Annotated in this window: 57 protein-coding genes, 1 tRNA gene and 2 pseudogenes (1 of these 60 cut by a window edge); 18 read left to right on the forward strand and 42 right to left on the reverse strand. The window is 71.8% G+C overall.

Annotated elements, in window-relative coordinates:
- A partial coding sequence (locus tag N912_RS57995; protein WP_028927467.1) for a helix-turn-helix domain-containing protein occupies nt 1-242 on the reverse strand: 242 nt, incomplete at its 3' end.
- Nucleotides 243-497: 255 nt separating this feature from the next.
- Between N912_RS57995 and N912_RS61220 the strand changes: the two genes are divergently transcribed.
- Nucleotides 498-2219, forward strand: coding sequence for a 2Fe-2S iron-sulfur cluster-binding protein (locus tag N912_RS61220; RefSeq protein WP_245645827.1), 1722 nt, complete (start codon nt 498-500; stop codon nt 2217-2219).
- Nucleotides 2220-2234: 15 nt separating this feature from the next.
- Entirely contained in the window at nt 2235-2840 is a 606-nt protein-coding gene (locus N912_RS0141775; protein WP_028927121.1) for a PadR family transcriptional regulator, read from the forward strand.
- Nucleotides 2841-2844: 4 nt separating this feature from the next.
- Here N912_RS0141775 and N912_RS0141780 read toward each other — a convergent pair whose 3' ends face one another.
- The 8 genes from N912_RS0141780 to N912_RS0141815 form a co-directional block, all read right to left on the reverse strand.
- Entirely contained in the window at nt 2845-3279 is a 435-nt protein-coding gene (locus N912_RS0141780) for a VOC family protein (RefSeq protein WP_028927122.1), read from the reverse strand.
- 45 nt (nt 3280-3324) lie between these two features.
- Nucleotides 3325-3957 carry a LysE family translocator gene (locus tag N912_RS0141785; protein ID WP_245645829.1) on the reverse strand — a complete coding sequence of 211 codons (633 nt, stop codon included), beginning with the start codon at nt 3955-3957 and terminating at the stop codon, nt 3325-3327.
- Between the two features lie 157 nt (nt 3958-4114).
- Nucleotides 4115-6262, reverse strand: coding sequence for an Hsp70 family protein (locus tag N912_RS61225; RefSeq protein ID WP_051581542.1), 2148 nt, complete (start codon nt 6260-6262; stop codon nt 4115-4117).
- A 149-nt stretch (nt 6263-6411) separates the two neighbouring features.
- The gene (locus tag N912_RS0141795) at nt 6412-7419 is read right to left on the reverse strand and encodes a sugar phosphate isomerase/epimerase family protein (protein ID WP_028927124.1); all 1008 of its coding nucleotides are present in this window, start codon (nt 7417-7419) and stop codon (nt 6412-6414) included.
- 2 nt (nt 7420-7421) lie between these two features.
- The gene (locus N912_RS0141800) at nt 7422-8570 is read right to left on the reverse strand and encodes a Gfo/Idh/MocA family protein (protein ID WP_028927125.1); all 1149 of its coding nucleotides are present in this window, start codon (nt 8568-8570) and stop codon (nt 7422-7424) included.
- Nucleotides 8570-9628: a substrate-binding domain-containing protein gene (locus tag N912_RS0141805; protein ID WP_028927126.1), complete on the reverse strand. Its 1059-nt coding sequence runs from the start codon at nt 9626-9628 to the stop codon at nt 8570-8572. Before N912_RS0141805 ends, N912_RS0141800 begins: the two co-directional genes overlap by 1 nt.
- A gap of 58 nt (nt 9629-9686) precedes the next feature.
- Nucleotides 9687-10637, reverse strand: a complete 951-nt coding sequence (locus N912_RS0141810) for an ABC transporter permease (RefSeq protein ID WP_028927127.1) — start codon at nt 10635-10637, stop codon at nt 9687-9689.
- Between the two features lie 86 nt (nt 10638-10723).
- The gene (locus tag N912_RS0141815) at nt 10724-12238 is read right to left on the reverse strand and encodes a sugar ABC transporter ATP-binding protein (protein WP_028927128.1); all 1515 of its coding nucleotides are present in this window, start codon (nt 12236-12238) and stop codon (nt 10724-10726) included.
- Between the two features lie 111 nt (nt 12239-12349).
- Here N912_RS0141815 and N912_RS0141820 point away from each other — a divergent pair, with 111 nt between their 5' ends.
- Entirely contained in the window at nt 12350-13573 is a 1224-nt protein-coding gene (locus N912_RS0141820; protein WP_028927129.1) for an ROK family protein, read from the forward strand.
- 110 nt (nt 13574-13683) lie between these two features.
- The gene (locus N912_RS0141825) at nt 13684-14103 is read left to right on the forward strand and encodes a hypothetical protein (RefSeq protein WP_028927130.1); all 420 of its coding nucleotides are present in this window, start codon (nt 13684-13686) and stop codon (nt 14101-14103) included.
- 6 nt (nt 14104-14109) lie between these two features.
- On the opposite strand, the gene paaC is transcribed toward N912_RS0141825, so the two are convergent.
- From paaC to N912_RS0141860, 7 genes are all read right to left on the reverse strand, one after another.
- Complete coding sequence (paaC, locus tag N912_RS0141830) at nt 14110-14997, reverse strand: 1,2-phenylacetyl-CoA epoxidase subunit PaaC (RefSeq protein WP_028927131.1); 888 nt, start codon at nt 14995-14997, stop codon at nt 14110-14112.
- Nucleotides 14994-15272, reverse strand: a complete 279-nt coding sequence (gene paaB, locus N912_RS0141835) for a 1,2-phenylacetyl-CoA epoxidase subunit PaaB (protein ID WP_028927132.1) — start codon at nt 15270-15272, stop codon at nt 14994-14996. The genes paaC and paaB overlap by 4 nt, the downstream gene beginning before the upstream one ends.
- Nucleotides 15269-16228, reverse strand: coding sequence for a 1,2-phenylacetyl-CoA epoxidase subunit PaaA (paaA, locus tag N912_RS0141840; RefSeq protein ID WP_211261587.1), 960 nt, complete (start codon nt 16226-16228; stop codon nt 15269-15271). The genes paaB and paaA overlap by 4 nt, the downstream gene beginning before the upstream one ends.
- A gap of 73 nt (nt 16229-16301) precedes the next feature.
- Nucleotides 16302-16925 carry a TetR/AcrR family transcriptional regulator gene (locus N912_RS0141845; RefSeq protein WP_169748049.1) on the reverse strand — a complete coding sequence of 208 codons (624 nt, stop codon included), beginning with the start codon at nt 16923-16925 and terminating at the stop codon, nt 16302-16304.
- The gene (locus tag N912_RS0141850) at nt 16922-17725 is read right to left on the reverse strand and encodes an enoyl-CoA hydratase/isomerase family protein (protein ID WP_028927135.1); all 804 of its coding nucleotides are present in this window, start codon (nt 17723-17725) and stop codon (nt 16922-16924) included. The genes N912_RS0141845 and N912_RS0141850 overlap by 4 nt, the downstream gene beginning before the upstream one ends.
- Nucleotides 17722-18645 (reverse strand): LysR substrate-binding domain-containing protein, encoded by a 924-nt coding sequence (locus N912_RS58005; RefSeq protein ID WP_051581543.1) that lies wholly within the window; start codon nt 18643-18645, stop codon nt 17722-17724. Before N912_RS58005 ends, N912_RS0141850 begins: the two co-directional genes overlap by 4 nt.
- A 176-nt stretch (nt 18646-18821) precedes the next feature.
- Complete coding sequence (locus N912_RS0141860; protein ID WP_028927136.1) at nt 18822-20324, reverse strand: PucR family transcriptional regulator; 1503 nt, start codon at nt 20322-20324, stop codon at nt 18822-18824.
- Nucleotides 20325-20405: 81 nt separating this feature from the next.
- On the opposite strand from N912_RS0141860, the gene N912_RS0141865 reads away from it, so the two are divergent.
- From N912_RS0141865 to N912_RS0141875, 3 genes are all read left to right on the forward strand, one after another.
- Nucleotides 20406-21839, forward strand: coding sequence for an aldehyde dehydrogenase family protein (locus N912_RS0141865; RefSeq protein ID WP_037069401.1), 1434 nt, complete (start codon nt 20406-20408; stop codon nt 21837-21839).
- Nucleotides 21840-21925: 86 nt separating this feature from the next.
- The gene (locus N912_RS58010; protein ID WP_037069405.1) at nt 21926-22195 is read left to right on the forward strand and encodes a type II toxin-antitoxin system Phd/YefM family antitoxin; all 270 of its coding nucleotides are present in this window, start codon (nt 21926-21928) and stop codon (nt 22193-22195) included.
- Nucleotides 22183-22581 (forward strand): type II toxin-antitoxin system VapC family toxin, encoded by a 399-nt coding sequence (locus tag N912_RS0141875; protein ID WP_028927137.1) that lies wholly within the window; start codon nt 22183-22185, stop codon nt 22579-22581. The genes N912_RS58010 and N912_RS0141875 overlap by 13 nt, the downstream gene beginning before the upstream one ends.
- Here the strand turns inward: N912_RS0141875 and N912_RS58015 are convergent.
- A complete protein-coding gene (locus N912_RS58015; protein WP_281176375.1) occupies nt 22578-23069 on the reverse strand; it encodes an SDR family NAD(P)-dependent oxidoreductase in 492 nt (163 codons plus the stop codon). The two genes, N912_RS0141875 and N912_RS58015, sit on opposite strands and share 4 nt — an antisense overlap.
- 70 nt (nt 23070-23139) lie before the next feature.
- A pseudogene (locus N912_RS66650) lies at nt 23140-23268 on the reverse strand (short-chain dehydrogenase); the annotation flags it as partial.
- A gap of 164 nt (nt 23269-23432) precedes the next feature.
- On the opposite strand from N912_RS66650, the gene N912_RS0141885 reads away from it, so the two are divergent.
- Nucleotides 23433-23843, forward strand: a complete 411-nt coding sequence (locus N912_RS0141885; RefSeq protein ID WP_028927138.1) for an MmcQ/YjbR family DNA-binding protein — start codon at nt 23433-23435, stop codon at nt 23841-23843.
- Between the two features lie 9 nt (nt 23844-23852).
- On the forward strand, nt 23853-24755 hold the full coding sequence (locus N912_RS0141890; RefSeq protein ID WP_051581544.1) for a LysR family transcriptional regulator: 903 nt from the start codon (nt 23853-23855) through the stop codon (nt 24753-24755).
- Nucleotides 24756-24791: 36 nt separating this feature from the next.
- Here the strand turns inward: N912_RS0141890 and N912_RS0141895 are convergent, their stop codons facing one another.
- The gene (locus N912_RS0141895; protein ID WP_037069460.1) at nt 24792-25526 is read right to left on the reverse strand and encodes a pirin family protein; all 735 of its coding nucleotides are present in this window, start codon (nt 25524-25526) and stop codon (nt 24792-24794) included.
- A gap of 162 nt (nt 25527-25688) precedes the next feature.
- On the opposite strand from N912_RS0141895, the gene N912_RS58020 reads away from it, so the two are divergent.
- Nucleotides 25689-26333 carry a CPBP family intramembrane glutamic endopeptidase gene (locus tag N912_RS58020; RefSeq protein ID WP_051581545.1) on the forward strand — a complete coding sequence of 215 codons (645 nt, stop codon included), beginning with the start codon at nt 25689-25691 and terminating at the stop codon, nt 26331-26333.
- Here N912_RS58020 and N912_RS0141905 read toward each other — a convergent pair.
- Together N912_RS0141905 and N912_RS0141910 are read right to left on the reverse strand one after the other, a co-directional pair.
- Complete coding sequence (locus N912_RS0141905) at nt 26314-27930, reverse strand: amidohydrolase (protein WP_028927141.1); 1617 nt, start codon at nt 27928-27930, stop codon at nt 26314-26316. The genes N912_RS58020 and N912_RS0141905 overlap by 20 nt on opposite strands.
- Nucleotides 27927-29375, reverse strand: coding sequence for an APC family permease (locus N912_RS0141910; protein WP_028927142.1), 1449 nt, complete (start codon nt 29373-29375; stop codon nt 27927-27929). The genes N912_RS0141905 and N912_RS0141910 overlap by 4 nt, the downstream gene beginning before the upstream one ends.
- Before the next feature lie 118 nt (nt 29376-29493).
- Here N912_RS0141910 and N912_RS0141915 point away from each other — a divergent pair, with 118 nt between their 5' ends.
- Together N912_RS0141915 and N912_RS0141920 are read left to right on the forward strand one after the other, a co-directional pair.
- A complete protein-coding gene (locus tag N912_RS0141915) occupies nt 29494-30150 on the forward strand; it encodes a TetR/AcrR family transcriptional regulator (protein WP_028927143.1) in 657 nt (218 codons plus the stop codon).
- A 43-nt stretch (nt 30151-30193) separates the two neighbouring features.
- Nucleotides 30194-31807: an amidohydrolase gene (locus N912_RS0141920; RefSeq protein WP_028927144.1), complete on the forward strand. Its 1614-nt coding sequence runs from the start codon at nt 30194-30196 to the stop codon at nt 31805-31807.
- A 42-nt stretch (nt 31808-31849) separates the two neighbouring features.
- Here the strand turns inward: N912_RS0141920 and N912_RS0141925 are convergent, their stop codons facing one another.
- From N912_RS0141925 to N912_RS58025, 3 genes and pseudogenes are all read right to left on the reverse strand, one after another.
- A complete protein-coding gene (locus N912_RS0141925) occupies nt 31850-32722 on the reverse strand; it encodes a spermidine synthase (protein ID WP_342670900.1) in 873 nt (290 codons plus the stop codon).
- Nucleotides 32711-33058: pseudogene (gene speD, locus N912_RS66185) on the reverse strand (adenosylmethionine decarboxylase); the annotation flags it as partial. The gene N912_RS0141925 and the pseudogene speD, both read right to left, overlap by 12 nt.
- Complete coding sequence (locus tag N912_RS58025) at nt 33055-34233, reverse strand: type III PLP-dependent enzyme (RefSeq protein ID WP_084211759.1); 1179 nt, start codon at nt 34231-34233, stop codon at nt 33055-33057. The pseudogene speD and the gene N912_RS58025, both read right to left, overlap by 4 nt.
- A gap of 150 nt (nt 34234-34383) precedes the next feature.
- Here N912_RS58025 and N912_RS0141935 point away from each other — a divergent pair, with 150 nt between their 5' ends.
- On the forward strand, nt 34384-35649 hold the full coding sequence (locus N912_RS0141935) for a condensation domain-containing protein (RefSeq protein ID WP_028927146.1): 1266 nt from the start codon (nt 34384-34386) through the stop codon (nt 35647-35649).
- An 8-nt stretch (nt 35650-35657) separates the two neighbouring features.
- On the opposite strand, the gene N912_RS0141940 is transcribed toward N912_RS0141935, so the two are convergent.
- From N912_RS0141940 to N912_RS0141950, 3 genes are read right to left on the reverse strand one after another with little or no spacing between them, the layout of a single operon-like run.
- Complete coding sequence (locus N912_RS0141940; RefSeq protein ID WP_028927147.1) at nt 35658-36797, reverse strand: mandelate racemase/muconate lactonizing enzyme family protein; 1140 nt, start codon at nt 36795-36797, stop codon at nt 35658-35660.
- Nucleotides 36794-38410 carry an N-acyl-D-amino-acid deacylase family protein gene (locus N912_RS0141945; protein WP_028927148.1) on the reverse strand — a complete coding sequence of 539 codons (1617 nt, stop codon included), beginning with the start codon at nt 38408-38410 and terminating at the stop codon, nt 36794-36796. The genes N912_RS0141940 and N912_RS0141945 overlap by 4 nt, the downstream gene beginning before the upstream one ends.
- A gap of 6 nt (nt 38411-38416) precedes the next feature.
- A complete protein-coding gene (locus tag N912_RS0141950) occupies nt 38417-39673 on the reverse strand; it encodes an MFS transporter (RefSeq protein ID WP_245645831.1) in 1257 nt (418 codons plus the stop codon).
- A 299-nt stretch (nt 39674-39972) separates the two neighbouring features.
- On the opposite strand from N912_RS0141950, the gene N912_RS0141955 reads away from it, so the two are divergent.
- The gene (locus tag N912_RS0141955; protein WP_245645833.1) at nt 39973-40605 is read left to right on the forward strand and encodes a GntR family transcriptional regulator; all 633 of its coding nucleotides are present in this window, start codon (nt 39973-39975) and stop codon (nt 40603-40605) included.
- Nucleotides 40606-40734: 129 nt separating this feature from the next.
- Here N912_RS0141955 and N912_RS0141960 read toward each other — a convergent pair whose 3' ends face one another.
- The 4 genes from N912_RS0141960 to N912_RS0141975 form a co-directional block, all read right to left on the reverse strand.
- The gene (locus tag N912_RS0141960; RefSeq protein ID WP_028927151.1) at nt 40735-41478 is read right to left on the reverse strand and encodes a DUF899 domain-containing protein; all 744 of its coding nucleotides are present in this window, start codon (nt 41476-41478) and stop codon (nt 40735-40737) included.
- Nucleotides 41479-41540: 62 nt separating this feature from the next.
- A complete protein-coding gene (locus N912_RS0141965; protein ID WP_084211793.1) occupies nt 41541-42521 on the reverse strand; it encodes a sigma-70 family RNA polymerase sigma factor in 981 nt (326 codons plus the stop codon).
- A gap of 28 nt (nt 42522-42549) precedes the next feature.
- The gene (locus N912_RS0141970; protein ID WP_028927153.1) at nt 42550-43722 is read right to left on the reverse strand and encodes an RNA polymerase sigma factor; all 1173 of its coding nucleotides are present in this window, start codon (nt 43720-43722) and stop codon (nt 42550-42552) included.
- A gap of 82 nt (nt 43723-43804) precedes the next feature.
- A complete protein-coding gene (locus N912_RS0141975) occupies nt 43805-44134 on the reverse strand; it encodes a YciI family protein (RefSeq protein ID WP_028927154.1) in 330 nt (109 codons plus the stop codon).
- Between the two features lie 78 nt (nt 44135-44212).
- On the opposite strand from N912_RS0141975, the gene N912_RS0141980 reads away from it, so the two are divergent.
- Nucleotides 44213-44623, forward strand: a complete 411-nt coding sequence (locus tag N912_RS0141980; RefSeq protein ID WP_028927155.1) for an ester cyclase — start codon at nt 44213-44215, stop codon at nt 44621-44623.
- 15 nt (nt 44624-44638) lie between these two features.
- On the opposite strand, the gene N912_RS64775 is transcribed toward N912_RS0141980, so the two are convergent.
- Complete coding sequence (locus tag N912_RS64775) at nt 44639-46234, reverse strand: RNA polymerase sigma factor (protein WP_028927156.1); 1596 nt, start codon at nt 46232-46234, stop codon at nt 44639-44641.
- Between the two features lie 211 nt (nt 46235-46445).
- On the opposite strand from N912_RS64775, the gene N912_RS0141990 reads away from it, so the two are divergent.
- Nucleotides 46446-47609, forward strand: a complete 1164-nt coding sequence (locus tag N912_RS0141990) for an adenylate/guanylate cyclase domain-containing protein (protein WP_028927157.1) — start codon at nt 46446-46448, stop codon at nt 47607-47609.
- 57 nt (nt 47610-47666) lie between these two features.
- Here N912_RS0141990 and N912_RS62860 read toward each other — a convergent pair whose 3' ends face one another.
- Nucleotides 47667-47876, reverse strand: a complete 210-nt coding sequence (locus N912_RS62860; protein WP_342670898.1) for a DUF397 domain-containing protein — start codon at nt 47874-47876, stop codon at nt 47667-47669.
- 1 nt (nt 47877) lies between these two features.
- Nucleotides 47878-48756, reverse strand: coding sequence for a DUF5753 domain-containing protein (locus tag N912_RS0141995; RefSeq protein ID WP_028927158.1), 879 nt, complete (start codon nt 48754-48756; stop codon nt 47878-47880).
- A 452-nt stretch (nt 48757-49208) separates the two neighbouring features.
- Here N912_RS0141995 and N912_RS64160 point away from each other — a divergent pair, with 452 nt between their 5' ends.
- Entirely contained in the window at nt 49209-49499 is a 291-nt protein-coding gene (locus tag N912_RS64160; RefSeq protein WP_156994352.1) for a hypothetical protein, read from the forward strand.
- 17 nt (nt 49500-49516) lie between these two features.
- On the opposite strand, the gene N912_RS0142005 is transcribed toward N912_RS64160, so the two are convergent.
- Nucleotides 49517-49957 carry a MarR family winged helix-turn-helix transcriptional regulator gene (locus N912_RS0142005; RefSeq protein ID WP_028927159.1) on the reverse strand — a complete coding sequence of 147 codons (441 nt, stop codon included), beginning with the start codon at nt 49955-49957 and terminating at the stop codon, nt 49517-49519.
- Between the two features lie 17 nt (nt 49958-49974).
- Entirely contained in the window at nt 49975-50592 is a 618-nt protein-coding gene (locus N912_RS0142010; protein ID WP_028927160.1) for an aminoglycoside phosphotransferase family protein, read from the reverse strand.
- Nucleotides 50593-50836: 244 nt separating this feature from the next.
- Between N912_RS0142010 and N912_RS58035 the strand changes: the two genes are divergently transcribed.
- On the forward strand, nt 50837-52186 hold the full coding sequence (locus N912_RS58035; protein ID WP_051581546.1) for an MFS transporter: 1350 nt from the start codon (nt 50837-50839) through the stop codon (nt 52184-52186).
- Nucleotides 52187-52322: 136 nt separating this feature from the next.
- Here N912_RS58035 and N912_RS67155 read toward each other — a convergent pair whose 3' ends face one another.
- The 6 genes from N912_RS67155 to N912_RS0142045 all read right to left on the reverse strand — a co-directional run.
- Entirely contained in the window at nt 52323-53558 is a 1236-nt protein-coding gene (locus tag N912_RS67155) for a caspase family protein (protein ID WP_084211765.1), read from the reverse strand.
- 6 nt (nt 53559-53564) lie between these two features.
- Complete coding sequence (locus N912_RS61235) at nt 53565-53966, reverse strand: effector-associated constant component EACC1 (protein ID WP_051581547.1); 402 nt, start codon at nt 53964-53966, stop codon at nt 53565-53567.
- Between the two features lie 242 nt (nt 53967-54208).
- A tRNA-Thr gene (locus N912_RS0142030) sits at nt 54209-54285 on the reverse strand.
- A 52-nt stretch (nt 54286-54337) separates the two neighbouring features.
- Nucleotides 54338-55495, reverse strand: coding sequence for a DNA polymerase III subunit delta' (locus tag N912_RS0142035; RefSeq protein ID WP_028927162.1), 1158 nt, complete (start codon nt 55493-55495; stop codon nt 54338-54340).
- Between the two features lie 119 nt (nt 55496-55614).
- The gene (locus N912_RS0142040) at nt 55615-55866 is read right to left on the reverse strand and encodes a hypothetical protein (protein ID WP_028927163.1); all 252 of its coding nucleotides are present in this window, start codon (nt 55864-55866) and stop codon (nt 55615-55617) included.
- 242 nt (nt 55867-56108) lie between these two features.
- Nucleotides 56109-56251, reverse strand: partial view of a bifunctional MFS transporter/dTMP kinase gene (locus tag N912_RS0142045; protein WP_425415380.1) — the 3' end only. The gene runs 1780 nt beyond the window's last position; the window shows 143 of its 1923 coding nt (coding positions 1781-1923); the start codon falls outside the window, past its right edge; the stop codon is at nt 56109-56111.

Genomic DNA, 56251 nt, shown 5'->3' on the forward strand with positions numbered 1-56251 from the left:
GCCAACACCTCGCGCAGCCGCAACACCTCGGCCACCACCACCCCCGAGGTGGCGGTCGGGCTCGACCGTGGCCGCCGCGACCGCTCCCGCCACTCGCCCTCGGCCGCGACCCGCGCCCGATGCCGATAGAACGTGCGCGGATTGACCCCATTGGCCCGGCACCACTCCGCCACATTGTCGATCTTCACCTCGGCGACCAACATCGCGTCCAGGAAGCGCATCATCGCCTGCTTTCGCGCCATGACCAGCCGTCATAGCGTCGATCAAGCGACACATGCCTTGAGACACACCATGCGACACAACTCATGAGACTGGAGAGCCGCTATGACGGCCCTAGCCACTCACGGGGTCTGACCAGGGTTGACCTCGGGGATGTCCCGGAGGCTCTCGTCCGGTTCGACTAGTTGACTCCGATTAGTCGATTTCGACTATTCGGTCGGCCGGTCGAGAGGGGTACGGAGTTGTCCACGCCGAGGTCGCGTCGCCGTGCGCGGATCATGTTGTTCGGCTATGCCGCGTTGGCGCTGGTGATGGCGCAACTGCCGCCGCTGATCCCGCCGAGCTTTCCGGGGCTGCACGCGCCGGGCTGGTACCTGATCGCGGTGTGCGCCTTCGGCGCGGGCGTGCTGGCGTCGGCCCGGCGGGCGGCGCTCGGGCTCTGCTGGCCGCTGCTGGTGGTGACGTTGCTGCAGGGCTTCCTCGTCGGCGACCTGATAGCGATGTTCTGCTCCTGGCTGGTCGTGCCGGCGTTCGCGCTGCTCGCGGGGCGGCTGTCGGCGCGCGGGCGCAAGGCGTTGCTGGCCGTGCACGTGGTCAGCGCGGCGTGCTGGACGGGCATCGCGGCGGTGTTCGTCGCCCTGTCCGTGGTGGCGATGAGCACGGAGAAGATCCAGGTCGCGGCGGTGAGCTACGAGCTGATGGGGATGTTCGACATCACGCTGCTGCCGTGGGCGAACTTCGCGACCTCGCTGACCGGCCTCGCGCTCGGGCTCACCACGAGGTGGGGGCTGGTCACGTACCACTGGGTGGCCACCAAGCTGGCGATCTCGGTCGGCGTGCTGGTCATGGCGTTCGGCTTCCTGCACGACGCGCTGGAGTCCGCCGCCGAGCAGTCCGCCCGGCTGGCCGCGTCCGGCGGCGCCGCGAACCAGGTGACCGAGGCCTCGGACGTGGTGTTCTGGGGGTTCGGAGTCGCGCTGGTCAGCCTGGTCGGCGCGCTGCTGCTGTCGCTGTACAAGCCGGGCGGCAAGACGCCGTGGGGGCGGCGGCGCACGGCCGGAACACGCCGTGCCACGGTCGCCGAGGTACGGGCGGTCGCCGACGAGACGGTGGCGCTGACGCTGCGCGCGCCCGGCGGCGGGGCGCTGCCGGGATGGAGCCCGGGCGCGCACGTCGACCTGGTGCTGCCGTCCGGGCTGGTGCGGCAGTACTCCCTGTACGGCGACCCGGAGGAGAAGGACGCCTACCGGGTCGCCGTGCTGCGCGAGCCGGACGGGCGCGGCGGCTCGGCGGAGATCCACCGGCTGCGGCCGGGCGCACGGGTCGGCATCCGGGGCCCGCGCAACAACTTCCCGCTGGTCGCGGCGCCCGGTTACCTGTTCATCGCCGGCGGCATCGGGATCACGCCGCTGCTGCCGATGATCCGCCGCGTGCATCGGGACGGCGCGCCGTGGCGGCTGGTCTACCGGGGGCGGACGCTGCCCGGCATGGCGTTCGCGGCCGCGCTGGTCCGCGAGTACGGCGACCGGGTCACCCTGTTGCCCTCGGACACCCACGCCCGCCCGCACCCGCGCGAGCTGTTCGGCGACACCCCCGACGGCGTCGCCGTGTACTGCTGCGGCCCGGAGTCCCTGCTGGCCGCCGTGGAGCGCGCCATGCCCGAGCACCGTCCGCACGGGACGCTGCACACCGAGCGGTTCGCCGCCCGCGACCGAACCGGCGACGGGCCGGGCACCGAGTTCGAGGCGCAGCTGGCCAGCACCGGCGAGGTGATCCGGGTGCCGGCCGGGCGCGGCCTGCTGGAGGCCATCCGCGAGGTGGACCCGGGGATCGACGCCTCCTGCGAGGACGGCGTCTGCGGCAGCTGCGTCACCCGGGTGCTTGCCGGCGTCCCCGACCACCGCGACAGCGTGCTGGAGGCGCACGAACGCGACCGCACCGACGTCATCTACCCGTGCGTGTCACGCGCGCGCGGCGGGCGCATCGTGCTCGACCGCTGATGCTTGACTGTCCGTATGGCGGGCAGGCGAGCCGGGATGAAACCGCTGGCGCTGGCCGTGCTCGCCTACCTGCTCGAACGGCCGATGCACCCCTACGAGCTGGGCAAGCTGCTGCGGCAACGGGACAAACAGCAGAGCATCGCCTACAAGCACGCATCGCTGTACATGGTGGTCGGGCAGCTGCGCCGGGACGGCTACATCACCGAACACGAGACCGGCCGCGACGGCCAGCGCCCGGAGCGGACCGTGTACCGGCTCACCGACGCCGGCCGGGCCGCGCTGCGCGGGCGGATGCGGGAGCTGGTGTCCCGGCCGGTCAAGGAGTACCGGTACTTCGAGGCCGCGCTGGCGCTGATCATGGCGCTGCCCCCGGCGGAGGTGGCCGACCTGCTCGCGCAGCGCCAGCGCGAGCTGTCCGAGCAGGCCGAGGCGCTGCGGGAGTTCGTGGCCGGCGCACGGGAACGGGACGTCGACCGGTTGTTCCTGGTCGAGCACGAGTACAGGCTCGCGCTCATCGAGGCCGAGCAGCGGTTCACCGAGCGCTTCCGCGCCCTGATCCTGGAGCGCCGGCCGGACTTCGGGCGGCTGTGGTACGAGCTGCACCACGGCAGCGGGCCGTGAGCGGTCAGGTCGCCGCGAGCACGATCGGTCTGGGCATCAGGACGATCCGCCAGTTGTCCGGGTCGGCGAACGCCAGCGCGCCGTTCTCGCGCCACCACGGGTTCTCCAGCTCGACGGGCTCGTGACCGGCCTCGCCCAGCCGTTGTACGACCTCGAACATCTGTGTCTCGGTGGCGAAGTAGAACACCAGCAGGTTCTCGTCCGACGGGGCGTTTCCGGGGCTGCCGTCGACGTGCGAGGTGAACTCCAGGTGGTATCTGTCCCCGGGTAGGCCGACCATGACGACCTCGTAACCGTGTCCCCTCGTTCGGAACAGTTCCGGCAGACCCAGGAGTTCGGTGTAGAACGCGATGACCTGGTCGAGCTTGTCCGTGGGCCGGGCAAAGCGGACCTCCACGGCGGGCAACGAGTCCGGCCAGGTGCCGTCCGAGAGCTGCATTCGGCGAACGGTAGAACCTGGACTCGTGTTGAGGTCAAGTCGACGCTAGCGGTTGTCGGCCAGGGCGGTGGCGGCGCCGACGCCGATCAGGGTCAGGCCGGTGACGCGCTCCACCGCCCGGTTCACCCTCGGCCGGGACAGCCAGCGCATCAGCGCCGCCGCACCGATCGCCACGGCGCTCAGCCAGACCATGGCGACCGCCGCGTCGATGGCGCCCAGCAGCAGGACCGGCCCGAGCACCGGCTGCGCGGCCGGCAGGAACTGCGGCACCACCGCCAGGAAGAACAGCCCGAGCTTGGGGTTGGACAGCGCGGAGAACAGCCCGGCCCGGCAGGCCGCCCAGCCGGTCAGCCCCGGCCCTTCCGCCACCACGGTGGCCGGAGCGACCGCCGTGCGGCTGTCCCACAGCGCGCGCACACCCAGGTAGATCAGGTACGCCGCGCCGAGCAGCCGCACCACCGTGTACGCGGTGCCCCACCGCTCCAGCACGGCCGCCAGCCCGACCGCCACCGCGCCCGCCCAGACCAGCGACCCGATCGCCGACCCGGCCGCGGTGAACGCGCCGGCCCTCGGCCCACCCCTGGCCGTCGAGCGCAGCACCAGGAACGTGTCCGGGCCCGGCGCCATCGAGAGCAGCAGGCACAGCGCGGCGAACCCGATCAGGGCGGAGGTCAGCACGCCTTACGTTAACGCGCCCGGCGACCTGCCCGAGATCAGTCCGACCACCGAACCCCCAGGTCAGAACCCGTGAGTGGTTAGGGGTGTCATAGCACCGCTCACCACTCACGGGTGGTGACCTGGGGTTTTGGGGTTCGGGGCGGCGGGCGGTGGCCGGTCAGGCGCCGGCGAAGGCCGAGGTGTCGAACAGGTCGAGGCCGTCCTCGGTCTGCACCAGCAGCTGGCGGCCACGGTCGGTCGTGAAGATCTTCGTGGGCTTGCGGCCGGTGTGCCCGGAGCTGACCTGGCGGCCGGTGGCGGCCTCGACGACCCGCAGCTCGCCGTCCTCGGTGAGCAGGTACAGGTACCGGCCGTCGGGGGTCAGGGCCACCGAAGGGGCGAGCTGGGCGTGCTGCGGTACCTGGAACCGCTGGCGCATGGTCGCGGCGTCGAGGCCGATCAGGTCGTGGTCGGTGACCAGGTACAGGGTGTCGTCGTCCGGGGAGACGCGCATGAACGACGTGGCGCCCGGGTGGGCGGGTCTGGCGGTGGGCGGCCAGGGGATCGTGGTGACGGCCATGGTGTCCAGGTTCACGGTGGTCAGCATGGGTACGGGCGCCTCGACGTTGCCGACCACGTACGCCCGGTGGCCGCCGACGCCGACCAGCGAGCGGCTGGTCTCGCGCCGCCATCCGGTGAGCGGGGCCGAGCGCACGGCGTGGGTCCGCACGTCCATCACGCTGAGCACGCCGTCCTGGTTGAGGTGGACCACGCTGGTGCCGCCGTCGACCGGGGACGTGGCGAACACCTCGCCGGGCAGCGGGAAGGCCGCGTCGACGGTCCTGGTGGCCCGGTTCACCGGCAGGCACTCGGTGCTCCCCTCCCGCGTCCCGGTGCCCACGCACACCGACTCGTCGTTCAGCTCGCCCAGGCTGGTGCCCGGCCTGGGCAGCGCGACTGTCCAGCGCGGGGCGAGGGTGGCGGCGTCCAGCTCGCTCAGGCTGGCGCCGTCGAGCACGTCGATCACCGGTTCGGACCTGGACACCAGCACGGCGGCCGCTTTCGGGCGCGCCAGGTGCCGGGGCGCGGGCAGCACGGCGGGGGGTGGCGGCGCGGCGGCCGCGCTGGCCGGCGGCGCGGGTGGGGTGCTCGACGGTGCGGCGAGGGTCCAGGCCAGGGCGCCGGCGCCGGCCAGCGCGAGGGCCGCCGCGCCGGTTCGCAGCAGGGTCGAGCGGACCGAGGCCGGGGCCGGTGGGGGCGTGGTGATCGGCGCCGGTGCGGTGAGGGGGCGGCCGGCCGGGGTGGCGGCGCCGAGCGCGACGGCGTACTTGGGGTGGGTGTCGACGAGGATGGGCCGCCCGAGCTCCTCGGAGACCATCCGGGCTACCAGCGGGATGCGCGAGGAGCCGCCGACGAGCAGCACGGCGCTCAGCTCGTCGGCGGTGACGCCCGCGGTGCGCAGCGCGCGGGACAGCGCGATGATGGTGGACTCGAGCTGGGCGCGGATCATGTTCTCGAACTCGGCGCGGGTGACCCGGACGTCGAAGTGCCGGCCGGGGAGGAACACCGGAACAACCGCCTCGGTGTCGACCGAGAGCGCCTCCTTGGCCAGCACGCAGTCCTGCCGCAGCCGGGCCAGCGCGGTCACGTTGCCCGGGTCGCCCATGTCCAGCGCGGTCAGCGCGCCGTCGGCGGTGTGGTCGATGAACTCGAACAGGGCCTGGTCGAAGTCGATCCCGCCGAGCCGTTCCACGCCCTCGGGCGTGCCCAGGGTCGCCACGCCGTCGGGCACCTTGCGGACGACCGTGGCGTCGAAGGTTCCGCCGCCCAGGTCGTAGACGGCCACCAGCTCGTCGTTGTCCAGCCGTCGGGTCGCGGCGTAGTGCATGGCCGCCGCCTCCGGCTCGGTCAGGGTGAGCGCGTCGGGCACGGCGGCGGCCTGGGGCACCTCCTCGAACACCGCCCGCCGGAACGGTCCCCAGTTCGCCGGGTGGGTGAGCACGACCTGGCTCGGCGGCTCGCCCTCGATCACGCTGACCCTGGCGATCACCTCGCGCAGCAGGGCGGCGAGCAGGTCGGATGCCGAGTAGCTCGCGTCCCCGAGCCGCATCGGCGTGGGATCGCCCAACCGCCGCTTGAACTGGCGGGCGACCCGCTCGGGGCTGCTCGACGCGCGCCGGTCGGCCGCCTCCCCGACGACCAGTTCGCCGTCCTCGCCCACGTAGACCGCCGCCGGCATGACCACCGACCGGTCGCCGAGGGTGACCATCTCGACCTGGGAGTCGTCCGAGCGCGCGGCCGCGACGAAGGTGGTCCCGAGATCCACTCCCAGGCAGTAGCCCACGCCGCACCCTCCCCGACCGATCGCGTTTCATTATCCCGCCGACCGTCGGGATGATCTTCAGGTGGGGTGGCGGCGCAGGACCCGTGAGTGGTTAGCGTTGCTATGACAACGCTAACCACTCACGGGGTCGGTCACGGCGGGCCGCTGAACGCGGCGTCGAAGGCGGCCGCCGGCGGGTCGAAGGCGTGGCGGCGGACGTAGGCGAGCGCGTCCGGGGCACCCGCCAGGCGGTCCATGCCGGCGTCCTCCCACTCGATGGAGATCGGGCCGGCGTAGCCGATGGCGTTCAGGGTGCGGAAGGCCGCCTCCCACGGCACGTCGCCGTGGCCGACGGACACGAAGTCCCAGCCGCGCCGGGGGTCGGCCCATGCCAGGTGCGAGCCCAGCCGGCCGTTGCGGCCGTTGCCGGTCTGGCGGCGGGTGTCCTTGCAGTCCACGTGGTAGATCCGGTCCCGGAAGTCCCAGAGGAAGCCGACCGGGTCGATGTCCTGCCAGATCATGTGGCTGGGGTCCCAGTTCAGTCCGAACGCCTCCCGGTGGTCCACCGCGTCCAGGGCGGCGGCGGTCGTCCAGTAGTCGTAGGCGATCTCGGACGGGTGCACCTCGTGCGCGAACCGCACGCCCTCGGCGTCGAACACGTCCAGGATCGGGTTCCAGCGGTCGGCGAAGTCGCGGTAGCCGTCCTCGACCATCGTCGCCGGCACCGGCGGGAACATGGCCACCGTCTTCCAGATCTTCGAGCCGGTGAACCCGACCACGGTGTCGACGCCCAACCGAGCGGCCGCTCTGGCCGTCACCTTCATCGCCTCGGCCGCCCGCGCCCGGACCCCCTCGGGCTCGCCGTCACCCCAGACGCGCGCCGGCAGGATCGCCCGGTGCCGCTCGTCGATCGGGTCGTCGCAGACCGCCTGGCCGGTCAGGTGGTTGGAGATCGCGTACACGCCCAGGCCGTGCTTCTCCAGGATGTCGCGCCGCCCGCGCAGGTAGGCGTCGTCCTCGGCGGCCGCCCAGGGGTCGAGGTGGTCGCCCCAGCAGGCGATCTCCAGCCCGTCGTACCCCCACTCGCCGGCCAGCCGCGCGACCTCCTCGAACGGCAGGTCCGCCCACTGGCCGGTGAACAACGTGACGGGTCGCGCCATGGTCAGGACTCCTCCGGGACGGGGTGCCAGGTGCCGTTCGCGGCGGCCGAGCGTTGGACGGCGTCCAGTACGAGCTGGACGCGCAGGCCGTCGGCGAAGGACGGCTCGGGGTCGCGGTCGGCGGCGATGTCCGCGACCAGGTCGGCCACCTGGTGGGTGAACGTGTGCTCGTAGCCGAGCAGGTGTCCGGGCGGCCACCAGGCGCCGGCGTACGGGTGCGTCGGCTCGGTGACCAGGATGCGGCGGAAACCGGCGGTCTCGGCGTCCTCGGTGCCGTCGTAGAACCGCAGCTCGTTCAGCGACTCCAGGTCGAACGCCAGCGAGCCTCGGCTGCCGTTCAGCTCGATGCGCAGCGCGTTCTTGCGGCCGGTGGCGAACCTTGTCGCTTCGAAGGACGCCAGCGCGCCGCCGGCGAACCGGCCGAGGAACAGCGCCGCGTCGTCCACCGTCACCTTCCCCCTGGTGTTCGAGCCGGGAAGCGGGCGCTCGGGGACGAACGTCTCGGTGAGCGCGCAGACGCCGGTAAGGAGGTCGCCGGTCAGGTACTGCGCCATGTCGACGATGTGCGCGCCGATGTCGCCGAGCGCGCCCGACCCGGCGGACTCCCGGCGCAGCCGCCAGACCAGCGGGAACTCCGGGTCGACGATCCAGTCCTGCTGGTAGGACGCGCGCACGTGCCGTATCTCGCCGATCCGCCCGCGCGCCACCAGCCGCCGGGCCAGCGCGACCGCGGGCACCCGCCGGTAGCTGAACCCGACCATGCTGCGCACCCCGCGCTCGGCCGCCTTGGTCGCGGCCGCCGCCATCGCCCGCGCCTCGTCGACGGTGTTGGCCAGCGGCTTCTCGCAGAGCACGTGCTTGCCGGCGTCCAGCGCGGCGATGGCGATGTCGGCGTGCGTGTCGCCGGGCGAGCAGATGTCCACCAGGGCGATGTCGTCGCGCCCGAGCAGCGCCGTCCAGTCCGTCTCCACGCTGCGCCAGCCCAGCCGGTGCGCCGCCGTGGCCAGCGCGGAGCGGTCCCGGCCGCACAGCGCGGTGAGCTCCGGCGCCAGCGGCAGGTCGAAGAACCGGCCGGCCGTGCGCCAGGCCTGCGAGTGCGCCGCGCCCATGAACGCATAGCCGACCATGCCCACGCCGAGGGTTGCCCCCATCAGGACTCGAAGCCGAACGGCAGGTAGTCGGCGACGTTCTCCTTGGTCACGGTGGCGGACGCCAGCGTGATCGAGGCCGGCACCTCCTTCTCGACCAGGTCGCCCATGCCCCGGCGCTGGGCGACCAGCCGCGCCAGCGCGATCGCCGAGGAGGCCATCGTCGGGCTGTACGTGACGGTGGCCTTGAGCACGGAGTTGTCCGCCTGGATGGCGCGCATCGCGTTCGCCGAGCCACCGCCGCCGACCATGAAGAACTCGCCCCGGCCGGCCTGCTGGATCGCGGCCAGCACGCCGATGCCCTGGTCGTCGTCGTGGTTCCAGACCGCGTCCAGCCTGGGCGCGGCCTGCAGCAGGTTCGCGGCGACCCGCTGGCCGCCCTGCGCGGTGAAGTCCGCCGCCTGCCTCGGGCCGACCGAGAGCCCGAACGACTCCAGCGCGTCGCGGAAGCCCTTGCTGCGCTGCTGGGTCAGCGGCAGGTTGTCGATGCCGGCGACCTCGCCGATCACCGCGCTGGTCTTGCCGGCGGCGCGCAGCCGGTTGCCGATGTAGGTGCCGGCGCTCACGCCCATGCCGTAGTTGTCGCCGCCGATCCAGGACCGGTACGCCAGCGGGGTGTCGAACACCCGGTCCAGGTTGATCACCGGGATGCCGGCCTGCATGGCGCGGCGGCCCAGCGAGGTGAGCTGGCTGCCGTCGTTGGGCAGGATGACCAGCGCGTCCACCTTCTTGTTGATCAACGTCTCGACGGCGGCGATCTGCTGGGTGATGTCGTTGGTCGGGTTCACCGGCTGGAACGTCACGTCCGGGTACTGGCCGGCCTGGGCCTGCGCGTTCTTCGCGATGGCCGCGATCCAGCCGTGGTCGGCGGCCGGCGCGGAGAACCCGATGGTCACCGGCCTGCCCGGCGCCGCGTTGTTCCCGCTCGGTGCGGCGGCTCCCGGCGCGGCCGGCGTTGCGTTCGTCGGTGCGTTGCTGGTGCACGCCGCGAGCGCGGCCGTCGCACCGACCCCGAACACACCGGCCAGCACCCCTCTCCGGCCCACCCCGTTGTGGATCATCACGGAATCCTCCCTGGTCAGAGGCCGTGAGTGATGAGCGTTGTCATAGCAACGCTCATCACTCACGGCTTCGTTGCACTAAGACGGCGGCGACGATGATCGCGCCCTTGGCGATGTTCTGGACCTCGGTGGCCAGGTTGTTCAGCACGAACAGGTTCGTGATCGTGGTGAAGACCAGCACGCCGAGGATGGAGCCGATCAGCGTGCCCCGGCCGCCGGAGAGCAGGGTGCCGCCGATGATCACCGCGGCGATGGCGTCCAGCTCGTAGAGGGTGCCGTGGGTGCTGGAGCCGGTGGTGGTCAGCGATGTGATCATGATCGCGGCGATGCCGCAGCACAGGCCGGAGACCACGTAGAGCAGCAGGGTGTGGCGGCGGATGTCGATGCCGGCCAGCCGGGCGGCCTCCGGGTTGCCGCCGATGGCGAACGTGCGCCGGCCGAACGTGGTGCGGTTGAGTACGAGCCAGCCGACGGCCACCACCACGGCGAAGATGTAGACCAGCAGCGGGATGCCGAGCACCCGGGTGCTGGCCAGCGCCGCGATGGCCGGGTCGGTGACGATCTGGCTGCGCTTGCCGGAGATCTGCTCGGCCAGGCCCTGCGCGGAGATCAGCATGGCCAGGGTGGCGATGAACGGGACGATCCGCCCGTACGCGATGAGCGCGCCGTTGACCAGGCCGGCGCCCGCGCCCACGGCCAGCGCGCAGAACACCATGACCGCCGGCCCGTAGGACTGGGTGGCCACCGTGGTCGCCCACACCGAGGACAGCGCCATCACCTTGCCCACGGACAGGTCGATGCCGCCGCCGATGATCACCATGGTGACGCCGACGGTGAGCACGCCGATGATGGATGCCGAGGTCAGGATCGTGACCAGGTTCGCGGTGGTGGCGAAGGTGTCCGCAGTGGCGATGCCGATCACGCACAGCACCGCGAGCACGGCGACCAGGCCGAGGTTGCGGCCCGGGCCTGTTTCGGTCACGCGGGCCAGCCACCGTCGTCCGGGCACGGCGTCGACATCGTCGGCGACGCCGGCCCGGACGGCGGCTTTTCCAGCGGGAGGAGTTGGTCCGGGTTGCGACAGCTTGGGCACGCTCACCTCCCGCTCCCTTCCATGACCAGGTCGAGCACCCGCGCCTCGTCCAGGTCGGCCGCCGGCGCGCGGTGCACCACCCGGCCCTCGCGCAGCACCAGCACCCGATCGGCCAGCCCGAGCACCTCGGGCACGTCGCTGGACACCAGCACCACCGCCACCCCGCTCGCCGCGAGCCGGCGGACCAGCGCGTAGATCTCGCCCCGGGCGCCCACGTCGACGCCCCGGGTGGGTTCGTCCAGCAGCAGCACCGTGCAGCCGGTGAGCAGCCAGCGGGCCAGCACGACCTTCTGCTGGTTGCCTCCGGAGAGGGTGCGCACCGGGCGGGACGGGTCGGCGGGGCGCACGTCCAGCCGCCCGGTGACCTCGGCGACCGCGCCGGTGTCGGCGTCGCGTCCGATGTAGCCGGCGGCCGTGGTGAAACGTTTCAAAACCGGGAGCGAGACGTTGCGGGTGACGGACTCGGCGAGCAGCAGGCCCTGGCTCTTGCGCTCCTCAGGGCACAGCCCGAGCCCGGCGCGCACCGCCGCCGGCACCGACCCCGGGCGCAGCCGCACGCCGTTGACCCGGACCGTGCCGCCGTCCGCGCGGCGCGCGCCGTAGATCGTCTCCAGGATCTCCGAGCGGCCGGAACCGACCAGGCCGGCCAGCCCGACGATCTCGCCTTCGCATACGCCGAACGAGACGTCCGTGAACTCGCCGTCGCGGCGCAGGTCGTTGACCTCCAGGACGGTGTTGCCCAGCGGCGCCGGTTCGCGGTCCGGCAGGGCGTACTCCACGGCGCGGCCGGTCATCAGCCGGATGACCTCGGCGGTGGGGGTGGTGCGGGCGGGCAGGTTGCGCGCGACGGTGCGGCCGTCCTTGAGCACGGTGACCCGGTCTCCGATGCGGCGGATCTCCTCCAGCCGGTGCGAGATGTAGACCACCGCGACGCCGCCCGACTTGAGCTCGCGGACGACCCGGAACAGGTTGTCCACCTCTTCGGGGTCGAGCACGGCGGACGGCTCGTCCATCACGATCAGGCGGGCGTTGCGGGACAGCGCGCGGGCCACGCCGACGATCTGCTGGCCGGCCGCCGGCAGCCGGCCGACCTCGCGGCGCACCGGGATCTCCGGGTGGCCGAGCCGGGCCAGCAGCTCGCGGGCGGCGGCCTCGGCACGCCCGGTCCGGGTGAAGCCGAACCGCGCGTGCTCATGGCCGAGGTACACGTTCTCCGCCACCGACAGCCAGGGCACCAGGTCCAGCTCCTGGTGGATGGTGGCGATGCCGGCGGCGTCGGCGGCGTGCGGGTCGTGCAGCGTGGCGGGCTCGCCGTCCCATTCGATGTCGCCGGCGTCCGGGCGGTGCGCGCCGCCCAGCACCTTGATCAGCGTGGACTTGCCGGCGCCGTTCTGGCCGAGCAGGCAGTGCACCTCGCCGGCGTCCACGTCGAGGTCGACGCCGTCCAGCGCGCGCACCCCGGGGAACTGTTTGACGATGCCGCGCATCCGCAACAACGGACGCTCCGCACCGGTCATGGCCCCACCCTCTGGTTTGTGACCTGGGCAACGTAAGAGCGTTGACCAGTGCCGTACAACGTCCGAATAATGCCGGTTTCAGTCATTTTGTGGACGAAATGAGGCCGTGACGTGGACGTGCTCGAACCGTTGCGGCTGGCCGCGCCGACGCTGTCCGCGCGCACGGCCAGGGCCGACTCCGCCGCGCACCGGGCGGTCATGCTCAGCACGCTGGCGCGGTTGGTGGCCGCGGGCACGGCGGTGAGCAAGGCGGACCTGGTGCAGGCGGCGGGCCTGGCGCGGACCACCGTGAGCGGCGGGGTGGACGAGCTGCTGGCGCGCGGCGTGCTGAAGCTGGACGGGGTTCGGCCCACGCCCGGCCGGGGCCGCCCCGCCGACCGTCTCGCGCTGAGCCCGCGCGGCGGGCAGGTGCTGATCGCCGACCTCGGCGCGCACGGCGCCCACCTCGCGGCGGTGGACCTGAGCCAGCGGGTGCTCGCGCACACGCACGTGGACGTCGAGGTCACCGACGGGCCGGAGCCGGTGCTCGACGTGGTCGAGTCCTCGCTGGGTGCGCTGCGCGGTTCGGCGGGACCGGTGCGGGCGCTGGTGATCGGCGTGCCGGGGCCGGTGGACGGGCGCCACGGCATGCCGGTGCGCCCGCCGATCATGCCGGGCTGGCACGGCTATCCGGTGTCCGCGCGGCTGAGCCGGACGTTCGGCTGCCCGGTGCTGCTGGAGAACGACGTCAACCTGCGCGCGCTCGGCGAGGCGCGGGCGCTGCCGGCCGACCAGGCACCGCTGCTGTACGTCAAGATCGGCACCGGGATCGGCGGCGGGGTGATCACCTCGGCCGGGGTGCTGCATCATGGCGCGGACGGCGGGGCGGGCGACATCGGGCATGTGCGGGTGCGCGGCGGGCCGGACACCCAGTGCGTGTGCGGGAACGTCGGCTGCATCGAGGCGGTGGCCTCGGCGGCGGCGATCGCCCGTGCCCTGGGTGAGTCCGTGACCATCGCCGACGTCCGAGCCCTGGTCGCGCGCGGTGACCCGACGGCGCTGGGGTTGGTCCGGGAGGCGGCCGGGCTGATCGGCGAGGTGGTGGCCACGCTGGTGCACTTCTACAACCCGGCGCGGGTGACCATCGGCGGTTCGCTGGCCGCCGCCAGCGACGAGCTGCTGGCCGGCATCCGCGCCGTGGTCTACCGCCGCGCGCTCCCGCTGGCCACCCGCAACCTCGTGCTCGCCAACACCGTCCTCGGCCGCTACGCCGGCGTGGCCGGAGCCATCGTGCTCGGCATCGAACAGGCCCTGTCCGCCGACGGGATCGGCTCGCTGATGTCCCACAACCCGTGAGTGGCTAGGGCCGTCATAGCGGCCCTAGCCACTCACGGGTGGGGCGTCGCCGGTGCCGGGAATCGCGAGTTCGACTTCTGGCCGGGGCGCCGCCCGGTAGGGTGTCCGGCGTGGCCGAGCCAGGTGATCTGGAGGCGCGGGTGTCCGCGTTGGAGTCGCAAGTCCGCGAGCTGACCGTCGAGGTTCGTCAGAGCAAGCAGGACGCGGCGGCCGCCCGGGTGCTCGCGGGCGGAGCGGACCGCGACGTGGCCGAGATCCGCACGGAGATCCGGGACTTCCGCCAGGCCACCACGGCCAGCTTCAATGCGATGCGTGAGGACATAACCGACCTCCGCCGGGAGTTCCGCCAAGAGATGGACGACCGCTTCACAGGCATTCGCCGGGAGATGGACGACCGCTTCACGGGCCTGCGCCAGGAGATGCACGACGGGTTTGCCGAGATGCGGGGCAAGTTCGACGCCACCGCCGCCGGTATGGAGCAGATCGTCCGACTGTTGAACACCATGAGGACCAACGAGGGCGACGGGTAGCCCCGGCTACCAGGTGGCGTCCGGGTGGGCGCGGGCCAGGCTCTGCATCTCGGCGAGCACGTGTCCGAGGGCCTCGGTGTGCAGGCCGTCGCGGCCGGAGCGGCCGCCGATCGGGCCGGCGGGCGGGCGCTCGGGCAGGGACAGCGTGGCGCGGTGCAGGACGTGGGTGAGTACGGCGGTCACGTCGGCGCGGACATTGGCGGGGTCGACGGCGATCCCGGCCGTCGCCAGCGCGCGCTCCAGCTCGCACCCCCGGAACAGCTCGTCCACGTGCGGCCAGACCGCGTCCAGGGCGGCGGCCATCCGCGCGTGCGACTCCTCGGTGCCGTCGCCGAGGCGCAGCGTCCAGCGGGCGGCGTAGTCACGGTGGTAGGCGAGCTCGTTCACGCCCTTGGCGGCCACCGCGGCCAGCACCGGATCCACCGAGTCGCGCAGCCGCTCGAACACGGCCAGCCGCCAGCTCGAGAAGATCAACAGCCGGGCGATCGCGCGCGCGAAGTCCCGCTCGTCGGCCAGCTCCGCGAGCGCCACGTTCCGGAACTCCGCCTCCGACCGCCGGTACGCGAGCCGATCCTCGTCCCGGCCGGTCAGGTGGCCCGCGCGGGACAACAACAGCCGGGCCTGGCCGAGCAGGTCCAGCGCGATGTTGGCCAGCGCCACCTCTTCTTCCAGCTCCGGGGCGTCGGCCACCCACTCCGCCAACCGCTGGGCGCAGATCAGCGCGTCGTCGCCGAGCATCAGGCAGTACTCGGCCAGCTCGCCCGGATCCACCCCGGCCGGGACCGGCGCCCCGACCTCCACCCCGGGGTCGGTGAACCCGGTCCCGAACGCCCAGTGCTCGTCCCCGCCGTGCGCCTCGGCCAGCTCGTCGTACACCCGGTCGGTCCCGCTCACAGGTGTGGCACCTCGTCCGGAATGTCGTAGAACGTCGGATGCCGGTACACCTTGTCGGCGGACGGGGCGAAGAACGGGTCCTTCTCCGCCGGGCTGGACGCGGTGATGTCCTCGGCCCGAACCACCCAGATGCTCACCCCTTCATTGCGGCGGGTGTACACATCACGGGCGTTGTGCAGCGCCATCTCCGCGTCCGCGGCGTGCAGCGAGCCCACGTGCACGTGGTTCAGCCCGCGCTTGCCCCGCACGAACACCTCCCACAACGGCCAGCTCACGACGTCCTCCCGTGTTTGGCGGCGTACGCGGCGGCCGCTTCCCGCACCCAGGCGCCGTCCTGGTGCGCGCGGCGCCGGCGGGCCAGCCGCTGCGCGTTGCACGGGCCACCCCCGCCGAGCACCGCCTTGAACTCCGACCAGTCCGGCTCGCCGAAGTCGTGCGCCTGGCGCTCGTCGTTCCAGCGCAGGTCCGGGTCGGGCAGCGTGACGCCCAGGGCGGCCGCCTGCGGCACCGTCATGTCCACGAAGCGCTGGCGCAGCTCGTCGTTGGTGTGCCGCTTGATCCCCCAGGCCATCGAGCGTTGGGTGTTCGGGGAGTCCGCGTCCGGCGGGCCGAACATCATCAGCGACGGCCACCACCAGCGGTTCGTCGCCTCCTGGACCATGTCCCGCTGCGCGGGCGTGCCGCTCATCATGGTCATCAGCAGCTCGTAGCCCTGCCGCTGGTGGAACGACTCCTCCTTGCAGATCCGGATCATCGCCCTGGCGTACGGGCCGTAGCTGCAGCGGCACAGCGGCACCTGGTTGCAGATCGCGGCGCCGTCCACCAGCCAGCCGATCACGCCGATGTCGGCGTAGCTCAGCGTCGGGTAGTTGAAGATCGACGAGTACTTCTGGCGCGACGTGATCAGCTTCTCGGTGAGCTCGGCGCGGTCCACGCCCAGGGTCTCGGCGGCGGCGTACAGGTAGAGCCCGTGGCCGGCCTCGTCCTGGACCTTGGCCAGCAGGATCGCCTTGCGCCGCAGCGAGGGCGCGCGGAGTATCCAGTTGCCCTCCGGCTGCATGCCGATGATCTCGGAGTGGGCGTGCTGGGCGATCTGGCGGATCAGGGTGGCGCGGTAGGCGTCGGGCATCCAGTCGCGCGGCTCGATCCGCTGGTCGGCGGCGATCGTCGCCTCGAACGCGCTGGTCAGCTCGTCGCTGCCGGGCTGCTCGGTGGTGGTCACGGCGGTCACGCCCTCCGTCTACCGAATGTTCGTTCGTTCATGATGGCGCGCGGTGGTGCGTGTGCGCAAGGGCGGGCGGCGGTTACGGCGGGGGGAGGATGCCGTGGGTGACCGCGCGGACTATGTCGTCGGGGAGGGTGTCCGGGCCGGGGCGGTACCACTCGATGATCGAGTTGACGGTGCCGGAGAGCAGCCGGGCGGCCAGGGAGGGGTCGACGTCGGCGCGGACCTCGCCCGCGGCCACGGCGTCGGCGACCAGGGCGGCGATGGTGGCATCGAAGGCGCGGCGGCGGTCCAGCGCCCAGCGTTCGGTCTCGGTGTTGCCCCGGACCCGCAGCAGCAGGGTGACGTAGGGAAGTTCGCTGGTCAGGACCTCGACCTGGCGGCGCACGATGTGGCGCAGCCGGGCCAGCGGCGGCCCGTCCTGGGCGGGCGGCTCGTCCAGGATGTCGAACAGGCCGTCCAGCGCGCGGTGCAGGGCCGCGCGCAGCAGCTCCTCCTTGCCGCTGACGTGGTGGTAGAAGGACGACTTCGTGATCCCGGCCGCCCGGGACAGGTCCTCCATGCTGGTCGCGTCGTAGCCCCGGGCGTTGAACTCGGCGACGGCCACGGCGAGCAGGGATCCGGCGTCGTACACCGGGCGACGGGCACCCGCCGCGCCGCCTCGCACCCGCCGGGTCCGCGCCGGCGCTGGCGAGTCGGTCACGAGCCCTCGAACGTCGGCCGGCGCTTGGCCAGGAACGCCTCGACGGCGCCGGCGTGGTCTCCTGTCAGGCCGAGCCTGGCCTGCGCGGCGTGCTCGGCGGCGAGCACCCGGTCCAGCGGGGACACCGCGCCGAGCGCGAGGCCCTTCTTGATCTCGGCGTAGGCGGCGGTCGGACCGGCGGCCAGGCGTTGGGTCAGCTCCAGCGCGGTGGGCAGCACCTCGTCGGGCGGCACGACCGCGCGCACCAGGCCCCACCCGTGCGCCTGCTCGGCGGTGAACGGCTCGCCGAGCAGCAGCAGCTCGCCGGCCCGCGCGGCGCCGACGGCGTGCGCCAGGCTCGCGGACAGCCCGGAGTCGGCGGTCAGGCCGATCGCGGCGAACGCCGTGGCGAACGACGCCCCGGCGGCGGCGATCCGCAGGTCACAGGCCAGCGCAAAGCCCAGGCCCGCGCCGACCGCGCCGCCGTTGAGCCCGGCCACCACGGGCTTGGGCATCTCGGCGAGCGCGCGGACGATCGGCGAGTAGTGCGCGGTGATGGTGTCGAACGCGGTGGCGGGGTCGGCGCGCAAGGCTTCGGCGTGCTCACCGAGGTCCTGGCCGACGCAGAACGACTTCCCGTTGCCGGTCAGCAGCACGGCACGCACCTCTGCGTCGCCGGCCACCTCGATGAGCGCGGCGAGCAGCGCCTCCTTCAGCTCGACGGTCAGCGCGTTGCGCCGCTCCGGACGGTTCAGCGTGACCGTCGCGACGGCTCCGTCGCGTTCCAGGCGGACGGCGGGACCACTCGGCTCGGTGCTCACCCGCTCATGTTAGCGACCGAACGATCGGTTGTCGGCGCCGCGGCCCGGACCGCCGCGCGCACCCAGGCCTGCGCCGGGTCGGTGTCCAGCCGGGCGTGCCAGGCCAGCGCCACCCGCAGCGGCGGCAGCGGCAGCGGCACCCGCACCACCCGCACGTCGCTGACCCGCGACCAGGCGGCGGCCAGCGAGCTGGGCACCAGCGCGAGCAGGTCGCCGGCCAGAGCCGCCGACATCGCCACCGAGTGGCTCGGCACGGTCAGCACCACCTGTCGGCTCAGTCCGCGCTCGGCGAGCAGGTCGTCCACCGGGCCGTGCGCCCGGGCCCGGCGGGACACGGTCAGCTGCGGCGTCGCGGCGAAGTCCGCCAGCTCGAGCGGCGCGGCGGACGCGAGTGGGTGCCCGGCGCGCACGACGCCGACCAGCCGTTCGGTCATCAGGTGCTCGGTGTGGATGTCCGGGGGCTGCGGGCCGAGCACGCCGATGTCGAGGTCTACCTCGGTGCGCAGGTCCGCCGGGTCCTCGTCACCCTCCGCGAGGAACCGGATGGTCAGCCCGGGCGCCTCGCGGGACGTCCGCTCGACGAGGACCGGCGCGAGCACGGCGGTCAGGAAGTCGTTCGTGCGGATGGTCACGGTGCCTGACCAGCTCGCGGGGTCGGCGTCACCAGGGGGCTGGAGGACGGCGAGCGCGCTGGTCAGGGCCGCTTCGACGCGCGGGCGCATGGCCAGCGCCGCCGGCGTCGGGATCAGGCCCCGGCCGGCGGGCACCAGCAGCCGGTCGCCGGTGACCCGGCGCAGCCTGGCCAGCGTGCGGCTCATGGCGGGCGCGGACACGGACAGCCGCCGCGCCGCACCGGTCACGCTCTGTTCACGAAGGAGCGCGTCGAGGGCGGGCAGCAGGTTGAGGTCCGGCAGGTGCATCGTCCGCCGACGCTAGCCAGATCGTTGCGTTCGGGGCAATAGTTCGCCGTCAACGCTGCACTTGTTGTTAATAGAACCGAGCCCCGATGGGTGATCATCAGGCCGCTATGGTTGTTTCCGACCTGTTATAGCAACCCTGATGGCCTGATGATCATGAAACCGGGCGGGGGCGGCGGCTACGGCGGGGACTGGCGGCGTTCGTCCAGGCGCAGCGCCAGCCAGAGCTCGGCGCGCAGGTCGGCGGAGTCCAGCTCGCGGCCGAGCAGGGTCTCCGCCTTGCGTATCCGGTTGCGCAGCGTGTGGCGGTGTATGCCCAGCTCGGCGGCGGCCGGGTCCCACTGGCCGTGGTGCGCCAGCCAGATCTTGAGCGAGCGCACCAGGTCGCCCCGGCCCGAGCGGTCGGCGTCCAGCAGCGGTCGCAGCACGGCCGCGCTGAACTCGCACGCTTCGGCGGCGGGCAGCAGGTCGAGCAGGTCGCGGCGGGGCAGGTCGCGGTAGTGGGTGACGCCGCCGGAGCCGGACTCGGCGGCCCGCCGCGCCTGGTCACGGGCCCGCCCCAGCTCGGCGTACCCGGCGGGCTCGGACACGCCGATCCGCAGGCCGTCGATGTCGCGCAGCGCCCGGATCGCCGCGTCGGCCCCGGCCCGGGACCCCGCGACGCAGACCAGTGAACCGTCCAGCTCGCCGTACACCACCCGGTCGGACCCCAGCCGCTCGGCCGCCACCGCGAGCGCCCGCACCCCACCCCGGCACTCCAGCAGCGTCACGGGCTCCTCCGGCAGCCCGTGCCACAGCTCGCCCGCCGCCTCCGCGACCAGCGCGGACTGCCCGGCCAGCAACAACCGCAGCGCCCCCGCCCGCACCGAGCGCGCGGCCCGCCCGATCGCCTGGGACCGCCCGAGCAGCAGCGTGCACAGCGGCACCGCCGCGTTCACCACCTGCCGCTGCGCCTCCGTCAACGGCGTGGCCCGCCCCACCGCCAGGAACCCGAGCAGCCCGGCGCGGCCGAACAGCGACTGCACCCAGGTCTGCGCGTCGCCGTCCCGCGAGACCAGGCTGGCCGACCCTGGGGCGTCGCGCAGCCGGTCCAGGTCGGCGGCCAGCGCGGCGGCCGGCCCGGACCCGCCGCCGGCCGTGGCCAGCACCGACCCCGCCGGGTCCAGCAGCAGCGCCCACCCGCCGACCAGCCTGACCACCTCGTCCAGCACCGCCTCCGGGCCGCCCGGCCCCACCGAGGCGGCGGTGAGCGTGCGCTGCGCGGCCATCAGGTAGTCCTTCGCGGCCAGCTCGCGCCGCTGCAGGGCGCGCGCCACCGCGCGGGTGATCGCCAGGAACGGCACCGGCCGGGGCACCTCCAGCACCGGCAGCCCGAGCTCGTCGGCCTCCGCGAGCATCGGCTCCGGCGCCCGGTCCCAGATCATCCCGACGCCGAACCCGATAGCGGCCACCCCGGCGGCGGCCAGCCGGCGCACGTACGCCCTCGGCTCCTCGCCGGACGCGGGCAGGCTCACCCCGGTGAGCAGCAGCAGCTCGCCGCCGAACAGGAACTCGGTCGGGTCCGGCAGCTCGCTGGCGTGCGCCCAGGTGATCCGGCGGTCGGTTCCACCCGCGCCGGCCAGCACCCGCAGCCGCAGCTCGGTCACCGCCAGCAGGTCGCGAACCGTCAGCTCATCCGACATGGACGATGTGGAAAATTTGACGTCCGCCACACTCCACATTGTCCATATACGGCGGCGCCTCCCAACGCGCACACTCGGATCATGACGAGCAGCACGCCGTTCTGGGTCGCCGGCAAGCCGACCACGAGCCCGGACACCGTGACGATCACCAGCCCGTACGACGGCGCCGTCGCCGGCGCGCACGCGGTGCCCACCGAGGACGACGTGGAGCGCGCGGTCCGGGCCGCGCACGAGGTCCGCAAGGAGACCGCCGCGCTGCCCGCGCACGTCCGCGCCGACGCCCTCGACCACGTGTCGCGCACGCTGGCCGCCCGGCTCGACGAGTTCGCCGCGCTGATCACCGCCGAGTCCGGCAAGCCGCTGAAGTGGGCGCGGGTGGAGGCCAACCGCGCGGTGTCCACGTTCCGCTGGGCCGCCGAGGAGGCCCGCCGCTTCTCCGGCCGGGTGCAGCGCCTGGACACCGACCCCGGCGGGGTGGGCCGCACCGCGCTGATCCGGCGGGTGCCGCGCGGGCCGGTGTTGGGCATCACCCCGTTCAACTTCCCGCTCAACCTGGTCGCGCACAAGGTCGCGCCGGCCATCGCGGTGGGCGCCCCGATCGTGCTCAAGCCCGCGCCGGCCACCCCGCTGACCGCGCTCGCGCTCGGCGAGGTGCTGGCCGAGACCGACCTGCCGGCCGGCGCCTGGTCGGTGCTGCCGGTGCCGAACTCGGCGGCGCCCGCGCTGGTCGCCGACCCCCGGCTGCCGGTGGTGTCGTTCACCGGGTCCGGCCCGGTCGGCTGGGGGATCAAGGAGTCCGTGCCGCGCAAGCACGTCGCTCTGGAGCTCGGCGGCAACGGCGCGGTGCTGGTCTGTCCGGACTGGACGGACCTGGACTTCGCCGCGAAGCGGATCGCGACGTTCGCGATGTACCAGGCCGGGCAGTCCTGCATCTCCGTGCAGCGGGTGTACGCGCATGCGTCGGTGTTCGCCGAGCTGAGGGAGAAGGTGCTCGCCGAGGTCGCCGCGCTGGTCGTCGGCGACCCGCGCGACCCGGCCACCGACATCGGCCCGATGATCAGCGAGGCGGCGGCGGAGCGCGCGCACTCCTGGGTCGCGGCCGCGGTGGCCGCCAACGCGCACCTGGAGACCGGCGGCGGCCGCACCGGCGCCGCCCTGGAGCCGACCGTCCTCACCCGCGCGCCGGAAAACACCCAGGTCATGGCCGACGAGGTCTTCGCCCCGGTGGTGTCGCTGAACCCAGTGGACTCCGTGGAGGAAGGCTTCGCCCGCATCAACGCCTCCCAGTTCGGCCTGCAGGCCGGCGTCTTCACCTCCGACCTGCACACCGCGTTCGCCGCCTCCGCCACCCTCGAGGTCGGCGGCGTCCTCATCGGCGACGTCCCCAGCTTCCGCGCCGACCAAATGCCCTACGGCGGCTCCAAGGAGTCCGGCATAGGCCGCGAAGGCCCCGCGTCCGCCATGGCCGACTTCACCGAAGAACGAGTCACCGTCCTCACCGGCCTACCGTTGTAAGAAACCGCCCGCGAGTCGGGAGTCTCAGCACACCGAGTCGCGGATTTTGGCACACCGCGCACGGCGGATCAGATAATCTGATTCGTATGAAGGAGATGACGGCGACGGAGGTCGCCCGGAACTTCTCCGCCGTGCTGGACAGCGTCGAGGCCGGCGAGACGGTGGTGATCACCCGGGGTGGCGAGCGGGTGGCCACGGTGGCGCCGGCCCCGCGCGCCAACGGCGGCGCGCTCATTGAGGTGCTGCGCGAGATACAGGACCGTGACGACGTATTCGACGACACGTTCGCTGCCAATGTTGCGGCGATCCGCGAGGCCACGAGGCCAGAGCTGGATACCGATCCGTGGCGCGGGTGATCCTCGATACCGGCGTGCTCATCGAGGTGGGCCGTCGCCGGCTCGGCCTCTCGGCGCTGTCCGCCCAAGACGACATAGCACTCCCGGCCGTCGTCCTGGCCGAGTACTTGGCCGGGCTTCAGATCGATCCCGACCCGGACCGCCGGGCGCGAGGCCGCGCCGAGCTGGAACGCATCCGCGCGGTCGCACCGATTGAGGACTACACGGCCAAGGTCGCCCCGCACCACGCCGACCTGCTCGCGCACACTCGACGAACCGGGCGACCGCGCGGCCCGCACGACCTGATCATCGCCGCCACCGCCCGGGCCACCGACCGCGTGCTCCTCACCACCGACCGCAAGGCCGCGTTCGAAGACCTCCCCGGCGTACAGGTCCGGGCGCTCTAAGGCGCCCCACCGTCCAGCCGCAGCACCGCCCCGGTGCAGAACGACGACGCCTCGCCGGCAAAGTACAACGCCGCCCCGACAATCTCCTCCGGCTCCCCACACCGACCCAGAGCGAGGTTCTGCTCATACCGCGCGAACGTCTCCGCCGACCACGCCTTCGAGATGTCCGTACGAAACGGCCCGGCCTGGATCGCGTTCACCCGCACGGTGGGCCCGAACGCATGCGCCATCCCCACGGTCAGCGCGTTCAACCCCGCCTTGGCCGCCGCGTACGGCAGCTCCGCGGGGCCGGGGCGGACCGCCGCTATCGAGCTGACGTTGATGATCGAACCGCCGTCGCCGGCCGCCATCCGGGTCCCGACCGCCGAGGCAAGCCGGAACGGCCCCTTCAGGTTCACGCCGATGACCTTGTCGAACAGCGCCTCGGACACCCCATCCAAGCTCGGGTACAACGGCGACAGGCCGGCGTTGTTGACCAGCACGTCCACCCGCCCGAACTCGCCGTGCGGCGTCCACCAACGCGTCGCAGTCCGCCCAGTCGGACACGTTGCACCGCACCGGCAGCGCCGCCACCCCGTGTTCGCTCGTGACCGAGGCGGCCAGCGAGGCGCAGGCGTCCAGCTTCCGGCTGGCGATCACCACCGACGCCCCGCGCGCGGCGAACGCGCCGACCATCTCCCGGCCCATGCCCCGGCTGCCCCCGGTGACCAGCACGACCCTGCCCGCGAAGTCCCCGAAGTCCACGCCGGCAACATATCGTGGAACGCGATGCCGACCATCCGCGAAGCGGCCCCCGCCGACCCGCCGCACGACGGCCCCAGGACGTGGGCCATGCGCCGCGAGCGACGCCCGTGAGTGACGAGTTCGTCGAACGGGTCCGGGTGGTGTGTCTCGCGCTGCCCGAGGCGTACCAGGAACCCGCCTGGATAGGGACCCGGTGGCGTGTTCGCGGACACACCTTTGCCCATGTCCTGCCGATCGAGGACGGGCGGCCCCCGGTGTACGCCAGGGCGGTGGGTACGGACGGCCCGGTCGTGGTGCTCACGTTCAGCGCATCGCTGTCCGAGCTCGACGCGCTGGCCAGCACCGATCGCGGGTACTTCCGGGCGCATTTCGGACGCGACGTGGGCGGGCTGATCCTGGGCGACGACGTCGACTGGGACGAGGTCGCCGAGCTGCTCACCGAGAGCTACCGGATGCATGCGCCCCGCAAGCTCGTCGACCGGCTCGACCCGCGCCCGGGCCCGCGTCCGCCGTCATAGCCTCTGTCTATGGACGTGCACCTGCGGGACCTTCGGTACTTCGTCGCCGTCGCCGAGGAGCTCAGCTTCACCAGGGCGGCCACCGAGCGGCTGTTCATCTCCCAGCCGACGCTGAGCAAGCAGATCCGCCAGCTCGAGCTCACCCTGCGGGTCACCCTGTTCGAGCGGGACCGGCGCACGGTCGCGCTGACCCCGGAGGGGCAGGCGCTGCTGCCCAGGGCGCGCGAGCTGATCGAGGGGTGGTCGCGGACCCAGCGCGCGCTGGCCGACGCCGGCCGAGGGCGGACGCTCACCGTCGGGTTCCAGACCAGGATCGGGCGCGGGCTGATCCCGGTGGTGACCGGGCGGATGGCGCGCGTGCTGCCGGACTGGAAGCTGCTGTTCCGGCAGGTGTCGTGGGCCGATCCGTCGGCCGGGCTGTGCTCCGACGAGGTGGACGTGGCGGTGGCCTGGCTGCCGTTCCCGCCCGGCGACAAGCTGTCCTGGACGGTGGTGGCCACCGAGGAGCGGTGGGTGGCGCTGCCCGCCGGGCATCGGCTGGCCGCCCGCGACGTGGTGCCGTTCGCCGAGCTGGCCGACGAGCCGTTCATCGCGCTGCCCGCCTCGGCCGGGCCGTTGCGCGCGTTCTGGCTGGCGGCCGACCAGCGCGACACCCCGCCCCGGATCGCCGCCGAGGCATCGACCGCCGACGAGATGTTCGAGGCGGTGGCCGCCGCGCTCGGCGTTGCGCTCGTGTCCGTCGGCGACACCGACAACTACCGCCGAGCCGACCTGGCCTTCCGCCCGGTCACCGGCCTGCCGCCGGCCGAGCTCGCGGTGGCCTGGCGCAGCGCGGGCGGCCGCCGAGAGGTGCACGTCTTCGCAGACGCCTGCCTGCGCTGCCTGTGCGACCCCCAACCCGTGAGTGGCTAGGGCCGTCATAGCGGCCCTAGCCACTCACGCGTGGTGTCAGCCCAGGGCGGTGTGCATCTCCCAGAGGAGAAGTTCGGCGGGGGCGGTGGCGGTGAGGAGGTGGCCGCCGGTGGCGGTCAGGCGCACGGCGTCGCCGGCGGTCAGTTCGCCCGCGGACTCCAGGGTGACGGCGCCGCGCGCGATGAACAGGTGCAGGTACGGGGCGTCGGGCAGGCGCACGGACCCGCCGGTGTCCAGGCGGGCGGCGTACAGCGCGGCGTCCGAGCTGTTGATCCGGATCGCGGCGTCGTGGCGGGCCATCCCGGACGCGACGGGCACCAGGCCACCGGCGAGCAGCTCGGCGTCCACCTCGGCCTGCTGGTAGCCGGGCGTGAGGCCGCCCTCGTCCGGCAGCACCCACATCTGGACGAAGTGCACCGGCTGGTCGTGCGCGTCCGGGGCGTCGTTCTTCTCCGAGTGCAGGATGCCGGTGCCGGCGCTCATCCGTTGCGCGAGCCCGGGGTAGATCACGCCGTTGTGGCCCTCGGAGTCCTGGTGCACCAGCGAGCCGCGCAGCACCCAGGTGACGATCTCCATGTCCCGGTGCGGGTGGGTGTCGAAGCCGGTGCCGGGCGCGACCGTGTCGTCGTTGTTGACCAGCAGCAGGCCGTGGTGGGTGTTGCGCTCGTCGTAGTGGTGGCCGAACGAGAACGAGTGGCGCGAGTCGAGCCAGTCCAGCTCGGTGTGGAACCTGTCGACCGCGCGCCGCAGGTCGACCTTTGGTGTTCTCACGCCGTCCACCCGGGCGACGGTACGCTCCCCGGCGACGGATATCGAAACGGCGGGGGCGTAGTGGATATCGAACAGCGGGCACGGACAAAAGTGTTGACGTTCTTCGTGCTCGTCTTCGTTCTGTCGGTGCCATTTCTGGTGCTCGGTGCGCTATCCGGTGGAATGCTCCCGGCGGACCTTCCGGTCAGCGGGTTCATGGTCGTCTGTCCGCTCATCGCCGCCGTGTACCTGTCGCACCGGGAGGGGAACGCGGGCGAGCTGCTGCGGCGGGTGTTCGCGCGCGCCGGCGTCCGCCCGGCGGTGTGGTACCTGCCGATCCTGCTGCTGGCGCCCGCGATCACCCTCATCGCGTACTGGATGACGCGCGCGACCGGGAACTACTCCGCGCCGGACACCGGCCCGGGGCCGCTGGCCATGGTGGCGCTGTTCGTGGGACTGCTGGTCGCGGCGGCCTGCGAGGAGGCGGGCTGGACGGGCTACGCGCTCGAACCGCTGCGCCGCCGGTTCGGGCGGCTGGGCACCGGGCTGGTCCTCGGCTGCGTGTGGGCGCTGTGGCACGCGGTGCCGTGGGCGATGGTGCACGGGCTGGAGTGGGCGGCGTGGCAGTGCCTCTTCAGCGTCGCGGCCCGGGTCATCATGGTGTGGCTCTACGAGAGCTCGGGGCGCTCGGTCCTTTCGGCGACGCTATTCCACTTCACCATCAACGTCGGTTACGTCTTGTCCGAGGCGAATTACGACCCGGAGTTCGTGGCGGCGGTCACGGTGGTCGTCGCCGCATTCGTTTCGGTCAGGCCGCGCGGTGGGTGATCCGGCCGTCCACGAGCGTGAGCGCGATCGGGGCGTGCGCCAGGTCGTCCGGGTCGGCGCGCAGCGGGTCGACGGTGAACGCGGTGAGGTCGGCGCGGGCCCCGGGGCGGATCACGCCGGCCAGGCCGTGCTCGCCGGCAGCGCGCGCGGCGTGTGAGGTGTAGCCCTCCAGCGCCATCCGGGCGGTCAGGCCCTGTGACGGGAGCACCGGCGTGACGTCGGGACGGCCGGCGGGGCGGCGCAGCTGGGCGTCGGCGAGGACGCCGCGCGGGTCGAAGGGCGCCACCGGCCAGTCCGAGCCGAGCGCCAGCGTCACCCCGGCGGTCCGCAGGTCACGGCATCGGAACGCGCGTTGCGCCCGCCGGCGGCCGAGGCGACGCGACCAGTTGTCGGAGTGGTCGGCGCGGGTGTAGTGCGTGCAGTGGGTGGGCTGCATGCTGGCCACCACGCCGAGCCTTCGGAACTCTCCGACCAGTGTGGACGGCAGCGTCTCGATGTGCTCGACCCGGTGTGGCGCTCGGCCGGGCGCGTGAGGCGCGCGGGCGAGCACGTCCAGCACGGTGCGGACCGCCGCGTCGCCGATCGCGTGCGTCGCCGTCTGCACCCCGGTGGCGGCCAGGCGGTGCACGGCGTGCGCGTAGTCGCCGGGGTCGGGCCACAGCGGCGCCGTCGACTCGCCGTGCGCGTCCGGCTGGTCCAGCCAGGCGGTGCCGTTGTCGATGGTGCCGTCGATCATGAACTTGACGCCGCCGACGCGCCAGCGGCGTCCGCCCGTGCCCTGCGCGGCCACCAGCTCCGCCAGGCCGTCCCTGCAGACGCCGGGCACGCACCACGGCGCGAACCGCAGCCGTACCGGGAGGTCGCCGGCGTCCTCGGCGGCGGCGAGCACGGCGGCGGCGTCGTCCTCGAAGTCCATCACGTGCCCTCCTGTCAGGCCGACCGCCGCCATCTCGGCCAGCAGTCGCAGCAGCCGCTGGGCGCGGGCCGCTACCGGTTCGGTAGGCAGGACGGACAGCACGGGCTCCATGGCCGCGAACTCCAGCAGCAGCCCGGTCGGGCGGCCCTCGGCGTCACAGGCGATCTCGGCGCGCTGCGCGAACCGGCGCGGCCCGGTGATCCCGGCGCGGGCCAGCGCCCGCGAGCTGGCCAGCCCGGAGTGGCCGTCGAACAGCCGCACGAACGCCGGCCTTCCACCCAGCACGTCCTCGAACACGCCCGCCCTCGGCGGTCGGTCGCCGAACACGTTCGGATCCAGGCCCCAGGCCAGCACCCAGCCGTCCGGTGCCTGCCCTTCGGCGGCCGCCCCGAGGTGCGTGCGCAGTTCGTCCACGGTCTTCACCGAGGACAGGTCCGCGCCGCCGGCCATCGCCATGCCGTGAATCGGATGGATGTGGCCGTCGGTCAGCCCCGGCGTGAGCACGGCGTCGCCCAGGTCCAGCACCTCGGTCCGGGCCGTCCGCCACTCCCGCACGTCGCGCGCCCCGCCCACCGCGGCGATCCGGCCGTCCTCCACGGCGACGGCACGCACCGGCGGCCGTCCGTTCTCGCCGTTCATGGTGTGCACAGCGCCGGCGACCAGGATCAGCTCCGGGTTCACGACACCACCACGGTCTCGCCGCCACCGCCGCCGATCCGTTCGTACACCTCCGGCCGCCGCGACCGCAGCCGCCACGCCAGGACCAGCCCGAGCAGGAACGTCGCCGGCACCATCCCGACCAGGAACGTGTTCACCACCGGCCCGGCGTTGCTGAGCAGGTCGACGCTGTCCGCGAGCACCACCGTCGCGGCGGACAGCAACACCGTCGCCACCACCGCCGCGACCACCGTGCCCCGCCGCACCAGCCCCCGTTGCCGGCGCAGGAAGAACACCGCGACCGCCGCCGACGTGAGCGCCTGCAGCGCGATGATGCCGATCACTCCGGGCGTGTTGACCTGCAACAACAGCCCCGAGTACGGATCCGCCCCCGCCACCGCGAAGGCACCGATGATCACCACCGCGAGCGCGCTCTGCACCAGCCCGGCCCGGTACGGCGAGCCGTGCCGGGGGTGCACGGCCCCGACCCAGGCCGGCAGCGCCCCGTCGCCGGCCAGCGAGTAGGCGTACCGGTTGATCGCGTTGTGGAACGCGAGCTGCGACGCGTACACGCTGGTGATGATCAGGACGCGCATCAGGTCGGACGCCCACGCGCCCACGTAGTCGGTGGTGACCAGGTAGAACAGGTCCGAGACGTGCGCGGCCGCCGCACCCGCCGCGTGCGCGCTGCCGAACGCCTGGACAACCGCCCACACCACGAACCCGTAGAACACCGCCATGAACACCACGGCGACGTAGGTCGCGCGCGGGATCGTCCGCGCCGGGTCGCGCGCCTCGCTCCGGTAGATCGCGGTGGACTCGAAGCCCATGAACGCGGCGAAGCAGAACGAGAGCACCGCGCCCATCCCCGGCCCGAACACCGCGCCCGGCGCGAACGAGGCCAGGTCCAGCCCGACCGCCCCGCCCCTGGCCAGCACGCCGATCGCCATCAGCAGCAGGATGCCGGCCTCCGCGACCAGCAGCACGCCGAGCACCCGCGCGCCCACGTCGACGCCCCGGTAGCCCAACGCCCACACCAGAACCACCGCGACCAGAGCGAACACCGGCCACGGCACGTTCAGCCCGAGCTGTTCAAAACTGGCGTGCGCCTGCGCGGCCAGCAGTCCGTACACCCCGATCTGCAACGCGTTGTACGACATCAGCGCGACCACCGCCGCGGCCAGCCCGGCGGCCCGCCCCAGCCCGCGCGAGACGTACGAGTAGAACGCCCCACCGCTGCTCACGTGCCTGGTCATCGCGGTGAAGCCGACCGCGAAGACGATCAGCACCAGGCCGGCCGCGAGGTACCCGGCCGGGGTGCCGATGCCGCCCACCGAGATCGCCAGCGGGGCCACCCCGGCCATCACCGTCAACGGCGCCGCCGCGGACACCACCAGGAAGACGATCCCGCCGGCCCCGAGCGCGTCGCGCTTGAGCCCGGGCGGAGCGGATGGCGGGACGACGTCCATGTCGTGGTCCTTCCGGCGTGTGGCGACGCTTATCCGAAACAGATTCGGTTAGTGTGCGGATGGGTCACGGGCGTGTCAAGGTTCGTGACGACCAGCAGCACACGGAGGGAGAGCGCTCGTGCCGGGACGCCGGATGCGCCTGCTGACCCTGGACGGGATCGTCGACGCGGCCATCGCGCTGGTCGACGAGGACGGCGGGTTCACCATGCCCGACCTGGCCAAACGCCTCGGGGTGAGCGCGTCGTCGATCTACCACCACGTGTCCGGCCGGGCCGCGCTGGTCGAGCTCATCCGGGCCCGGGTCGGCGGGTCGATCGGCGACACGGTGGTGGTGGCTGGGGCGGCGGTGGATGGAGACGGCGCCGACGGCTGGGAGGAGGCGGTGACCGCCTGGCTGCGCGCCTACCGGCACGCCTTCGCCCGCCACCCCAGGCTGATCCCGCTGCTCACCGGGCAGACGGTGTCCGCCGAGACGACCGTCGCCCACTACAACCGGGTGGCCCGCGTGCTGACCCGTGCCGGCTTCCGCCGCGACCGGGTGGTGCCGTGGATCTCCGTGCTGGACAGCTACGCGCTCGGCTCCGCGCTGGACCTGGCCGCACCCACCGAGGTGTGGGCGACCGTATCGGCCGTGGATGACGACCTGGCCGCCGCCGTCGCCGAGGCGCCCACCGGGCGCGCCCGCTCCGACGAGGCGTTCGAGCTCGGCCTGGCCGCCCTCGTGGCCGGCATGCGCGCGGAGCTGGCGGCCGGCGTGGCCAGCGCGCGGCCGTGACCTGCCCCATGCTGGTGGGTGCCACGCGGGGAGGAGCGCAGGGATGACTGAAACGTTTCACGAGGCGCCGGTGGCGATCTTCACCGCCGCCACCGTGCACGCCCAGGCGGACGCGCCGGTGCAGGCGTTCGCGGCCGGCGGCGACCGGGTCACCGCCACCGGTTCGCTGGCCGCGCTGCGGGAGAGGTTCCCGTCCGCGCCGGTGCACGACTTCGGGTCCGCGACGATCGTGCCCGGATTCCACGACGCGCACATGCACATCGGGATGACCGCCGAGGATTTGCTGCACCTGGACCTGTCCCACGCCGCCGTCGGCACGCTGGACAAGCTGCTCGACCGTGTCCGAGAAGGCGCCCGCGACGCCTCGCCGGGTGAATGGCTGCGCGGCGCGCGCTACGACGACGCCAAGACCGGGATCCTCACCCGCACCGAGCTGGACGCCGCCGCCGGTGACATTCCGACGGTGGTCACCCATGTCGCCGGGCACTGGGGCGTGGCGAACAGCGCGGCGCTGTCCGCGTTCGGCTATCACGACGGGAGCACCCCGCCGCCCGGCGGCGAGTTCGGGCGTTTCGACGACGGCCGGTTGGACGGAAAGCTGGTCGAGCGCGCGCTGATGGACGTGCTCTACCCCGGGACGAGCAAGACCGACTCGCCGCTGCGGCCCAGCTCGCCGGAGGAGCGGGCGGTGGGCCTGCGCCGGGCGGTGGAGATGTTCCACGCCGCCGGCCTGACGTCGATCTGCGACGCGCTCACCGCGCCTGAGGACCTGGCGCTGCTGCGGCGCGCCCGCGACGCCGGCGAGCTGACCCTGCGCACCAGCATGCTGATCGCCGTCGACCACTACCCAAAGGTCCGTGACCTGGGCATCGGCAGCGGTTTCGGCGACGACCTGCTGCGCCTGATCGGGGTCAAGAGCTTCGTGGACGGCGCCATCGGCGGGCGCACCTGCCTGCTCTCCGAACCGTTCCGCGGCTCGGACTACCGAGGCATCCAGATCACCGCGACCGAGGAGCTGCGCGAGACGATCGCCCAGGTGCACCGGGACGGCAACCGAATGGGCGTGCACGCCAACGGCGACACCGCTATCAGGATCCTGCTGGACATCTATGAACAGCTCGCGCGCGAGGTTCCGAGGCCCGGACTGCGTCACAGAATCGAGCACTGCACGCTGATCGACGACGAGATCCTGCGTCGAATGCGCGCGCTCGATGCCATTGCCGTCCCGTTTGCCGGATACACCGCCTATCACGGCGGTGCGCTCGAGTCCTGGTACGGCCCGGAGCGGCTGGAAAGAATGTTCGCGCACCGCTCGTTCCTCGATGCCGGCGTGACGGTGGCCGGTTCCTCGGACTATCCGTGCGGGCCGTTCGAGCCATTGTTGGGGCTGCAGGGAATGGTCACCAGGCAGGGTGTCGACGACGGTGCCGTGATCGGTGAGAAACAGCGGATCAGCGCGGCCGAGGCGTTGCGCGTCTACACGCTCGGGTCCGCCGAGGCGTGCGGCGAGGCCGACCGGAAGGGCCGGCTCGCGCCCGGTTACCTGGCCGACTTCGTGGTGCTCGACCAGGATCCGCTGGCCATCGACCCGCGGGGCATCGCGTCCATCCCGGTCAGGCACACGTACGTGGGCGGCACCGAGGTGTGGCGCGCGTAGCCCATGGCCGCCGCCGGCGACTAGACCGACGGTCGGTCTGTTTCACGGTCGCCCGCGGGCGGAGTGTGGGAGCACGGCGCCCCGGCGCAGCGCTTCGGCATCCAGGGTGGCCGGGCGGTACGGGAGGGTGGCGAGGCGGTCGGTCATCCGGAGGACCGGCTCGGGGACCGCCCGCCGGGAACCGGTGAGGAACGACCATTCGTGCTCGTCGGAGCCGTAGTGCACCACGGTGGGAAACACCGCGCCGAACCGCTCCGCCGAGCGCAGCAGCGTGTCGTTGCGCCAGAGCGTGGCGCACCCGGCCTGGCCGACCAGCACCCCGCCGTCGGACAGGACGCCGGCCGCGCGCCGCAGGAACTCCACGCCGTAGAGCCGGTTGTGCTGGGCGGCGGGGTCGTCCGGGCGCTCGTCGGGCAGGTCGATCACCACTACGTCGTAGCGCCGGTCGGTCTCGGCCAGGAACGACCAGCCGTCCGCGTAGTGCACGCGCACCGGGCCGTCCCCGTTCTCGGCGGCGTGCAGCGCCTCCGGGGTGTAGCCGTAGGGCAACCAGCGGGCGCAGGCCCGCACGCATTCGGTGTCGATGTCCACGTGGTCGACCCGGCGCGCCCCGGCGGCCACCGCGATCTCGCTGGCCACGCCCTCGCTGGAACCGATCACCAGCACCTGCTCGACTGCGGGCGCGAGCAGCAGGGCGGGCACCAGCAGCGCCTCGTGGTACACGAGCTGGCTGGTCTCCGCGCTCTGCCGTTCGTCGTCGCAGAACAGCGTGACGCCGTGCGCGGTGCGTCCGATCAGCACGTCCTGGTACTCGGTGCGGCCGGACCAGAGCGGCTCGGTGACGTCCCACACCCGGTGCAGCCCGGCGGACAGCGGCTCGCGGACGGCGGTGACGCCCGCGCCGCCCCGGTGCACGGTCTCCCGGCTGATACGCCGCGCGCCGAGCCGTTTGGCCAACAGCTCCACGGCGCCCTCGGGATCGGCGGAGTCCCCGCAGGTGAACACGTCCACGAAGGCCGACCCGCGTTCCGGCCAGGTGTGCACCGAGGCATGCGACTCGGCCAGCATGGCCAGCACCGTCAGCCCGTGCGGGGCGAACCGGTGGGCCACCACGTCGAGCACCCGCGCACCCGCCTCGGTGACCGCCGAGGTCAGCTCCGCGCGCACGGTGGGCTCGTCGTCCAGGAGGTCCGGGTCGACCCCGCCGAGCTCGGCGAGCACGTGCCGACCGGCGAACTCCACGGCGGTCACCGCATGCTCCCGGACGTGCCGGCGCCGGTGTCGACGCAGTGCACAGGCAGCGGAGGCAGGCCGTTGAAGCCGACCGAGGCGTAGCTCGCGCAGTAGGCGCCGGCGGCCAGGAACCGGATCGTGTCGCCGGCGCGCAGCGCCACCGGCAGCGACACGTCCCGGTACAGCACGTCGTCGCCGTCGCAGGTGGGGCCGGCCAGCACCGCCGGGGCTTCCGGGCCGCCGTCATGCTCGGTGGCCAGCCGGTAGCCGATCGCCTCCCCCTCCGTCTCGGCCAGCCCGCCGTAGCGGCCGACGTCCGCATACACCCAGCGCCGCCCGTCGTGGCGCCGCGAGACCCGTACCACGCAGGCGTGCAGCACCCCGGCCTCGGCGACGAGGAACCGCCCCGGTTCCACCGCGAGCGCCGGCGGGCGGTGCGGAAAGTGTTGTCGCACCGCCGTCCTGATCGTTGTCGCGTACTCGGCGAGCGCGGGCACCGCGTCCCGGTAGGGCACCGGGAACCCGCCGCCCAGGTCCAGCAGTCGGATGGGCGCACCGAACCCGGCGGCCACCTGGGCGGCGGTGCCGATCGCGTGCGCCCAGGCCACCGGCCGGACCTGCTGCGAGCCGACGTGGAAGCTCAGCCCGGCCACGTCCAGCCCCAGCGCGAGCGCCCGGCGCAGCAGCGACACCGCCTCGGCCGGCGAGCAGCCGAACTTGCCGCCGAACGGCGTTGCCGCCCCTGCCTCGTCCACCGCCAGCCGGACCATCACGGATGCCCCGGGCGCCGCCGCGGCCAGCACGTCCACGTCCTCGGCGCTGTCGGTGACGAACAGCCGGACTCCCGCACCGGCCGCGGCGGCCACCTCGGCCGGCTTGCGCACCGGGTTGGCGTAGCACAGCAGTTCCGGCGGCGCGCCGAGCCCCAGCACCTGGGAGATCTCGCCCGGCGAGGCCACGTCGAACCCGCTGCCGGCGCCGGCCAGAGCGGCCAGTACCGCCGGCTCCGGGTTGGCCTTCACCGCGTAGTAGATCCGGGCCTCGGGCAGCGCGGCGCGCAGTTCGGCATACCGGGCGCGTACCGTGGCCAGATCCACTACCAGGTGAGGGCTCGGCCGAGGCGCGGACGCCTGGACGGACGCGGCGACGGGTGGCGCGTCCGGGGTCTGGGTAGTCACGACGGTCCCTCGCATCGGCGCAACACTAGTAACTTCTGACCCACCAGAACCGTCACATGCGACCAACGTGGGCGTGCCACCCCTCATGCGACCGGATGTCCGACACACTCAGATGGGTTGGTTCCGAGGGCCTGGCCTGGTCGGGTCTGGCTAGCATCCGCCGCCATGCGTCTTCCACTCACGGCGGCTCAGCTGCTCGTGTGGCACCAGCAGCAGCTCGACCTCACCAATCCGATCAACAACGTCGGTGAGTACGTCGAGTTGCGCGGTCCGCTCGAACTCGACCTGCTCGTCTCGGCGGTCGACCGAGGTGTTGCCGACACCGACACGATGAACGTCCGGTTCGTCGAGGAGGGCGACCAGGTGTGGCAGGTCGTCGAGGCAGCATCGGAGAACACGCCGCCGGTCGTCGACCTCCGTTGCGCCGACGACCCGATGGGACGGGCGCGGCAATGGATGCGCGAACGGCTCGACAGGCCGTTCGACCTGACCGCCGGTCCGACGAGTTGCATGGCCGTGCTGATGCTCGCGGCCGATCACCACCTGCTTTTCCTCGCCGCTCACCACATCGCATTGGACGGCTGCTCCGGTTCGTTGCTGATACGGCGGATCTGCGAGATCTACAACGAACTGCTCGTCGGAAAACCGGTGTCCGAACGGCCTTACCAGGGTCTGGACGCGGTCATCGCGGAGGAGCGGCGCTACCACGGGTCCGCGCGGTACACCGCCGATCGCGAGTACTGGCTGAAAGCGTTGGCCGACGGGCCGCTCGAGGTTCCGGTGACGGGGCGGTGCGCGCCCGTCTCGCACCATTCCTTGAGCGAGGCCGGGTCGCTGCCGGCGGACAAGGCGAACGCACTCCGGGCGCTGGCAGGGGAGGCACGAGTCACCGTGTCGACCGTGATGATGGCGGCGGCGGGGCTTTACGTGCACCGGGTCGCCGGCGTGCGTGACGTGCTATTGAGCGTCCCCGTCACCGGCAGAAAAGGGTCGCGGGCACGGAATGTTCCGTCGATGGTGATGAACTGCCTGCCGCTGCGGCTGAGAATCGAGCCGCACATGCCAACGCGCGAACTGCTGCGGCAGACGTTCCACCAGGCACGCGATCTCCTTCGGCACGAGCGCTACCAGGACTTCGCGCGGGATCTGGACCTGGGCGATGCGGCATACCAGCAGTGCGGGCTCGAAATCAACTACATGGCGTTCGACTACGACATGCGGTTCGGCGACGCGGACACCGTGGTGCACACGCTGTCCACCGGATACGTCGACGACCTCGCGATCTCCGTCTACGACAGGCAACGTGACGGCTCGCTGCGGATTCTCATGAACGCGAATCCCGCGCTGTACCAACAGGAAGACCTGCGCGAGCACCTAAGGCAGTTCCTGCGGCTCGTGGAATCGTTGGAAACGCCGGTGCTTCTCGACTGAAAGCCTGCCTAACTTTCGGACAGCAGCTCGTCCGGGTCGCAGTAGCGCGCCAGCCGCCCCGGGTCGAGGTCGACGCCCAGCCCTGGCCGGTCCGGGATGGGGAGCATGCCGTCGGCGTCCAGCGTCCAGCGCTCGGTGGTGATGTCGTCGATGTAGGGCGAGCCGGCCAGGTACTCGACCAGGTCGGTGTCCGGGAGCGCGGACGCGAGCTGCAGGTCGGAGGCCAGGCCGAGCGCGGTGTTCCAGCCGTGCGGGATGAGGCGAACCCCGTGGTCGTGCGCGGACCAGCCGATGCGCCGCTGCTCGCTCAGCCCGCCGACCTTGGTCACGTCCGGCTGCACCACGTCGAACGCGCCGGCCTCGATCCACGGGAAGAAGCTCTGCCGCCGGGTGAGGACCTCGCCGCCGGCGATCGGCACCGGCGCCGCCCGCCGCAGCGCCACGAAGTCGTCCAGCGCGTCCGGCCGCAGCGGCTCCTCGAACCAGGCGACGCCGTAGCGGCCGAGCATCTCCGCCGTGCGCAGCGCCCACTTGTACCCGTTGCGCCAGCCGCCGTCACTCGCGCCCGCGTCCACCATCAGCAGCGCGTCCGGGCCGACCGCCTCCCGCGCCGCCGCGACCACCCGCTCGTCCAGCGCGTCGCTGACCCGCCCGAAGCTGCCCCAGCCGATCTTGAACGCGGTCCAGTCCCGGCCGGCCAGCCCGCGCAGCGTGTCCGCCAGCTGCTCCGGCGGCGTGATCAGCAGCGAGGCGTACGGCCGCACCCGGTCCCGGTACCGCCCGCCGAGCAGCCGTCCGACCGGCTGGCCGGTGGCCTTGCCCAGGATGTCCCACAGCGCCATGTCGATGCCGCTGATGGTGTGCGTGACCGAGCCGCCGCGCCCCAACCAGAACGTCGTGCCGTGCAGCCGTTCCGACACCCGCTCCGGCTCCAGCGCGTTCTGGCCGATCAGCACCGGGCGCAGCACGTCCAGCGCCGCCCGCACCAGTGCCTCGCTGGTGAACACGCTGCCGAACCCGACGACGCCGGCGTCGGTGTGCACGGCGACCAGCGTGTGCACCACGTCGTCGGGCGCCAGCTCGTCGGACCAGCCGCCCTCCGGCGTGGCGCCTCGCAGGCCGCTGGCTCGTACCGCACGAATCTTCACTCTGTCCTCCCGGGCCTCAGGTGGCGCCCGGCGCGGGCACCCGTGTGCTCGCCCCGGTCCACCACCGGTTGTCCGTTCACCACGACATGGGGCACGCCGGCCGGGTAGTCCTCCGGCACCGCGAACGTGTCCAGGGCGGCCAGCGCGGCGGTGTCCAGCACCGCGAGGTCGGCGAACGCACCCTCGGCGAGCACGCCGCGCCCGGCCAGCCCGAAGTGCTCCGCGACCATGCCCGTCATCTTGTACACCGCGTCGGCCAGGGTCAGGGTCCGCCGGCGCAGCACGTGGTGCGCCAGGTAGTGCAGGTGGCCCCGGAAGAACAGCGGGTGGCGGGTGCGGGCGGCCAGCGGGCCGTCCAGCCGGCTGGTGTAGCCGTCCACGCCCAGGCAGAACAGCGGGTGCGCGATGGCCGCCGCCACGTGGTCGTCGTCGAACAGCCGGCCCATGAGCTGCACGCCGAACATGTTCGGCCCGGCCGCGCGCAGTATGTCGAAATAGCAGTCCCACTCGTCGCGGCCGAGCCGCCGCGCGATCTCGGGGAACGACAGGCCCTCCAGCTCGGGCGTTGCCGGGCTGGTGGCCAGCGTGACCCGGTGCCACTCGCCACGGTGGATGAAGCGCCAGTAGCGGTCGCAGTCGGCCCGCAGCGCCGTGCGGACCTGTCGGTCGGCGAGCAGCTCGGCGGCGTGTGCCGGGCCGTCGGCCAGCAGCCAGGCGGGCAGGATGCCGGTCGCCATGCCGAGGCCGTCGGGGTACGGGGTCATGTCGGCCAGCACGTCGAGCCCTTGGGAGCGTTCGCTGTGCAGCCGCTCGACGGCGTCGTCCCAGGCCCCGGGCGCGGCGCCGGTGTTGGAGCGGACGTTGAGGTGGGACAGCTGGGCGGTCAGGCCGTGCCCGCGGGCGATCCGGAAGAACTCGTCGACGGACTCGCCGAGCCGGGCGTCGCGGTTGCGGATGTGGCTGGCGTAGCGCGCGCCGCGCCGGCCCAGCACCGAGGCGAGGTCGAGCAGCTCGTCGGTGCCGGCCTCGCGCCCGGAGCCGTACTCCAGGCCGGTCGACATGCCGGCGGCGCCGGCGTCCAGCGCCTCGTCCAGCAGCCGGCGCATGGCCTCGGCCTGACCGGCGGTGACGGTGTCGCCGCGGACGCCGGCCGCGTTGCGCAGCGCGGTGTGCCCGACGAACCAGTACAGGTTCTGCGCGGTGCCTTGACCGCCGTGCACGTGGTCGAGGTAGTCACCGAACGAGCGCCAGCCGACCTCGCCGTCGTAGCCGAACGCCCGCAGTGCGGCTCGCGCCTCGGCCACGCCGTGATCGTCGCCGGCGAGCGGGGCGTAGGTGACCCCGCAGTTCCCGACCACCTCGGTGGTGACGCCCTGACGGATCGTGCTCTGTGCCTTCCGGTTGCCCAGAATGGACCAGTCACTGTGGCTGTGCGGATCGATGAACCCCGGTGTCACCGTCAAACCGGACGCATCGATCCGTCTCGCCGCCTCGTGCTGTGCATTCGGGCGGATCAGCGCGATCCGGTCTGCTGCGACGCCGACGTCGGCGTGGAAGGGCTCGCGGCCGGTGCCGTCGACCACCGTGCCGTTCGTGATGAGCAGGTCAAGCATCCGGTGTCACCTCAGCTCCTCGGCGTGCCGGTCGCGGGTGACCAGCAGCAGCGCCAGCGAGACCAGCGCGCCGAACGTCAGGTAGTACGCCGGCGCGACGGCGGTGCCGATCCTGGTCGCCAGGAAGGTGTTCACGAACGGCGCGGTGCCGCCGAACAGCGCGATGCTCAGGTTGTACGCGCTGGAGAACGCCGAGCTGCGCACCCTGGTCGGGAACAGCTCGGTGTACATCGCGGCGGACGGGCCCGAGACCGTCGCGTACAGCGCGACGAACAGCACCTGGCCGAGGAGTACGCCGACGAAGCCCGAGGTGGTGACCAGCAGGAAGATCGGGATGGTGGCGACGACGAAGACCGCGACCGCGCCGACCATCAGCGGCTTGCGCCCGAACCGGTCCGACGCGGCCCCGGCCAGCACGATCAGCGGGACCTCGATCGCCAGCGCGATGACGTTCGTGGTGAGCGCGTCGGCCAGCGGCAGCCCGGTGACCCCGGACAGGAACGCCGGGAAGCTGGTGGCCGTGTACCCGTAGAGGGTCAGGCCGAACACGATGCCGAACAGCAGCAGCCAGTTCCGCCGGGTGTCGGTGTTCGTCGGATCGTCGTCAGGTTCGTGGGCCGGTTCGTGCGCCGCGCGCAGCCGCAGGAACGCCGGCGACTCGTCCAGCCGTAGGCGCACGAACAGCCCGATCGCGGCCACCACGCCGCCGGCGAAGAACGGGATCCGCCAGGCCCAGGCATCCACCACGGCGTCGGGGACCACGTGCACGATCAGCGCCGCGACGCCCGTGCCGAGCAGGAACCCGGCCACGGTGGCCGCCTGCAGGATGCCGCCGAACAGGCCACGGCGGCCGGTCCGCGCGTGCTCGAGCAGGAACGTGGCACCGCCCGTCCACTCCGCTCCTACCGCGAGCCCTTGTGCCATTCGGAGTGCGACCAGCAGCGCGGGCGCCAGCATGCCGACACTGGCGTAGGTCGGCAGCAGCCCGATGAGCAGGCTCGCCGCCCCGACGACGACCATCGTGATGGCGAGCATGCCTCTGCGGCCGGCCCGGTCGCCGAGCCGGCCGAACACGATCGCGCCCAGCGGCCGGCACACGAACCCGACCGCGTAGGTGGCCAGCGCGATCAGCAGCGACGTGGTCGGCGTGCTCGCCGGGAAGAACAGCCGGCCGATCACCACCGCCAGCGCGGCGTAGATCGCGAAGTCGTACCACTCCAGCACCGTGCCGAGCACCGCCGCCACCACAACCTTGGCGGGCACTCCGGTCGCTGGCGCGGCGCTTTCTGCGTGGTCGCGTGGATCTCGGTGCGGGTCGCGCTGTGTTGTCGCCTCACTCGCCGGCGAGGCTTGATGGGCGCTCTGCGCGTGGTCGCCCTGTTGACGGTGCGGGTCGCGCCGCATTGCGCCCTCCCCGGTTTTCGCTCGCTCCTTGGTCGACCAGACCGTAGGCGAGTAGATGGCAGATGGTCAACCATCTGCCAAGTGCGGCCCGGATGCGCTACTGTCGGCGCGCGGGGCAGAGGATCGGGAGGGCTCAGGGAGTGATCGCGTCGGCACCGGTGGGGGCGGTTCCCGAATCTCGGCGTGACTGGCTGTTGCGGTGGCTGCGGGCGGCGATCGCCGGCGGTGAGCTCAAGCCCGGTGACCGCCTGGTCGAGCGGGACATCTCGGCGCGCTCCGGCGTGAGCCGGGGTCCGGTGCGTGAAGCGATCATGCTCCTGGAGCAGGAGGGCCTGGTCGTCACGCATCCGTACCGGGGCGCCGAGGTGGCCCGGGTGTCGCAGCGCGAGGTGCGCGAGGTGCTCGTCCCGATGCGGCTGATCATCGAGCGGTTCGCGTTCCGCGAGGTGGGCGCCGCGCCCGAGCGGGACCTGCTGGACCGGCTCGCCACCCTGGTCGCCCAGATGCGGACGGCGGCGGACGGCGCCCAGGCCGAGCGGCTCGCCGACCTGGACGTCGAGTTCCACGAGGCCGTGATCAAATCCGCTGGCCACCCGCAGACGCTGCAGATCTGGCGGACCATCCAGCCCAGGGTGCGCGCCTACTTCGTGCGCGACGCCCCCGCCCACGCCAGGCCGGACGAGATCCCCGAGCAGCACCAGGGGCTGCTGGACGTGCTCCGGTCCGCCGACCTGGCGGCCATCGACGCCGCCGTGGTGGCCCACATCGAGGCGTACCTCGACCCCAGCTAGCCGCTCGGCGTGTGCTGGCGACATTGGCTCGCTCGCAAGCTCGCTCACCTGAGGTCGGTCGCTGCGCTCCCTCTCTGACGCCCGACTCGGTGTGCCAGGACGCCCGACTCGCGGGCGGAGGGGGCGCGCCTACGTGGCGTACCGGTCGTGGCGGCGGAGCCAGTGGCCGGCGGGGCCGTCGGCGCGGCCGGTGGGGCGCTCCCAGTCCTCCTGCCGGCCCAGCGCGGTGAGGTCCAGCCAGTTGTAGACGCCGAGCAGGGCGTCCGCGCCACGGGCGTACGTGGTGTAAGTGTGGAAGACCCGGTCGCCGTCGCGCAGGAACGCGCTCTGCCCGGGCACCTCCATCGACCAGTCGTCGCCCGCCGGCATGACGGCGGCGAGCCGCTCGGGGGCCATGAAGTTGTACTCGACCGGGGCCACGGCGGGGGCCAGCGTGGTGTGGAAGTCGTAGTTGAAGTCGCTGCCGTGCGAGGAGTACCAGGGGAACGTCCAGCCCATCCGCTCGCGGTAGGCAAGCAGCTTGGGCAGCGGTGCGCGCGATACGGCGGCGAATGAGGTGTCCCGGGCGTGCAGGTGGGCCAGATGGGGCAGGCCGTCCATGTTCAGCGAGCACGACGGGCAGCCCTCGTCCCAGCTCGGGTCGAACATGAAGTGCATGACCAGCAGCTGCCGGCGGCCCTCGAACAGATCCAGCAGGCCGGCCCTGCCGTCCGGCCCTTCGAACACGTAGTCCTTGTCGACCTCGACCATGGGCAACCGGCGCCGCCGCGCGTTGACCTCGTCGCGGTGGCGGGTCAGGGCCTTCTCCTCGGCCAGCAGCTCCTCACGGGCGGCCAGCCACTCCTCGCGGGTGACCACGTCGGGCAGGTTCATTCGTGCGCTCCTTGTCTCGGGGGACCGTGTCCTGAGGTGAAGAGTCGGCACGAGCGCCGAACTCATCGCTCGGACGCATGAAGTTCCGGCAGCCCGTAGAAGCGGTGCAGCTCCGGGTCGAGGAACGCCGAGATCGCGCTGATCCGCCCGTCGCGCAGGCTGAGCACATTGATCCCGCCGAGCACGAACCGCCCGTCGGCCTGGCCCTGGTAGCAGGCGAACGCCGGCTGCCCGTTCGCGCCGATGGGCACCAGCCGCCACGGGGTGGCGAACATGCTGGTGAACGCGAACGCGCCGATGTCCTCGCGGCCGGCGAACCAGGCCGGGAACGGCGGCATGGTGAATCGGGCGTCCTCGGTCAGCAGCGCCAGCAGGGCCGGCACGTCCCGCCGCTCGAAGGCCGCCACGAACGCCTCCACCAGCTCGCGGCGGCCGTCCGCGCCGAGGGCGGCCAGCTCGGCCTGCTGGCTGGTGGCCGGGACCCGCTCGTCGACGGCCTTGCGGGCCCGCTGCAGCGCGCTGTTCACCGACGCGGTGGTGGTGTCCAGGATGTCCGCGACCTCGGCGGCGGAGAACGCCAGCACCTCGCGCAGGATCAGGACCGCGCGCTGGGTGCCGGGCAGGTGCTGCAGTGCCGCCACGAATGCCAGCTCGACGCTCTCCCGCCGCTGGTAGCTGGCCTCCGGGTCGTCGTCCGGCCACGGCTCCAGCCAGACCGGCTCGGTCATGAACTCGCCGAGGTCGTCGGTGCCGCCCCGGGGCGGGCCGTGATCGGGCGAGACCATCCGGGGCGGCCGGCGGGCGATCATCCGCAGGCAGGCGTTCGTGGTCACCGTGTACAGCCACCCGCGCAGCGAGGCGCGGCCCTCGAACCCGGCCAGCCCGCGCCAGGCCCCGAGCAGCGCCTCCTGCAGTGCGTCCTCGGCGTCCTGCACCGAGCCGAGCATCCGGTAGCAGTGCGCGTACAGCTCGCGCCGGTGCGCCCCGACCAGCCGCTCGAACGCCGCCGAGTCGCCCCGGCGCGCCGCCTCCACGTCGTCCATCGCCCCATCCTCCGGCCGGCGCGTCACGTCACTCGGCCGTCTCCGCGATGCGGGCGGTGAGGAACGCGCGCTCCGCCTCGTTGTCGGTCAGTTCGAGCGCCCGGCGGAAGGCCTCGTTCGCCTCCCGGGGCCGGTCCAGCCGGCGCAGCAGGTCGGCCTTGATCGCGGGCAGGTACCGGTAGCCGTCCAGCCGTTTGTCGTGCTCCAGGGCCTGTACCTCGCGCAGCGCGTCGGCGGCGCCGGCGACCATGGCCACCGCCACCGCGCGGTTGAGCGCCACCACCGGCGACGGCCACACCTTCATCAGCTCGTCGTAGAGCGCGAGCACCTGCGGCCAGTCGGTGTCCGCGTACGTCGGCGCCATGGCGTGCAGGGCCGCGATGGCCGCCTGCAGCCCGAACCGCCCGGCGTTGCCGCCGCGCAGCGCGGCCACCACCAGCCGGTCGCCCTCCTCGATGGCCGCCCGGTCCCAGGCGGACCTGTCCTGCTCCTCGAGCAGCAGCAGCCGCCCGTCCGAGTCGGTGCGGGTGGCCCGGCGGGCCTGGTTGACCAGCAGCAGCGCCAGCAGCCCGGCGACCTCGCGCTGGCCGGGCAGCAGCTCGCGCAGCATCCGGGCCAGATCGAGGGCGCGCTCGGACAGGTCGGCGCGGGTCAGGGTGGCCCCGGACGGCGCGGTGTGGCCGGTGGTGAACAGCAGGTGGACGACGGTGAGCACGGCGTCCACGCGGTCGGGCAGCTCGCCGGCGTCGGGCATCCGGAACGGGATGCCGGCAGCGACGATCTTCTTCTTCGCCCTGGTGATCCGCGCCGCCATGGTCGCCTCCGGGACCAGGAACGCGCGCGCCACGTCCGGCGTGCTCACCCCGCAGACCAGCCGCAGCGTGAGCGCCACCTGCGCCTCGGCGGACAGTGCGGGGTGGCAGCACAGGAAGACCAGCCGCAGCGGGTCGTCGCGCGCCACCGGGTTTTGTGCCTGCTCGGTGGCCTCCGGCTCGACGAGCAGGTGCAGCTTGGACCGCATCGTCCGGGCCCGGCGCAGCGCGTCCAGGGCGTTGCGCCTGGCGGCGGTGGTCAGCCACGCGCCGGGCCTGGCCGGAACGCCGTCGCGGGCCCAGGCGTCGAGCGCGGCGAGGTAGGCGTCCTGCACGCACTCCTCGGCCAGGTCCAGGTCGCGGGTGACCCGCACCGTCGCGGCGAGCACGGCCGCCCACTCCCGGCGGTGCGCGTCGGCGACGGCCGAGGCTGCGTCAGGCCCCGCGTCGGACCCCGCGTCAGACCCCGCTTCAGACACTGTGGAACAGCGGCCGCACCTCGACCCCGCCGTCCATGACCGGGATCAGCTTCCCGATGGCCACCGCCTGGTCCATGTCCCTGGCCTCCACCACGAAGAACCCGGCGAGCACCTCCTTGCTCTCCAGGAACGGCCCATCGGTGACCATTCCGTCCTTGCTGATCGACCTGGTCGCGGCCACCGGCTCCGGCGCCTGGTCGTTGATGATCTTCGCGCCCATCGCCTCGATCTGCTCGGGCACGCGCGCGCAGGCCGCCGCGATCTCGGGCGGGACCGGCTCGGTCCGTTCCCTCTCGTACAGCAAGATCACGTATCTGGGCATCGTCGGTCCTGTTCGTCGTGCCGGCGGGTGTTCGCCTCACCAGCCAACCATCGCGCGCGCCGTGCTATCCAAGGGGGCATGGACGCGTCTCGGCATCACGAGCTGCAGGTCGGCCGGTTCTACGACGAGATCTGGAACCGCCCGGACACCACGGTGATCCCGGAGGTCCTCGCGCCGGACGTCACGTTCCGGGGTTCGCTCGGTGACGTTCGGACGGGGCATGCCGAGTTCGCGGACTACGTCCGGACGGTCACCGGGGCGCTGGCCGACTACCGGTGCGACATCGTCTCGCTCGTCGCCTCGGGCGACCAGGTGGCCGCCCGGATGATGTTCTCCGGCGTGCACCGAGCGCCGTTCCTGGGCTTTGCGCCGACCGGGCGGCGGGTGTCCTGGGCCGGCGCCGCGTTCTTCACGTTCGGCGGCGGGCTGGTCGGTGACCTGTGGGTGCTCGGTGACCTGCACGGACTGCGCGGGCAGCTCGAAGCGTGACGCGGCCCGGGCTGGTTACCGGCCGTGCCCGCCGCCGCCCTTCCCGCCGCCAGACTTCCCGCCGCCGCCAGACTTACCGCCGCCAGACTTGTGGCCGCCGCCCGACCCGCCGCCCGACCCCTTCGAACGGCCGCCGCCACCGCCGTTGCCGTGCGCCTTGGAGCCCCCTCCACCGCGCGCCTTCGAACCTCCGCCACCGGAGTGCCCCCGCGACTGACCGCCGCCGTTGTTGCCGCGCGCCCGCGTCTGACCGCCGTTGTCGCCGCGCGTCCTGGACTGGCCGTCGTTGTTGCCGCGCGCCCGCGTCCGCCCGTCGCTGTCGCCGCGCGTCCCGGACCGGCCGTCGTCGCGCGCCCGAGACCGGTCGTCGTCGCCGCTCCCGGCGCGTTCCGGTGCCCCGTCCCCGTCGGCGCGAGGTGTCGTTGTGCCGCTGCCCTGGGTGCCGCTGCCCTGGGTGCCGCTGCCCTGGGTGCCGCTGCCCTGGGTGCCGCTGCCCTGGCCGGGTTGAGGCTCGGGCTGGCGCTCCGGCGGCGCGGACGGCTGCGCGGGCGGTGGCGTATCGGTGTGCAGGGCGGTGAGCGCCGGTGCGTGGTCTCGATCCGACCCGCCGCCAGACCCGCCAGACCCGCCCGATCCGCCAGCCCCGGACCCGCCGTCCGACCGACTGACCCGCTCGTCCGCGGTGTCCCGCACCGACCGGTTCGTGCCGGCTCCCGGATCGCCCTCGGCGAGCGTCCGCTCGCTCGGCTGCGCCCCCGGCTCCGGCGGCGCGCCCGGTACCGGCGGCGCTCCGGGGATGGCCGGCGTGCCCACCCGCCCGCGATCGGGCTGCGGCGGCGGCAGCACCGTTCCCGGCCCACCCGCCTGCGGCGGCAGACTCGTAGGCGCATGCTGGGTCACCGCGAGCGCCGCGCCGAGGCCGCTGATCGAGACCACCGCGGCGGTCGCCGTCGCGACCTTGGCCCGTTGCCGAATGGCCTGCCGGAACACCTGCTCGGTCGCCCGCCTGTCGGTCCGGTACGACAGCGCGTGCGCGAGGTTGGCCAAGGCTGGATCCGCCCAGGCCTGCACCGCGCGAGCCCCCGCACCACCCCCGGGCAGATCCGGCTCGTCCGGGGCGATCGCCGCCATCCGCCGCGCCAGCGCCAGGTGCGCATCGTCCAGCCGAGCGGCGACGGTGTCCGCCGGCAGGTGCTCCTCCCGCGCGATCTGCTCGCCGGTGAGCCCGGCGACGTGATACAGCGCCAGCATTGTCCTCGGGGCCTCGGGCAGCTCGCCCATCGCGCGGAACAGCGGCCGGGCCGGTGGCGCGATCCACTCGGCCTCGTCGCCGGCCGGCGCCGCGTGCGCGGCCCTCCGCGTCGGCGGCGTCACCCGCATGGCCCGCCGCCGGGTCCATGCCACCGCGTCCGGCAGCGACCGGACGGCCCGCCAGCGCATCCAGGCATCGGTGAAGGCCCGCTGGGCGGCCCGGTGCGCGTGCGCCCGGTCGCCGTGCAACGCGTGCAGCAGCGCCACCAACCCGGCGTAGTTGTCATCGTGGAAGCGCGCGAACTCGGCCTTCCTGGCCGCTCGCGGCCGCCGGGCCCGAACCGCGCTGAATGGGTCCATCCTCAACCCCTCGACTTGCTTCTCGCCCGCGTCGCCGTCGCCGTGGTGCTGGTCATCGGGTCATGGGGAACATCGCGACGCGGGTGGCCCCCCTCACCCGTTCCGCATTCAACCATCACATCGAGTGAACGCGCGGATACGAAGAAGCTCATTCTCGGCCGTGAACCGTCTCGGCGCCACTTCTGTCGGCGGTCGCGGGCACACTGTCGACATGGATCCGCGGCTGGCTCAGGTCGTCGAGAGCCTCTCGGGCGGCAAGGGCCGGGTCTGCTACGTGCTCGACGCGGACTACCGGCTGGCCTGGGTGTCGCGGGAGCTGCGCGGGTTCATCGGGTCCGACGACGACGCCGAGCTCGGGATGGGCGAGCACATCCTGGTCGCGTGGAGCCGGCAGGCGTGGCGGACGGCGGTGACCCCGAGCAGCCTGCGCCGCCTGTCCCGCGAGGCCACGACGCTGCGGCCGACGCCCGAGGAGCTGCCGCCGGAGGCGCGCCAGTTGCTTCCGCCCGAGCTCATGGACGTCCTCGGCACCGTCGAACCGGCCGAGCTGGAACCGGTGCGCTGCGGCACCATCGACTACGTACAACCCGGCCTGCCGACCTACCCGGTCGACTACGTGACGGTGAGCCTGCGCGACGAGCGCGGGGAGCTGTTCGGGACCGTCGCGCTGATGTACCTCGGGCTGCGCCCCAGCCTGATCGCCCTGCTCGGCCGGGGTGACGAGGCGATGTACGAACGGATGGCGCGCGTCATGCAGCCCGAGCGCAGGGGCACCGCGATCCTGTTCGCCGACCTGCAGGCGTCCGGCGAGCTCTCCCGGACGCTGCCCACGGCCACCTACTTCACCCTGATCCGCGAGCTGACCAGCACGTTCGACACCCTGATCGCCGAGAACGGCGGCATCGTCGGCAAGCACGCCGGCGACGGCTGGACCGGGTTCGTGCTCGCGGACGACGCCGGCGGCCCGTCCGCCGCGGTGGCCGGCTGTATGGAGGTCGCGCACCGCCTGCGGGCCTACGCCGCCGACCGGGCCGGCGCCGCGCTGAACCTCCCGCACGGCGCCTCGCTCGACGTCAACGCCGGCGTGCACTGGGGGCCGAGCGTCTACCTCGGCCAGCTCGTGCCGGGCAGCCGCCTGGAGATCACCGCGCTCGGCGATGAGGTGAACGAATGCGCCCGAATACAGCAGTCCGCCCGAAACGGTGACCTACTGGCCAGCAAGCAGGCGGTGGAGCTGCTGGACGCCTCCACCGCGCTCCGGCTCGGCCTCGACCCGGCCCGGCTGACGTACGCGCCGCTGGCCACCATGGACACCGCTACCGAGAAGGCGCGCAGGGACGCCGGAACCGTCGCGGTCGCGGCGATCACGTTGTGAGCTGTGAACTGGGAGAAATAGCTAGGGCCTCCGCGGTGGCAGAGGCCCTTGCATCAGTCAGAGTCCGGGTCGAGGCGAGGGTATCTCCATCCCGAAGTCGAACTCACCGGCTTTGGCGCCGGCTACAAACGCAGCCCATTCGCATTTGTCGAACACATGCGCGGGCTTGGTGGGATCTTTTGAGTCGCGCACGAAGACCGTACCGTCGGGGAGCGATGCAACTTCGACACACTCCGCCTGCGAAAAGCTGCTCTTGCCATACACCACGTCATACCTCCCTCCTGAGTTCTTGAGCGATGTTATCAATGAAACGCAGCGTGGAGGCCGGGTCGAGGGCCCGTGCCCGGAGTTCTTCCAGCAGCGTCCAATAAGGTTGGACCTGGTCGCCTTCGACGTACGAGTCGGTGACGTAACCTTCGATATTTACAATGTCCGAGTCGATGTCGCGTCGAAACGTGAAGTATGTGAACGAGCCTTCGGCGTGGGCTTGGTGCGGCCCGGCGGAGAAGGGCAGGACCCGGAGTGTCACGTTGGGTTCGTTGCCAGCGGAAACCAGCTGTTCTAGCTGGTCAAGCATGATCGCCTGGGAATCGGCCTGCCTGCGGAGCGCGGCTTCGTCGATGATCATGTCGAGGCTTGCCGGGTATTGCTCTCTGGTCAGAACCTCTTGCCTCTGGAGTACCACGCTGACTAACGTGTCGATCTCCGCGGCCGTCCTGGTCGGGTGGAGCGCGGTGAGCAGCGCCCGCGCGTAGTCCGCGGTTTGGAGCAACGTAGGTACGAAGTGGATCACAAAACCGTTGATTTTACTTGCCGCGATCTCGTACTGCATATAATGCTCGGTGATGGGCGGAACGCCGCTGGATGTCTGCTGCCACCAGGGCTCCTCCCGCCCTTCCTTGGCCCACTGGCGCATTCGCTTTCCGAGCTCGGTGTCGACCTGGCCGTAATATCTCAGCAGGTCTCGGACATCGCGTTCTTGCGCGGCGGAGTGGCCCTTTTCCAGCCGACTGAGCTTGCTGGTGGAAATGAGCAGGTCGTGAGCGACCTCGGAGAGGTTCTTGTCGCGCTCGCGGCGCAGCCGGCGAAGCTCCGTGCCGAACCGTCGCCGAGGGATCACCGGGCCAAGGCCCTGGCTGCTGGGCATCGAGCTCCTTACCTCCCGCCGACCGTCGCCCCGCCCCCACCTGGTGATCGAGAAGCACCCGAGGCGCCCAACGAGCCAAGCAAGCGGCGGTTACGACCACAGAATCCCGCCGAGCGATTCTAGTACGGAATCCTCGCCTGGGTTCCCGACATGGGATTGCAGACGGAGATTTCGTCGCTTACGCTACCAGTGACGGTGCCCTGCGCGGCGCCGGGGTGCGGCGGCACAAGCCCCGTGAGGCTCCGGGGGTGGTGGGCCGACCGGTGATCTCCCGGAAGGGGGGTGGTCACATGAGATAGCGAACCGCCGCTGGGCTCAGCTCCGCGTCATGTGTCCGGCCGCCTCGGCCCACACATGAGCAGGCACCCCCAAGATCGTTGCCGCGATCGGAGGTGCCTGCCACGACAACGAACTCCCTCAGGTAGCGCCACACTGCCCGTCTGGAGCCCGCAATGCGTATCGTAGACGTACTTCGCTCAAGTTCGGAACTTTACTCAACAACCGATATTGCAGCGCCCGCCGACGCCGCCTCGAGCGGCCAGAACGCCGTCGCCATCGTCATCATTCTGGTGGCCGTCGTCGCACTGGCCGTGGCCACGACGGCCGGACGCATGCTGGCGGTCGCCATCGCGGCCGCGATCAAGGCCGTCATCGAGCTGGTCGCCACCCTGGCCCGCCTGGCCGGCATGAGCGCGGTGACCGTCGTCCTGATCGCCGTCCTGCTGTACGGGATGCTCCAGTAACACCCGCTCGGCCCGGCTCACCGTCCGCTCCGTTCGGTGGCCGGGCCGCCCGACGTCACGGCCTCGAGCAGCTCGACCAGCGTGGCCCGCTGCCCATCCGTGAGCGGCGCAAAAAGGTCCTCCGCGGCCCGCAGCCGTTGCTCCCGCAGCTCCCTGCGCACGGCGACACCATGATCGGTGAGGTCGAGCAGGACGGCTCGCCGGTTGTCCGGGTCGCTGCGCCGGCGGACCAGGTTCGCCTTCTCCAACGCGTCGACCAGCGGCGTCACCGCGCGCGGCACCACACCGAGCCGCCGCGCCAGCTCCGCCATCCGAGGTGGCGCCTGCCCCCGAGCGATCACCCCGAGCACCCTGGCCTGCGCCGGCGTGACCCCGAACGGCGCGAACCGCTCCGCCTCCATGGCGCGCATCCGCGCCCCCACCCGCAGGAACAGCTCCGCCAGCTCGTCCGTGCGCACCCGCCCGACCGTATCCGCTAAGCCCGAGCGGGCTCGACGAGCAGCTCGGCGAGTCGGTCCGCGAACTCGATGACCCCCCGCAACCGCGCCCCACCCCGCGCCACCCGAAACCCGCGCCGCCGCCCCCGGAACGCCGCCTGGACGGCATGCACCTGCGCCCACCGCCGAACCCGCTCACGATCGAGCTCCGCCGCCTCGGCAAAGACGTCGAGCATGCGATGAACGGCCCCGCCCAGGTCGTCCGCCCGAAGCAACGCCAGCGCCCGCGACTTGAACAACGCGCCGCCGTCGTACGCGGGATCCCCGGCCAGCCCCTTCGGATCGACGGCCAGCCACGGCTCACGATCGGCCCGCAGAATGTTCCCGGCGTGCAGGTCGCCGTGGATCAACGTGTCCGGCTCGTGCGCGTTCGCCGGATGCGGAAACGACACCTTCACCACGCCCGCGCCCCCATCCGCCCGCCGCACCGGCACGATCACCCCCACACCCCCGTGCATCACCTCCCCGTCCGGCACACACCCCCACCGCCCCAACAGCCCGTCCAAGATCCCGGGCAACTCCGTAACCCAGTCCGCCCCCGCCCGCCCCTCCCGCTCAACCGTGCTCCGCGCAAACGCCTCCGGCACCCCAACCACGCCGGCACCCTACGTGCCCGGCTACCTCGGACGGCTTCGACAACCACGAGGCTTGGGGTTCGTGTGTCAAAAGATGCCCACGGGTTCGATCGACGCCGGGCGCTGAAAAGGATCAAAGCACACTCCGTCGGACAGGCTACCCAGTTGAGCACTGGTCGTCGTAGCATGCCCGGATCGGTTTCTCCGATCGCGCACGTGGACCAGAGAGGTGTCTAGTGTGAAATCACTAGCAGAAGTGCGTCAGATGAGGGAGGAATGGTCACCGGAGGGACGTAAGGCCACTCTTGGCGCCTTTCTTGGGCTAACGATCGACTTTTACGACATTTATCTGCCGGTCGTTGCCCTTACTCCGGCGATCGCTCTGTTCATCCCGACCGGCCTGCCGCCCACGACGAAGGTGACCATCAGCTTCATGGTCCTCGCGGTGACCTTTCTCGGCCGGCCGGTCGGCGCCTTCATCTTCGGCCACCTGGGCGACGTGCTCGGGCGCAAACGGACGACGATGATCGCGGTCGCGGGGTTCGGGGTGATGACCGGCCTGATCGGAGTGCTTCCCGGCTACGCTTCGTGGGGGATGGCGGCGCCCGTCCTGCTGCTTGCCCTCCGTTTCGTCGGTGGCATCTTCATGGGTGGGGAGTACACCAGCGCAAACCCGCTCGCGCTGGAGACCGCTCCCAAGCGGCTGCGCGGCCTGATCGGCGGTGTCATTCAGTCGGCGTACCCGGTCGGATACATCGCGGTCTCCGCCACGGTCGCCATTATTCTCACCATGCTGCCGTCCGACACGCTCGAATCTCCCTACGTTCAGTACGGCTGGCGGATCCCATTCTTCGTGGGCGCCGGGCTCGCGTTTCTGTTCCTCTTCTACTACTGGTTCGTGGCCGAGTCGGAGATCTGGAAGAGCACGCGGAGCAAGGAGCCGGTCAATGCACCGCTGCGCGAGCTCTTCTCCGGCCAGAACTTCCGCAACTTGTCCCAGGTCTTCCTCCTGATGCTCGGCCTGTGGTTGGGGGTGCAGACCGCCATCTCACTGCCGCCCACCCTGATGCAGACCTACTTCAAGCTGCCGGCCGGGCCGGTAACCGACGGATTCTTGGTCGGGTATGCGTTTCTCTTCTTCGGCTTCATCGCGATGGCCCTGCTCGGCCAGGCCTTCGGGCGCCGACGGATGCTGATCCTGTCCGGTGTGTGGACCTTCAGCGTCGGCACGGTGTGCTACTGGTTGATGCTCGAGAACATTCGTGCGGGCGGCGCGTTCGCCGCCACGGTGGCGCTACTCACGATCACGCTCCTGCTCACCGTTGCGCCGTGGGGAATTGTCACGACCTACATCAGTGAGCGGTTCCAGACGGGGATTCGATCCTCCGGGTATGGGATCGGGTACAGCCTCGCCGTCATTCCGACCGCGTTCTCCAGCTTCTACCTCAGCGGGCTCAGCCATTTCATGCCTTACTACCTGGGGCCGCTCGTGTTGATGGTGCTTGCCGGAGTCCTGGTCGTCGTCGGTGCGTGGATCGGACCGGAGACCCGAGATGTGGACATGGCGACGATGACACTGGTGCCGGAACCAGAACGGGGGACCTCCGCCGTCTGAACAACGAGGGGTGCCCGCCCCGAACAACCGCTACCTGTTCGGCATCGCCGCCGCCCAGAACTCCCAGGTAGAGATCATCGACACCGTCTCCGTCGACGTGGCGTGCGTTTCATTACGCGGAGCGATCGTCCTCGCGTCACGACTCGTGTTGGGCGGCACTAGGCTTCTCGGTAGGTGCTTGAGGGCGTTTCCGGCGGCGCCATGCTCCCAACAGGAGTTTGGTAGATGCGAATGCGATGCTAGTCAGTAGAACTAATGTGATGATTGCACTGGCGAGGGTTCCATCTTTCTGGTATGTGCCTTGAAAGATCAGAACTAGCCCTGTGGCGATCAACGCCGAACAAGATAACAGGACTGAGCCGAGCGCCGCCATCCAGGCCCATCTCACAATAGTGCGGAAGTGTGATTCCAACTGGCCGAGAAGCATCGCGCGTTGATCTAGCTGAGTTGAAGGAATGCCCGGATTCGGGTCCTGTGATGTACCGAGGAAAGCGCTCGATCGAGATCCATCGGGTTCCAGCGGTCGGAGGTTTCCAGAATCGCTGACCCCCACGGCAGGTGCTGGACCCTCCCCGCGGGGTGGCTGAGTGTTGGTCCGTATCCGTATCGCTCGGGGGCTCGGCGTAATAGTCTTGGTGAACTGTCGGCGTAAGACCAGATCACCGCTCGTGTCGTCGGCCCTGCTCATCGGGCGAGGCAGGCCTCGTCGAGCCAAATTGATGCGCAACATCCTTGTTATCGCGTCGAGCGTGAGTGTAGTTCCAGGAGGGGGCTGTGTGGACAATATCGAAATCAACTCACCGGTAAAGGCGGTATATCGTTCACCCGGCACCGAACGGGAGATCTGGTTGGCCTCGCTCGAAGTGATTATGTAGGTCCCGCTGATCCGAATCTGCTGAAAGACCGCGGAGTCTGTTGACATTGCACCGATCGCTCTGCCGGAGAAGCAGCAGTCCAGGATGAGAACTCGAATGGCGGCGGGGCTGTCTTCGATAGTTTGTCGTATCCATGAGAACGGGACCGCCGTGCCTTCTAGCTGATACAGATCAGGGTCTGTCTCACGAACGGTCAGCTGAAGATCACCGTTGCGGTCGAGCACGCCGTGGCCGGCATAGTACAGGAGCAGGACGTCCTCGGCGGTTTCGGCGGCACGCCCGAGGCGTCGCATGAAGCTTCGCGGCGAATCCGGACTGTCCACCACCGTGCAGTTTGCATGTGTGAACACACCGCTGGCTGGGTCGCACAGTACCTTCTCCAGGCCGGAGAGGTTGCCTCGGACGGCCGGGAGGTTTGAGAACTTTTCGTTGTGCTCGTAGTCGCTCGTGCCAATCAGTACCGCCCGCGAAAGTCGCGTTACTGGGATTCTGATCACTGTATGCTACTCGTCGGTCGCGAGAAAGTTGAGAACCTTGTCGACCACGGCGTCCGGATCATGCACCGCGGCGAGGTCCAGGGTCGTTTCTGTCCCATCAGGTCTCTTGAGCTGTATGCGGACAGATGTCCCGACCTGGCGCTGCGAGAGCCATGTGAACAGCGAGCGAACGAAGATCGTTGCGGCCCCTCCGCTGCCTAGGGCTATGGCGACAGCGTCCAGTGCTCCGCCCATGTCGCCAGGTTCGATTGAGTGTTCGGTGAGTCGGACCCGGCCGCGCAACTCACTTTCAGAACGCAACCACTGCGCCAGTGAGCGCAGCCCATGTGGTGCGTCGTCAAGTCTGACATGCGCGACGCCCCGCTCCATGACATCCTCCTGTGCGCCAAAGTCGCCACGGTCGAGCACGATCTCCTAGCAATCGGTTCGCGCCGGGCCGATGCTCCGTTACCCGCGGTCTATTAGAGACCGAGCGTCACACGTAGGGAGAGCGTCGAGCCGTCGGGCGGGCCTAGAAGTGTACTGGTCCTGGGGCTCGGTCAGCCAGCCGTTGAACCTTCGTGGTTCAACGGCCGTCGCTGCCTTGGTTAAGACACGCTCGAATCTGTCGGCGCAGGCAGAGATGCCGGCGTTGGGTGCCCGGTTGAGGGTGGAGCCGCCTGAGGGAGTCGAACCCTCGACCTACGCATTACGAGTGCGTCGCTCTGACCGACTGAGCTAAGGCGGCGTGGTGCTCCGACAGTCTATCGGGCGGGTCGCGCGGGGGTGCGGGCGGCGGGTCAGCCGTGGTGGAGGACGGTGAGCATGGCTTCTACGGCTATGCGGGGTTTGACGTTGAGGTCGATGGCGTCTCGGCAGGCCAGGACGGCTTCCAGGCGGCGGAGGGTGGACTCGGGGGTCCAGGTGGCGGCGGCTTGGTGGGCGTCCTGGGAGCGGTCGGGGTGGGTTGGGGGGACGGGGGCGGCGAAGCGGGCGGCCAGGACGTCGCGGTAGAAGCCGGCGAGGTCGACCAGGGCGCGGTCCAGGGCGTCGCGTTGGTTGCGGGTGGAGCGGGAGCGTTGGCGGCGTTCGAGTTCGCGTTCGGCGGCTTTGGCGCCTCGTTGGGCGGAGGCGACGCCTTTGCCGGTGCCGCCGGCGCCCATGGCGGTGGCCAGCGCCTCGCGTTCGGCGGCGTCGCGGGTGCCGGCGATGGCGGCGGCCTCGGCTTCGGCGGAGCCGATCAGGGTGTCGGCGGCCTGGAAGACCTCGGTGTAGCCGTGCAGGGACAGCGGGAGGGAGAGGGCCTGGTCGCGGCGGGTGCGGGCTTCCGGGTCGCGGGCCAGGCGGCGGGCTCGGCCCACGTGGCCGCCGCAGACGGAGGCCGCCCAGGTCGCGGTGTCGGGGTCGATGCCGTCGCGGTTGGTGAGGACGTCGGCTATGGCGGGGGCGGGGGGAGTGCGGAGTGGCACCAGGCGGCAGCGGGAGCGGATGGTGACGGGCACGTCGTCGGGGTGGTCGGAGGGGGCGCAGAGCAGGAAGACCGTGCGGTCGGAGGGTTCTTCCACCGCTTTGAGCAGGGCGTTGGCGGCGCCTTCGGTGAGGCGGTCGGCGTCGGCGATGATGACGATCTGCCAGTTGCCGGTGCTCGGCCAGCGGGCGGCGATCTGGACGAGCGCGCGCATCTCGGACACCGAGATGGACAGGCCTTCGGGGACCACCTCGCGGACGTCGGAGTGGGTGCCCGCGAGCACGGTGCGGCAGGCCTGGCAGTGTCCGCAGCCGCCGTTCTCGCACTGCAGGGCCGCCGCGAAGGCTCGGGCGGCCACCGAGCGGCCGGATCCGGGTGGGCCGGTGAACAGCCAGGCGTGCGTCATCGCCCTCGGGTCCTCGGCGGCCGCCGAGAGGACGGCTATCGCCTTGTCCTGGCCGACCAGGTCGGCCCATACGCCGTCTGCCACGACACCATCATGCCGTCCGGGCCGTGCGCGCAGCGAACCGGCGTCCGGCGGGACGTGGCGAAAAGAAGGGCGTCGAACCCCCGGTCCGACGCCCTTCTCACAGGAGAGTAACTCGTGGCTCAGTTCTCCGAGCTGTTGTTCTGCTCGCAGTCGCCGGTGTTGTTCTGCTCGTTCTCGGCCTTACCGAGAGACGCGAAGGCCCCGTCGGTAATGCCGATGTGGTTGCCGCACGCCTGGACGGGGTTCTGGTAGGTGGTGTTGTTCGTATTCGAGTCGCCACGCTGGTCGGTGTCGCTCGCGAATGCGAACGGGGTTGCCGCCACGACGGCCGCCGCCGCGACCGCCACAACGATTCCGGCCTTCTTCAGCACTGTATCTCCTCTTCGATCGGCGGCGTCTCCGCCGCCCGGGGGGTCTAGCCAGTGAACTTTGGTCTGGGGAGCCCCACTGGCTGGAATTGAGAGTACCGAATCTGGCCGGCGGCACAATGGATTCCAGGAAAGTTCTTGATCTTGCTGTACGTGTTCAGTGGAAGAGTTACGTCTACTTTCGAGTGGGATGGCAGACCTATTCGAGGGATAGGGTCAACCAATAGGGGGAGCCGGCGCCGGGCTCAGGGCTGATGGCGCAGGGGCGCGGTGTGGACCAGGGGGCGGATGGCGTCGCGGACCCGGTGGTGGACGACGTCGGGCGGGGCGTCGGCGTCGATCACGAGGTAGCGGTGGGGCTCGGCGGCGGCCGCCCTGCGGGTGGGCC

It is taken from the genome of Actinospineispora acaciae DSM 45401, assembly GCF_000620785.1.
GTDB lineage: Bacteria > Actinomycetota > Actinomycetes > Mycobacteriales > Pseudonocardiaceae > Pseudonocardia > Pseudonocardia acaciae.

What these genes read in the sequence shown, in the direction of transcription:
- N912_RS0141990 (WP_028927157.1), top strand. Translation starts at nt 46,446, where the DNA reads ATGGATCCGCGGCTGGCTCAGGTCGTCGAGAGCCTCTCGGGCGGCAAG.
- N912_RS0141860 (WP_028927136.1), bottom strand. Translation starts at nt 20,324, where the DNA reads ATGTCGGATGAGCTGACGGTTCGCGACCTGCTGGCGGTGACCGAGCTG.
- N912_RS64775 (WP_028927156.1), bottom strand. Translation starts at nt 46,234, where the DNA reads ATGGACCCATTCAGCGCGGTTCGGGCCCGGCGGCCGCGAGCGGCCAGG.
- N912_RS58020 (WP_051581545.1), top strand. Translation starts at nt 25,689, where the DNA reads ATGCTCCCGGCGGACCTTCCGGTCAGCGGGTTCATGGTCGTCTGTCCG.
- N912_RS0141945 (WP_028927148.1), bottom strand. Translation starts at nt 38,410, where the DNA reads ATGCTTGACCTGCTCATCACGAACGGCACGGTGGTCGACGGCACCGGC.
- N912_RS61220 (WP_245645827.1), top strand. Translation starts at nt 498, where the DNA reads ATGTTGTTCGGCTATGCCGCGTTGGCGCTGGTGATGGCGCAACTGCCG.
- N912_RS0141775 (WP_028927121.1), top strand. Translation starts at nt 2,235, where the DNA reads ATGGCGGGCAGGCGAGCCGGGATGAAACCGCTGGCGCTGGCCGTGCTC.
- N912_RS0141910 (WP_028927142.1), bottom strand. Translation starts at nt 29,375, where the DNA reads ATGGACGTCGTCCCGCCATCCGCTCCGCCCGGGCTCAAGCGCGACGCG.
- N912_RS0141935 (WP_028927146.1), top strand. Translation starts at nt 34,384, where the DNA reads ATGCGTCTTCCACTCACGGCGGCTCAGCTGCTCGTGTGGCACCAGCAG.
- N912_RS58025 (WP_084211759.1), bottom strand. Translation starts at nt 34,233, where the DNA reads ATGCGAGGGACCGTCGTGACTACCCAGACCCCGGACGCGCCACCCGTC.
- N912_RS0141960 (WP_028927151.1), bottom strand. Translation starts at nt 41,478, where the DNA reads ATGAACCTGCCCGACGTGGTCACCCGCGAGGAGTGGCTGGCCGCCCGT.
- N912_RS0141805 (WP_028927126.1), bottom strand. Translation starts at nt 9,628, where the DNA reads ATGATCCACAACGGGGTGGGCCGGAGAGGGGTGCTGGCCGGTGTGTTC.
- N912_RS0141980 (WP_028927155.1), top strand. Translation starts at nt 44,213, where the DNA reads ATGGACGCGTCTCGGCATCACGAGCTGCAGGTCGGCCGGTTCTACGAC.
- N912_RS0141995 (WP_028927158.1), bottom strand. Translation starts at nt 48,756, where the DNA reads ATGCCCAGCAGCCAGGGCCTTGGCCCGGTGATCCCTCGGCGACGGTTC.
- N912_RS58005 (WP_051581543.1), bottom strand. Translation starts at nt 18,645, where the DNA reads ATGCACCTGCCGGACCTCAACCTGCTGCCCGCCCTCGACGCGCTCCTT.
- N912_RS0141965 (WP_084211793.1), bottom strand. Translation starts at nt 42,521, where the DNA reads ATGGACGACGTGGAGGCGGCGCGCCGGGGCGACTCGGCGGCGTTCGAG.
- N912_RS0141795 (WP_028927124.1), bottom strand. Translation starts at nt 7,419, where the DNA reads ATGGCGCGACCCGTCACGTTGTTCACCGGCCAGTGGGCGGACCTGCCG.
- N912_RS58035 (WP_051581546.1), top strand. Translation starts at nt 50,837, where the DNA reads ATGAGGGAGGAATGGTCACCGGAGGGACGTAAGGCCACTCTTGGCGCC.
- N912_RS0141920 (WP_028927144.1), top strand. Translation starts at nt 30,194, where the DNA reads ATGACTGAAACGTTTCACGAGGCGCCGGTGGCGATCTTCACCGCCGCC.
- N912_RS0141975 (WP_028927154.1), bottom strand. Translation starts at nt 44,134, where the DNA reads ATGCCCAGATACGTGATCTTGCTGTACGAGAGGGAACGGACCGAGCCG.
- N912_RS0141780 (WP_028927122.1), bottom strand. Translation starts at nt 3,279, where the DNA reads ATGCAGCTCTCGGACGGCACCTGGCCGGACTCGTTGCCCGCCGTGGAG.
- N912_RS0141865 (WP_037069401.1), top strand. Translation starts at nt 20,406, where the DNA reads ATGACGAGCAGCACGCCGTTCTGGGTCGCCGGCAAGCCGACCACGAGC.
- N912_RS58010 (WP_037069405.1), top strand. Translation starts at nt 21,926, where the DNA reads ATGAAGGAGATGACGGCGACGGAGGTCGCCCGGAACTTCTCCGCCGTG.
- N912_RS64160 (WP_156994352.1), top strand. Translation starts at nt 49,209, where the DNA reads ATGCGTATCGTAGACGTACTTCGCTCAAGTTCGGAACTTTACTCAACA.
- N912_RS0141890 (WP_051581544.1), top strand. Translation starts at nt 23,853, where the DNA reads ATGGACGTGCACCTGCGGGACCTTCGGTACTTCGTCGCCGTCGCCGAG.
- N912_RS0141815 (WP_028927128.1), bottom strand. Translation starts at nt 12,238, where the DNA reads ATGACCGGTGCGGAGCGTCCGTTGTTGCGGATGCGCGGCATCGTCAAA.
- N912_RS0141800 (WP_028927125.1), bottom strand. Translation starts at nt 8,570, where the DNA reads ATGGGGGCAACCCTCGGCGTGGGCATGGTCGGCTATGCGTTCATGGGC.